We start from the raw sequence: 57,241 nt of genomic DNA on the forward strand, positions 1-57,241 counted from the left end.
GGCGGCACTGGTGGCGCGCGTCCGGTCGGCGGGGGCGCGGCTGCTCGGCCCCAACGCCATGGGGCTCTTCAACACAAACGACCGGATATTCGCCACCTTCTCCTCGGCGCTCGACAGGGGCATTCCCGAGATTGGCCGCGTGGGCGTTGTCAGCCAGAGCGGAGCCGTGGGCAGTTACATCCAGAACCTGATCCTGACCCGAGGCGTGAACATCTCAAAGTTCGTCGCCACAGGCAACGAGGCCGATGTGGAGGCCTCGGAGTGCCTGGAGTGGATGGCGGGCGACCCGGATACCGATGTGCTGGTGGTCTACCTTGAGACCTGCCGCAACGGGCCCGGGCTGATCCGGGCGCTGGAGGTGGCACGGGCCAATGGTAAGCCGGTGATCGTGCTGAAGGCCGGGCGCACCGAGGCGGGCCAGCACGTGGCGGCCAGCCACACCGGGGCAATGGCCGGTTCGGTGGCGGTCTTCGAAGCGGCGCTGGAGGCGGCGGGAGCGCATCTGTGCCGCTCGCTCGCAGAGCTGGTGGAACTGACCTACACCTGCGCGGGCGGCGTATTGCCGAAGGACCGCAACCTCGCCATCATCACCGTCTCGGGCGGTATTGGCGTGATGTCGACCGACGCGGCGGTTGAGCAGGGCCTGGCGCTGCCGCCGATGGGCGCGGCGGCCTTCGAGACGATCCGGCAGCACTTGCCGCTCGCCGTGGGGCTGAACCCGCTCGACACGACGGCGGCCACCATAGGCGACCGGACGATCTTCATGGGGGCGGTGGAGGCGATGCTGGCAAGCCAGTCCTATGGCTCGGTGATGCTCTTCGTCGGCAACGCCGGGCTCAATGCTCGCGACCCGAAGATCATGGCCGAGGGGCTGACGAAGCTGGTGGCCTCCTATCCCGAGACGCTCTTTGCGATCTGCACCCAGTCCACCCCCGAGAACGCGGCGGCCTTCGAGGCGACAGGCTTTCTCGTCTATGAGAACCCCGAGGCCTGCGTGCAGGCCTTTGCCGGGGCGGCGCGGCTGGGCGAGGTGCTGCGGAGCCCGTCGCTTTCACGCCCGGCGCTGCCCGCGCCTGTGGCCCTGCCAGCGCGGCTCGACGAGGTGTCCTCCGCCGCGCTTCTGGCGGAGGCGGGGCTTCGCTTTGCGCGCTCCGAGACGGCCACCAGCGCCGAGGAGGCGGTCCGGCTCGCGGGCGAGATCGGCTACCCGGTGGTGCTGAAGGTCCGCTCGCCCGACATCGCCCACAAGTCCGAGGTGGGCGGGGTGAAGGTGGGCCTGGCCGATGCAGAGGCCGTTCGCGAGGGCTACGAAGGGATCCTGGCCTCGGCCCGCACCGCCGCGCCGGAGGCGGAGATCCTGGGTGTCAGTATCAACGAGATGGTGGACGGCGGGGTGCAATGCATCCTTGGCACCCACCGGGATGCCACCTTCGGGGCAATGGTGATGGTGGGCCTGGGCGGCATCTACACCGAGGTGCTGAAGGACACGGTTATGCGCCCCGCCCCGGTGGGCCGCGAAGAGGCCCTGGATATGATCCGGGGGCTGAAGGGCTTTGCCCTGCTCGACGGCGCGCGCGGGGCCGAGAAGGCCGACATCGGCGCGCTGGCCGATAGTATCGTGGCGCTCTCGCGCTTTGCCGCCGCGCAGGGGGCGGGGCTGGAGGGAGCGGAGATCAACCCGATGATGGTGGGTTCCGAGGGGTGCATCGGGGTGGATGCGCTGGTGATCCCGTCGCGCTGACGCCTTGGTGATGGCCGGGCCTCCGGAGGCCCGGCGCATGGCTCATTCGGCGCAGGACCAGCTCTCGCCCGAGGCATTCCAGGTGACATAGGTGGGGTAGGCGCAGAGCGGGCGCTCACGCGCCGGTTCGCCGCCCGAGACCATCTGCCCATCGGGGGCCTGTCCCTCCTCAACCCAGGCCATCAGCATGTCGAGACCGGCAAACACATGCGGCCCCGGCCCGGTGCGGCCGTGCTGCACGCCGGTGAGCAGGTAGAGCCGGGCGAAGTCGTCGGTGTCGCCATCGTAGCGGTCGCGCACCGTCTCGAACCACCGGGTCGTGTCGATCGCGGAGATGCCGGTGTCGCCCATCCCGTGAAACACCAGCAGTTTGCCCCCTGCGCCCTTGAAGGCGTCGAGATCGGCCGATGTGGCATCGGTGAACTGCGAGGCGGCATCCATGAAGGCCGGGTCCACGTCGAAGTCAAACTCGTACTTGTCGAAATCGTGGCGTGGCGGATCGCGAAAGACGTTGTACATCGACGTGTTCCGCGCCTTGCGCCCGTTGTTCGGGAACTCGGTGGCATCGCCGATGTGCCATCCCATGAAGTCGGAGCCGGCGTCATAGGCGAAAGGCGCGTAGAGCTCGTCCCCGGCTGAGTTGAACGGGCCTTCATGGATCAGCGTGAAGGCGTCGATCTGATCCCGGCTGAGGCAACCCTCGCCGGCCCCCTCGGCACAGAGCAGCGCGGAGAAGTCGGGCGTGCAGAGGCGAGCGGTATCCACCACGCCGTCTTCCAGCCCGTCGAGCCCGTCGCATTGCGTGGTGATCTCCCCGGCGAGCAGGGCAAAGTCCTCTGCGTCGAAGAAACGGGTGAAGATCGGCTTGCCGTTGTCGTCCTTCGGGGCGCGATCGGCGAGGACCTTCACGCTCCACGCGCCCGCCACATGGCCGCGTGTCTGCTGCTTGATCGGGTTCATCGAAAGGATGCCGTCGAACTGGTTGGGGTGCTTCATGGCGAAGACGAGACCCTGCCGCCCGCCGTTGGAGTTGCCGAGAAAGTAGGAATAGCGCGGCCAGAGGCCATAGGCCTCGTGCAGCAGCGCCTTGGCGACGGTCGCGGTGATATCGATGGAATTGTAGCCCCAGTCCGTGCGGGCCTTGGGTTCGGAACCGAAGCTGGTATCGCCCCGGCTGCCCAGGTTGTGGCCGCCATCGGTGGACACCACGGCAAAGCCCTGCGTCAGCGCGAGCGGGTGGCCGATGGTGTTGGTGCCCAGCGCAGGCCGAATCGAGCCATCCACGCCTCCGCCGCCCTGGAAGAACAGCCGCTCGTTCCAGTCGGCGGGCATCCGCAGCTCGAAGCCTGTGGCGTATTGCTTGCCATCCGTACCGGTCCGCTCTTCGAGGTAACCCTCGAGGCGGCAGTGATCGGGCAGGGCGGTGTCACCTTCAGTGACGCCGGTGAGGAACTCGGCGGTCTCAACGCGCAGGTCAGGATAGGCGAAGTCGGCCAGCGCGGCACATGTCTCGCCCGACATCTGGGCCTGGATGGGGGTTGCGAGAAGCAGGGCCGTGGCTGACAGGGTCAGCCCGGCTGAGCAAATTGATTTCATGGGTTTTTCCTCCGTTGTCCGCTCGTGCGGATGCAGGGAGAATATATAAAATCATAGAATTAATCTATTGATTCTTGATCCCATGAGCGAGTTACCGCCCGGTGAACTTCGCCTCGCGCTTCTCGCGGAAGGCAGTGACGCCCTCGTTGAAGTCGTGGGTCTGGTGAACACCGGGTTGGGTGAGTGCTTCGAGCTCGAGAAACTGGTCAAGGCTCGGGCTCTGCGCCATCTGGAACATCTTCTTGGCCATTGCGATCGCATAGGTGGGTGCCTCGGCGTATTCCCCGGCGAAGGCGCGAGTGGCGTCGGCTAGCTCTGCAGGGGAAACCACGCGGTTGACCATCCCCAGCGCTTTCGCTTCCGGTGCTCCGACGAAACGCGTGGAGTACACCATCTCACGGGCGCGGGCCTGGCCCAGCAGACGGGTAAGGAAGAACACCGCCCCGGTATCGGGCGCCAGGCCGCGCCGAGTGAAAATTGCAGAAAACCGGGCATCCTCTGCGGCGATGATGAAATCGGCGGCCATGGCCATGGAGAGGCCGAGGCCCACGCAAGCGCCCTGCACCGAGGCGATCACCGGCTTCTCGGTCGTGTAGATCGCCCGGATCAGCCGATGGCCGTTCCATTGCAGATTGTTGCGTGAGCCCTTCGGGTCGCGCTTCTGGATCTTGTCCACATCGGCTCCGGCGCAGAAGGTCTCGCCAGCCGCATCGAGCACCACCACGCGCACCTCGTCGTCCTCGTTGGCCCGGTCGAAAGCGTGGCGCAGCTCCACCCGCATCTCGCCCGCCAAGGCGTTCTTGCGTTCGGGGCGATTGAGGGTGATGCGGGCGATGGTGCCTTCGCGGCTGTAGTCGATCTCGGCCATGACGTTCTCTCTCTCCTCCCGGCCTCAGCGGCCCGATTGCAGCCGCGCGGCCCAGCGGGCGCGGGCGGCTTCGTATTCTTCCACCATGCGGTCCACCAGCGTGGCGGCGGGCGGCGCGTCGGTGATCTGTCCTACACCCTGGCCTGCGCCCCAGATGTCTTTCCAGCGCAGGTGCCGCTCGCCGGGCGAGCCGGTGATGCCATCGGCCGGGCGCCTGATCTCGTCGAGGTCGAGCCCGGCGCGGGTGATCGAGGGGCCGAGGTAATTGGCGGGCGTTCCCGAGAAATACGGCGTGTAGACAATATCGCCCGCCTCTGCCTCCACCAGCATCTGCTTGTAAGGATCAATCGCGGCGCTCTCGGCGGTGGCAATGAAGCGGGTGCCGATATAGCACAAATCGGCACCGAGCAGCTCGGCGGCGAGCACCTGTGCGCCATTGGCAAGGGCGCCGGCCAGGATGATGGGGCCATCCCAGAAGCTGCGGACCTCGGAGAGGAAGGCGAAGGGGTTGAGCAAGCCGCCGTGACCACCCGCACCGGAGCAGACAAGGATCAGCCCGTCGACTCCGGCCCTGATCGCACGCTTTGCATGGCGCACGGTTGTGACATCGTGAAACACTAGCCCACCGTAGGCGTGGATGCGTGGCGTGACTTCGTCCGGCGCGCTCATCGAGGTGATGAGAAGCGGCACCTCATGGTCGATGCAGGTCTGGATATCAGCCTCCATCCTTGCGTTGGTCTTGCGCAGTATGACGTTGACGGCATACGGCGCAAACGGGCGGCCCTCGGCCCGGGCAGTGTCCCGGGCGGCCTCGACCTGCGCCAGCCAGGCGGCGAGTTCCTCCTGCGGGCGTGCGTTGAGCGCAGGGAAAGAGCCGATCACACCACTGCCACAGAGGGCGGTGACCAGCGCGGGGTTGGAGACGAGGAACATCGGCGCTGCAACGACCGGAAGGCGCAGCCCGGCGCGCAGGGCCTCGACGGCGGCGCGGGCGTCTTGCTTGTGTGGCGTGCCGTCATTCATCGGCCTCTCCTCCCCTGTGGTGTGGTTCCGCCCCCGATGTGCCAGCCCGGAACGGGCTGGCAAAGTGCGGAAATGCTGCCAAGCTTTAACCAGAGGTTAGGCTTGGGTGAGAAAGCCCGCATCCTCCGCATCGATGTGTTTGGGCTAGAAACAGCGTCACCGGAGGCGCGCGGGAGGCGGTCCGGACTTTGGCCCCCGAATCGGCTCGGGCGTGGCGGGTCGATCATGAACATCGGGGTCGTTTCGGTCGGTTCCCCCCGCGAAGAAGGCTGCAAGACAGGGGAAGCGGAGACATGAAGCACTGGGCGAAACCCCTTTTTGGCATGGTTCTCTGGTCAGAAGAACTTTCATTTGACAAAAAGCTACATTATAGATTTTTGTAAGGGAAGGCCGAAGTCGGTCGCCTTGATGCCCGGGATCTCCGGGTCATGGCGGATCAGGCGGGCCAAGCGCGGTCGGGGACAGGCTGAAAGCCTGGGGAGCCGCTGGATACGGGAGGAAGCTGTATGTATCGGATCGACTACGTGGATATCGTGGGAGGGGCCCTGCTCATCCTCTTCGGTGCCGCAGTCACCTACACATCGGTGACGTATTACCCGATGGGAACGCCGAGCCGGATGGGCCCCGGCATGTTCCCGGCAGGCCTCGGCGTGGTGCTGGCCGTCCTCGGGATTCTGCTGGCAGCTCAGGCGCTGCGGCGCCCCGGACCCAGGCCGGATGTTCGCATTTTCTCGCCGCTCTTCATTCTCGGCGGAATCGCCGCCTTCGCCGCGATCATCGTGCCCTTTGGGCTGATCCCGGCCATTGTCGCGATACTCGTGATCTCCTCCTTGGCCGACCTGAAGATCCGCCCCGTGAGCCTGGTCATAAGCTGCATCGGCCTGAGTCTCTTCGCGCCCTTCATCTTCGTCTTCCTGCTCGGATTGCAGATACCCCTGCTGCGGTGGCCCTTCTGATGGAATTCCTCGGCAACCTCGCTCTCGGTCTCGGCGTCGCCTTCACGCTGCAAAACCTGTTTTACTGCTTCCTCGGCGCGTTGCTCGGCACGCTGGTGGGGGTGATCCCCGGGCTTGGCGTGCTTGCGGCGATCTCGATGCTGTTTCCGCTCACGTTCCACCTTGAGCCCACGACGGCGCTCATCATGCTTGCGGGCATCTGGTATGGCACGACCTATGGCGGCTCCACCGCCTCGATCCTGCTGAACCTGCCCGGCACACCTGCCAATGCCGTGACCTGCCTCGACGGCTTCCCGATGGCCAAGCAGGGCCGTGGTGGCGTTGCACTCTTCATGACAACCGTGGCCAGCTTCTTCGGGGCCTCCTTCGGGATCGTCCTGCTCACGCTCTTCACCCCGATAATTGCCGACTATGCATTGAGGTTCGGCTCGGCGGAGTACTTTGCGCTGATGCTGATGGGCCTCGTTGCCTCGTCGACCATATCGGAAGGTTCGGCGATCAAGGGGCTGGCCTCTGTCACCATCGGGATCGTCATCGGCCTCGTCGGCATGGATACCCAGACCGCCACCGTGCGCTTTGCTTTCGGCAACCTTGGGCTGCTGGAGGGCGTCAGCCTGATTGCGCTCGCCATGGGTGTCTTCGGGGTGGCCGAAATCATCATGTCGGTGCGGCGGGTCAATGCTGCCGACATCGACCCCGATAGCGTGAAACTGAAGGCCATCGTGCCAACGCGTGACGATGTGCGCCGCTCGTGGTTTCCCATGTTGCGTGGCGCCTCGATGGGCTCGTTCTTCGGCACCCTGCCCGGCACCGGACCGTCGATTGCGGCCTTCCTTTCATACGCGGTGGAAAAGCGGGTATCGAAGACGCCGGAGCGCTTCGGAAACGGGGCCATCGAGGGCATCATGGGGCCGGAAAGCGCAAACAACGCGGCCGACCAGACCGCCTTCATCCCCACGCTGTCGCTGGGTGTGCCTGGGAGCGCCACCATGGCACTGATGCTGGGCGTGCTGATGATCCACGGGGTCGCGCCAGGGCCGAACCTCATCAGCACCGAGCCCGAGCTGTTCTGGGGCCTCATCATGAGTTTCTGGGTCGGCAACATCATCCTGCTGCTGCTCAACATCCCGCTGATCGGGCTCTGGGTGCGGATGCTGACCATCCCCTACCACCTGCTTTACCCGGCGGTGCTGATGTTCATCTGCATCGGAGCATACACCTCGGGCTTCTCGCCGTTGAACATCTGGATGGTCGCGGGTTTCGGGGCGCTGGGCTACGCGATGCGGATTTTCCGCTTTCCCGGCGCGCCGCTGCTGCTGGGTTTCGTACTTGGGCCGTTGATGGAGGAGCATTTCCGCCGGGCCATGGTGTTGGCGCGCGGCGACTTTGCGGTGTTCTTCGAGCGTCCGATCAGCGCCGTCATCATGGGGATCACCGGGCTGGTGCTGATCTGGGGTGTCTGGAGCTCGGAAAACATGCGCGGCAAGCGCCGCGCTCGTGCGCTGGCCCGCGAGGCGGATCGCCGCGCGCCCGGACACTCCGAAGAGGAGGTTCAAGAGGGCACGAATTGAACCGGCCAGCGCTCATCTGCTGAAGCAGCTGGGCCAGGCCAGAACCCAAAGACCGGTGAGACCCGCCCGCGAGGGGCTGGCCGCCACAACAGAGGAGGAGACCTCATGAAGAAGATGATCACTGCCCTGGCACTCGCTGCGGGCCTCGCAACACCGCTCGCGGCTCAGGATTGGCCGAGCGGGACCGTATCCATCGTGGTGCCCTATTCGCCCTCGGGCAACACCGACATCCTTGCGCGCCACATGGCGCCCTACCTCGAAGAGAAGTGGGGCCAGCCCGTGGTGGTCGACAACAAGCCCGGCGGCGGCTCGATGGTGGGCACCGCACAGGTGAGCCAGGCCAACCCCGATGGGCTGACCCTGCTGATGACCACATCGGCCTACGTCACCGCCCCGGCCATCCAGCCCGACCTGCCATTTGATCCGCGCACCGATCTCGTACCGATCGCCAACGTGGGCTACGTCTCTTACATCCTGCTGACGCAGGGCGATTCCGAGATCGACACGCTCCCCGAGTTCGTCGAGGACAGCAAGGAAAACCCCAAGTTCGCCGCAACTGCCGGCCTCGGGACCACTACCCATTTCGCCATCGAGCAGTTCATCGCCCAGTCGGGCGCCAACTTCGACGTGGTGCACTTCAAGGGCGGCGGCCCTGCCGTGGTGGCGATCCTGAGCGGCGAGGCCGATATCTACGGCTCCTCCGTCAGCTCGGCCGGAGACAACATCGCCAGCGGCAAAGTGAAGGTGCTCGCGGTGCTCGGCAACGATCGGATCGATGCGCTGCCCGACGTGCCCTCGACTGCCGAGCTGGGCTACCCGGAGACGGAGATTCACCAGTGGGTCGGCGTCTTTGCGCCCGGCGGGACCGATCCCGAGATCGTGGCCAAGATCAACGCCGACATCAACGAAGTGCTCCAGAACGAGGCGTTCATCGCAACGGTCACGCCGCTCGACTGGACCCTTGAGCAGAGCACGCCCGAGGGCTTTGCAGCCGAAGTCGACAAGGAGTTGAGCGGCTGGAAGAAGCTTGCTGAAGAGCAGGGCATCTCGAAGTAAGGGGCCTCCCCGAGCCGGTCGCCTGTCACCGGGCGACCGGCAGTTTTTTGAACAACGGCGGTGCCACATGCCCCAGCTACCGGTCTGCGCAATTCTCGATGACTACCAGGAGGCGGCCCTTGCGGTGGCCGATTGGTCGGCCCTCGATGGCCGGGTGGAGCTGCGCCGTTTCGGCGAGCATCTGGGCGGCGAGACGGAGGTCGCCGAGGCTCTCGCGGGGGTGGAGATCGTGATTGCCATGCGCGAGCGCACGCCCTTTCCGCGCAGCCAGTTCGAGTGCCTCCCCGATCTGAAACACCTCGTTACGACAGGCGCCCGCAATCGCAGCATCGACCTTGAGGCCGCCCGCGACCATGGCGTGACGGTCACTGGAACCCGCAATGCAGGCAACCCGGCGGCCGAACTGGCCTGGGCGGGGATGCTCGCCGCGCTGCGCAACATTCCTGTCGAGGTGCAAAACTTCCGCGAGGCCGGACCCTGGCAGCAAGGCTTGGGCCGGTCGGCCGAGGGCAAGCGGCTGGGCATTCTGGGCCTTGGAAAGCTGGGAGCCAAATGCGCAAGCTTCGGGCAGGCTTTCGGCATGGAGGTGGCCGGATGGACCCGCACAGACCTGCCCGCGCGGGCCGAGGCGCTGGGCATCCTGCCGCTCGCGCTCGAAGACCTCTTTGCGACCTCTGATGTCGTGATGATCCAGATGTCGCTAGTTCCGGAGACGCGCGGTTTTGTTTCGTCCGGGCTGCTGGCTCGGATGAAGCCTGATGCGCTTCTGGTCAACAGTTCACGCGGCCCGATTATTGACGAGGCGGCACTGATCGCCGCGCTGGAGGGAGGACGCATCGGCGGGGCGGTGCTTGACGTGTTCGACACCGAGCCGCTGCCAAGGGACCATCCATTCCGCCGTCTGCCGAACGTTCTGGCGACGCCGCACATCGGCTATGTGACCGAGGAGAACTATCGGGTCTACTATGCCGATGCGGTAGAGAACGTGGTGGCATGGCTCGATGACGCGCCGGTTCGGGTGATGGGATGAGCGGAGTGTCCGCGACCGCGACCGCGCTGAAGAAGAGTGCCGTCTCCCGCTATCTGCAACTCGCAGGCCATTTTCGGCGACGGATCGAAACCGGCGAATGGCCGGTGGGGCACCGGATTTCCACGGTGGTCGAACTCGCCGAAGAATGCGGCGTCGCCGGGATGACCGTGCGTCGCGCGCTCGACATTCTTGAGGGCGAGGGCCTGATCGAGCGGTTCAGGGCGAAGGGCACATTCGTGCGGGAGATGCCCAAAAAGGATTTGTGGTGCGACATCCGAACCGACTGGGACGCGCTGCTCAATGCCCGCTATTCGAGCCATATCGACGTGCTCTCGAACGAGCTTGGCCCGGCCCCGCGCTTCCTCGCGTCCGAGAACTGGCCGGGCCGGCCTGCGCGGCAATACCGTCGGCTGCGGCGGCGCTACTGGCGGGAGGGCGCGCCCTTCATGCTGGCGGATGTCTATATTGACGAGACCGCCTTTCAGGCTCTGCCCGAGGGCAGCGCCGAGCGGCTGACGGCGCTGCGCATGGTTTCCGACCTGCCTGGGCGACCGATCGCCAATGCCCAGCAGGAGTTGACCATCCTCTCCGCCGATCTGACCCTGGCGAGCGAGCTTTCGGTGCCGCAGGGGGCGCCGATGGCCCGGATGGTGCGGTTGGCGGTGGATCAAGATGATATCCGCGTGCTGGTGGCCGACGGCATCTATCGCGGCGACAGCACCAAGCTGCGCCTCAAGCTGAAGTGACCTGAGAGGAGAGAGCCGATGAGCCCCGTTCCGGGAGAGAGAAAGACCGTTCGCAACGGCGAAACGGTGGTCGCCTATACAGTGCTGGGGCCCTCGGACGATGCCGCGCCAACGCTGTGCCTGATCGCCTCCACCGGGCGCGGGCCGGCTGATTTCGCCCACCTGGCGGACAAACTCGCAGATGGCGGGCTGCGCGTGGTGCTGCCCTGGCCGCGTGGGGCGGGAGAGAGCGAGGGGCCGCTGGAGGGGATCACCTTCCACGATCTCGCCGCCGATGCCGCGGCCGCGCTGGAGGCGGAAGCGGGCCCGGGCGGGGCGGTGATTGTGGGCCATGCCTATGGTTGCTGGATCGCACGGACAGTTGCTCAGGACAGGCCCGACCTGGTGGACGGGATCATCCTGCTCGCGGCAGGCGGCGGTAAGTGGCCCGATGACCTGTCGAAGGCCATCGAGGTGGCGATGACGCCCGAGGCCCCAGAGGCCGACCGGATTGCAGCCCTGCAACGCGGTTTCTTCGCCGAGGGCCACGATCCGCGCCCCTGGCTTGAGGGCTGGCATGCCGAGCTGGTCGTGGCCCAGCGCGCCGCACGCGCTGCGACCGACCGTGACAGCTGGTGGCCAAGCGGCACCGCGCCGATTCTCGATATCGTGGGGCTGCAAGACCCGTTCCGCGCCCCCGAGGCGCGCGACTTTTACGAGAAGGAATTTGCCCCACGGGTTGAGCTTGTCACCGTTGATGGAGCAAGCCATGCGCTGCCGGACGAGAAGCCAGACGAAGTGTCGGCGCGCATGTTGGGCTGGGTGAAAGCGCTACTTCCCAGCAATTAGTTCTGCAAAAAAGCTATACATATAGCTTAAAATGTTTTATGTCGCTGTCGGGCCAATGCACGCAGCGCATCCGCCCGTGATCGCACCGGAGGACCAGACCTGTGAACACCCGAACAGCCACCCCTTCGACCGGCAAAGTCGCCTTTCGGATGGAGGGAAGCATCGCCGTACTGGAGATTGACAATCCTCCGGTCAACGCCGGTTCCCACGCAGTGCGGGAAGGCGTCGTCACCGGGATCGCGAAGGCAGGAGAGGCCGGGGCGGAGGGTGCGGTGCTGCTGGGCGCGGGCCGGAGCTTTATCGCCGGTTCCGATCTGCGCGAGTTCAACAAGGCGCTGGCTTGGCCCGAGTTGCCCGACGTGATCGCGACGATCGAAGCCGCGCCCTTCCCGGTTGTGGCAGCCCTGCATGGCGTGGCGCTCGGCGGCGGGCTTGAGCTGGCGCTGGGTTGTGACTATCGCATTGCAGCGCCCGGCACCATGGTCGGGCTGCCCGAGGTATCGCTAGGCATGATCCCCGGCGCCGGCGGCACCCAGCGCCTTCCGCGCCTGATCGGGCGCAGCAAGGCAATGGACCTGATCTGCCGCGCCGCCCGGATCCCGGCCAGCGAGGCGCTGCCGCTCGGGCTGGTGGATGCGCTCTGTGAAGGAGACCTGCTGGAAGGCGCCATCGCCTTCCTCGCGGCCGCGCCGCGCCCCAAGCGGCTGAGCCGTGCTCTGATGCCGCCGGAAGAGACGGACGAGGCGCTGGAGGCGGCAGCCGCAGCGGCGCTGAAGCGCGGCAAGGGGCGGCCCAATGTGGTCGAGGCGATACGGCTGGTCAGGGCCTCCACACAGGAGGCCGGGCCGGTGTTGGCCGACGAGCGCGAAACTTTCCAGAAACTCCGCAAAAGCCCCGAGGCTCACGCCCTCCGGTCGCTGTTTTTCGCCGAGCGCCGGGCCGGTTCGGTGGCCGGGATCGACCCGAAGTCGGCCCGCGCGGTCAGGCGTGTCGGCGTGGTCGGCGGTGGAACGATGGGGCAGGGGATTGCCCGGGCCTTCCTCGCCGCCGGTCTGCCGGTGGTGCTGATGGAACGCGACGGCGCGGCTCTCGAAACAGCGCTTGCGGGACTGCGCGCTGCGATCGAGGGGCAGGCCGGGAAAGGCCGGATCACAGAGGCTGAAGCCACCGCCCGTTCCGAGGCGCTGTCGGGCACGGTGGAAGCGGACGGGCTGGCCGGATGTGATTTGGTGATCGAGGCGGTGTTCGAGGACATGGCGGTGAAGAAGCAGGTTCTGGCACGGCTCGAAGCGGTTCTGCCGCCCGAAGCGATCATTGCCACCAATACCTCCTATCTCGACATCGACGAGATGGCTTCAGGCCTCGCCAACCCCGAGCGGGTACTGGGGCTGCATTTCTTCTCGCCCGCCGACATCATGAAGCTGCTCGAGGTGGTCCGCGCCGCGAAGACCGCGCCCGAGGTGCTCGCCACCGGGCTCAAGCTGGCCCGCAATCTGGGCAAGCAGCCGGTGGTGGCACGCGTTGCAGAGGGGTTCATCGGAAACCGGATCTATGCCGCCTACCGCCGCCGGGCCGAGTTGCTGGTGCTGGATGGCGCCCGCCCCGAGCAGGTTGATGCCGCAGTTACAGATTTCGGCTTTGCCATGGGCCCTTTCGCCGTGGCCGACATGTCGGGGCTCGATATCGCCTGGGCGATGCGCAAGCGGCAGGCTGCCACGCGTGACCCCGCGGCACGCTACGTGACCATTCCCGACCGGCTCTGCGAGGCCGGACGGCTAGGCCGTAAGACCGGGGCAGGGTGGTATGATTACGCCAGCGGCGCGGCGCAGCCCGACCCGGCGGTGGCGGCAATCATCGCCGAGGCGCGTGAGCGCGCCGGGATCACCCCGCGCGACTTCACCGCAGAGGAGATCCAGCACCAGCTCATGGCGGCCATCGTCAACGAAGCGGCGCTGCTTCTGGAGGAGGGCGTGGCCGTGAGGGCGTCGGACGTTGATGTGGTGCTGGCCAACGGTTACGGATTTCCGCGCTGGCGCGGCGGGCCGCTGCACTGGGCCGCGCAGCAGGAGGCGGCGGCACTGGAGGCCGACCTGAACGAACTGGCCCGCGATGTGGGCCATGGTCACAGGGCCGGGCCGGTGGCCCGTGTGTTGGCCGAACTTGACACCGGAAACGAGAGCTGAGTCATGGAAAACGTCTTTATCTGCGATTATGTCCGCACCCCCATCGGCCGCTATGGCGGATCGCTTTCCTCGGTGCGGGCGGATGACCTCGGCGGCCTGCCGCTGAAAGCGCTCATCGCCCGGCATGAGAGGCTCGACTGGGAGGCGGTCGTCGATGTGATCTACGGTTGCGCCAACCAGGCAGGCGAAGACAACCGCTCGGTCGCCCGCATGTCGTTGCTGTTGGCCGGGCTGCCCGAGACGGTCTCAGGCACCACGATGAACCGGCTCTGCGGCTCGGGGATGGACGCGGTGCTGGCTGCCTGGCGCCGCCTTGCGGTTGGCGAGGGCGACCTTGCGATTGCCGGCGGAGTCGAAAGCATGAGCCGGGCGCCCTTTGTCATGCCCAAGGCCACTACAGCCTTCTCGCGCGAGAGCAGCGTGGAGGACACCACCATCGGCTGGCGCTTCATCAACAAGAAAATGCAGGCGATGTATGGCACAGACTCGATGCCGGAGACGGCAGAGAACGTGGCCGAGGATTTCGGGATCAGCCGCGAGCACCAGGACGCCTTTGCCCTGCGCTCGCAGGAGCGGGCTGCGGCGGCCATCGCCTCTGGCGTGCTGGCCGAGGAGATCATTCCGGTCGAGATCCCACAGCGCAAGGGCGACCCGCTGCTGTTCGACACCGACGAGCACCCGCGTGCCACTTCGCTAGAGAAGCTGGCATCCCTGAAGGCGCCGTTCCGGGCGGGTGGCTCAGTGACGGCGGGCAATGCCTCGGGCGTGAACGATGGCGCGGCGGCGTTGATCCTCGCCACCGAGGCTGGAGTCGCTCGCCACGGGCTGACACCGCTCGCGCGCATCACCGGCGGCGCGACGGCGGGCGTGGCACCGCGGGTGATGGGCATTGGCCCGGCCCCGGCGACCGAGAAGCTTTGCGCCCAGCAAGGGCTGGCCCCTAGCGATTTCGACGTGATCGAGCTGAACGAGGCCTTCGCCAGTCAGGCGCTGGCGGTGCTGCGCCGTCTTGGCCTCTCCGACGACGCGGCCCATGTGAACCCTAACGGCGGGGCCATCGCGCTCGGCCACCCGCTCGGCATGTCGGGCGCGCGGATCACCGGCACAGCGGCACGGGCGCTGGCCCGTGGTGCAGGCAAGCGGGCCCTGGCCACCATGTGCATCGGCGTGGGGCAGGGCATCGCAATTTCGCTTGAGGCCGTATGATGGAGAAGACCATGAAATTGCACTGGTCTCCGCGCTCTCCCTTCGTTCGCAAGGTGATGATCGTGCTGCATGAAACCGGTCTCTTGGATCAGGTCGAGTTGAGCCGCAACGTGGTTGCCGTGCAGATGCCCACGCCCGCCGAGGTGCTGGCCGACAACCCTCTCGGCAAGATCCCGGCGCTGGTCACCGAAGATGGCCGCCGGCTGATCGACAGCCGGGTGATCTGCGAGTACCTCGACCTGCATGCGGGCACCGGGTTGTTCCCGGCAGAGCAACGCCTGCGGGTCGCGCATCTGAACTGGCAGGCCCTGGCCGACGGGATGTGTGACGTGCTTCTGATCTGGCGCACCGAACTCAGCCGCGAGACCGGCCCCTGGCAGGCTGTGGTCGATGGATGGCGGGTGAAGGTGGGGGCGGCCATGGCGCGGCTGGAGGCGGAAGCGCCTGAGATCGGTAAGGCGCCTTTTGGCATCGGGCATGTCGCCCTCGCGGCCGCGCTGGGCCAGATGGACTTCCGCTGGCCGGATTGCAGCTGGCGCGATCACTTCCCGCAGCTCACCGCCCTGGAAGCCCGGCTGGCGGCGCGCGCTTCGATCGCCGAGACGGCGGTGGAAGATGACCAGGGCAGCGACTCTGGCGCCCTGACCAAAGGGCATCTGGCATTCTGAGTATGATGCAAAAGACTAGGTTTTCTGATTGATTGCGCTACCATGCGCCGCTACCCTGAGCCTGCAATGGCAGGCAGGGTGTATGATGCAAGGTACGAAATCAGAGAACGCAACGGTCAAGGCGCTGCAAAAGAGCAACGTGGCGCGCTACATCCAGCTCGCCAGCCTGTTCCGGCAGAGGATCGAGAACGGCGAGTGGGAAGTGGGCGCCAAGATTCCCACGGTGAAGGAACTGGCCGACCAGTGCGGCGTGGCGACCATGACGATCCGCCAGTCGCTCGACATTCTCGAGAAGGAAGGGTTGATCGAGCGCTATCGCGCCAAAGGCACCTTCGTACTGGAACGCCCGCGCCGCGACCTCTGGTGCGAGGTCAAGACCGACTGGTCCGGCCTGCTGATCGCCCGGGACAACGCGGTGATCGAGATCCGCGGCGACGAGCGGGGCGTTCCGCTGCCTCGCGGCGAGGACTACATCGGCACACCGGCACCGGCCTACCGCCACCTCAAGCGTCGGCACAGTCGCGACGGCTCCGCCTTTCTTCTGGCGGATGTCTACGTAGACGAGCGGATCTGCCCTCTGATTCCGGAAGAGGCCTATACTGCCGTGACGGCGATGCGACTGGTGAGCGACCTGCCGGGACAGGTGGTCACCGATGCCAACCAGGTGGTGACCATTGGCTCAGCCGACCTTGAAACCTCTGCCGAGTTGAACATCTCGATCGGCGATCCCGTGGCCAAGGTCCGCCGCATGGCGGTGAACCAGCATGGCGACGTGATACTTCTTGCCAACGGCATATACCGCGGCGACATGATGAAGATCGAGGTGAAGCTGCGGTAGGGCGGCGCCTCATCCGCCCTGAACTCAACCCTTGAACACCGGCGCGCGTTTCTCGCGGAAGGCGGCCATGGCCTCGGCGGTGTCTTCCGAGGTGGAGAGTGCCTTGGTTTGACCCTGTTCGAAGCGGTAGCCCTCGTAGATCGATACTCCCTCAGTCATCTGGAAGCTCTTCTTCGCCGCTCGCACGGCGGAGGGGCTGGCCTTGGCGATGTCGGCGGCCAGGGCCTGGGCCGTGGACAGCAGTTCTTCGGGGGCCACGCAGGCCGAGGCCACGTTCATCCGCAGCAGCTCGGGGCCGTAGACACGACGGGCGGTGTAGATCATCATCCGCGCGTCGCTCTCGCCGAAGTGGCGGCGGACATGGGCCACCCCGCCCGCGAGGCCGACCATCACCTCGGTCATCTGCAAGAAGCCCTTCTCCGAGGTTACGATGATGTCGCAGCACAGAGCAGTGACGCAGCCCGCGCCGATAGCGGCGCCGTTGACGGCGGCGATGATCGGCTTGGGGCATTCCAGCAGGCAGTCGAAGCTGGCCCGCACCCGGCGGTTGTGGGCGGTATAATGGCCCGGATCCTGGGTCGGGCGCTCCGATAGGTCTGCCCCTGCAGAAAACGCCTTGCCCTCGCCGGTGAGCACGATGGCCCGCACGTCCGTGCGGTCTCCCAGCGCATCGATCACTTCGGCGATCTCCTCGCGGAAGCGGTTGTTCTGGGCGTTAACCGGCGGGCGGTTGATGGTGACGGTGGCCACGAAGTCGGCCACCTCCAGCGTGAGGGTCTCGTAATCGCTCATCTATGTGTCTCTCCGGTCGTCAGTCCGCCAACGGACGCAGCATCTCGAAGCTGCGCGGCGGAACGGTGTATTCACGATAGCCCATGCGGCCCAGCGGCTTCAGCTCTTCCACGTCCACCAGCCCGTCCTTCAGCACGCGCTCGTCGATATGGATGCCCACCACCTCGCCGATGGCGATGCGGTTGGTGTTGGGCAGCCCGCTGGAGGGGGTGAGGGTGATCACCTGGGCGAGCTTGCATTCCACCGCCACAGGGCTCTCGGCCACCCGCATCACCGGGATATTCTTGCAAGGCACAGAGGTGAGGCCGGAAGCGGCGAACTCGTCGACCTCGGGCGGGTAGCTGGCGGATGACTGGTTCATCTGCTCGCGCAGCTCGAAGGTGGCGAGGTTGCAGCAAAAGTAGCCGGTCGCCTCGGCATTGGTCACGCTGTCCTTGGCGCTGTCGGATGAGAACATCACATGTGGCGGGGTCGATGCGACCGAGTTGAAGCAGCTGTAGGGGGCGAGGTTGGGGGTGCCATCGGCCGAGACGGTGGAGATCCAGCCGATCGGACGCGGCACGATAAGGGCGAGCCAGGGGTTGTGCGGCAACCCGTGGCCTTCGGTGCGCGGGTCGTAGAACATCAGCGCTTTGCTCCCGAGCCGGGCATCTCGGCCAGCTTTCCCTCTTCGCGGGGCAGGTCGGCGCTGACACCTTCGGGAAGCGGAACGCGGTGCACGTTCAGCGTCATCGCGACCATCGAGTAGTAGCCGATCACGGCGGTCAGCTCGACCGCGCCCACTTCGCCCCAGCGCGCTATGATGGCCGCGTAAGTCGGCTCGCTCACGTCGCCGCGCTGCACCAGCTCGCAGGCGTAGTCGTAGATCTCGCGGGCCACGACGTCATCGCCGAACGCCGGCACCGAACAAGTGCGTATGGCCTCGGCGATGGCCGGGTCGAGCCCGGCGCGGTCGGCATCACCCGCGTGGATCGCCCACTCCAGCTCACTGTTCCAACGCCGCGCGGTCACCAGGATGGCCAGCTCGTTGAGATGAGTCGGCAGCGAGGTTTCGAACCGGAGGACTTGCCCCAACCTCTGCCAGCGGTCGGCCAGCACCGGGTTGTGCAACGCCGCGCGCAGCGGGCCAACGAGGGTGCGGCGCGGGCCCGAGACGATCTGCTCGTACACCTCGCGCTGCGCCTCGTTCATCGTTTCGGGTACCGGAAAGCTGATGCGGCCCCCATTGGCGGCGCTCTCGCTCTGCTGGCTCATGGCTGCGTCTCCTTTAGTCCGAGTGCCTTCAGCACTTCTTCTGTGTGTTCTCCGAGTAGAGGCGGGGCGCGGTCGAACGCGAGCGGGGCGTTGGCAAAATTGAGCGGGCTGATGACCTGCTTCACGCTGCCCGAAAGCGGGTGGGGGATGTCGCGCAGCATTTCGCGGTGCTGCACCTGCGGCTCGTCGAAGACGCGCCCCACGGTGTTGATCGGGCCGGAAGGCACCCCGGCGGCGGCGAAGCTAGACACCCAGTGGTCGATGGTGCCAGCAGCCAGCGCCTCGATCAGCAGGCCCTCCAGCTCCGCAAGGTTCTCGACCCGAGCCGCGTTGGTGGCAAACTTAGGGTCGTCTGCCAGCGCGGTCTGGCCGATCACCTCGGCGAACTTGCGAAACTGCCCGTCGTTGCCCACGGCCAGCACGATGTAGCCGTCCTTCACCGGGTAGACGTTTTGCGGCTGGATATTGGGGTGGCGGTTGCCGCGCCGCACCGGCTCCTGGCCCGAGACAAGGAAGTTCATCGCCTGATTGGCCAGCATCGCCACCGAAACGTCCAGCATGGCGAGGTCGATGTGGTCGCCCTTGCCTGTCTGGTCGCGGTTGGAGAGCGCTGCCAGCACGCCGATCGCGGCATACATGCCGGTCATGATATCGACAATCGGCACGCCTACCTTCTGCGGTCCGCCGCCGGGGCTGCCATCTGGGCCGCCGGTGACGCTCATCAAACCACCCATGCCCTGGATCATGAAATCATAGGCCGCATCGCCCGCCATCGGGCCAGTAAGGCCGAAGCCGGTGATAGAGCAATAGATGAGCTTCGGGTTTACCGCCTTGAGGGCTTCGTATCCAAGGCCCATGCGCTCCAACGTGCCGGTCTTGAAGTTCTCCAGCAGGATGTCGCTCTCGGCGGCCAGCGCCTTGACCACGGCGCGGCCTTCCTCGCTCTTGAGGTCCAACTCGACCGAGCGCTTGCCCCGGTTCACGGAGAGGTAGTAGCCGGCCTCCTTGGTCGGCTTTCCGTCCTTGTCCTTCAGGAAGGGGGGGCCCCAGCGGCGGGTGTCATCCCCCTCGCCGAGGCGCTCGACCTTGATGACGTCGGCGCCAAGGTCGGCAAGGATCTGGCCGCACCAGGGTCCGGCCATGATGCGGCTGAGGTCGAGCACGCGGAGGTGAGAGAGGGGGCCGGGCATCAACGGGTCTCCTTGGTGTTGTCTTGCGCGGTGGCCTCCAGGAAGGCGGTGAGCGCGGTATTGAAGGCGTCGGGTGCCTGGAAGTTGGGCAGGTGGCCGGCGCCGGGAATGTTGGTGAAGGTTGCGCCCGGCACGGAGCCGAACTGCGCCGCGACGGCTTCGGGCATCGCACCGTCCTTCTCGCCGGTGATCCCGAGGAAGGGCACGGCGAGCGTGGGCACCACTTGGGAATGGTCGTAGCTGGCGAGCGCGTGGGTGGCGGCGGCAAAGCCTTCGACGGGCGTTGCGGCGATCATCCGTGTCAGCCGGGCCAGCGCGGGCGCATCCTCGGCCATGCCGGGCATCCAGCGCGGGGCAGTCGAGGTGGCGATCTCTTCCATGCCCTTCTTGCGTGCAGTGTCGCGCCGTTCGCCCCAGAAGGCCTCGCGCCCCGGGGCCGAGCGGCTCACCCCGTCCACCGCGACGAAGCGTTCAAAGCGGTCCGGCGCGGCGGCGAAGGCGGCGAGGCCGGTGGGCACGCCCATGGACAAGCCGATAAAGGTGCAGCGGGCGATGCCGAGCGCGTCGAGCAGCGCCACCACATCGGCACCGTAGCGGGTGAAGTCCATCGCCCCCCCGGTCACGTCGGAGGCCCCGTGGCCCCGCTGGTCGTAGCGAACCACCCGGTAACGGTCCGAGAGCGCCGAAGCCTGGCCATCCCAGACCGAGAGATCGGTGAGCACCGAGTTGGAGAACACCAGCCAGGGCGCGCCTTCTGGCCCCTCAGTGCGGATGTTCAGGGCGGTGCCGTCGGGCAGGGTGAGGCGGCGGGCGTCGCTCATTCGGCCCCTCCTGTCACGTTGGGCGCTGTAACGCGCGGGCGGGTCGCGTAGCCGATGCCATAGACCAGCCCCAGGGCGGCGAGGCCTACTACATCGGTGATGCGTTCGGGTACGAGCAGGCAGACACCGCCGACCAACATCACCAGCGCCTCCCACCCCTTCGCACGACGGTTGAGGAAGTAGAGCCAGCGCTCGGAGGCTGCGGCCAGCATCAGGATCGACAGGATCGCCGTGGAAACCGAGCGGATGATGTCGGGCCAGTCGCCCTGCAGGATCAGGCTCGGGTTCAGCACGAAGAGGAATGGCAGCACAAATAGGATCGCACCGAGGCGCATGGCCGTGACGCCTGTGCGCATTGCCGGGGCCTTCGCGATCGAAGACGCCGCAACGGCCGCCATCGCAACGGGCGGTGTGATGTAAGACAGCATAGCCCAGTAGAGGATGAAGAGGTGGCTCGCCATGAGGCTGAACCCTCCCTGCACGAGCGCCGGTGCCAGCACCACGGCCAAGAAGATGTAGCAGGCCGAAACCGTCATCCCCATCCCGAGTATGAACGAGGTGAGCGCACCGAACACCAGCAACAGGTAGGGGTTGCCCCCCGCGTATTGCAGCAGTTCCCGCGAGAAGGCATTGCCGACCCCGGTGATGGCCAGCGCGCCGACGACCATGCCGACGCCCGCCAACACCCCCACCAGCATGCCGATGGTCACGCCGGTTTCCATCACCAGCCGCAGCACCGGCTCCATCATGTTCTCCTTGCGGGCGCGGATCAGGGCGGTGACCAGCAGCAGGATGGTGATGTAGAAAGGCGCCTTGGCCTCGGCGTTCGTCGCCAGCAGCAGCACCACTAGCGCGACGAGGCTGATGAGGAACACCCAGCCGGAGCGGAGCACCAGCAGAAGCTTCGGCAGCTGGTCGCGCGGCAGGCCCTTGAGGCCCTTCTTGGCGGCGTAGCAGTCGGTCTGGATCAGCAGAACGAGGTAGAACAGCAGTGCAGGGACGGCCGCGGCCACCATGATGTCGGCGTAGGGCACGCCCATGAAGGAGGCCATCACGAAGGCGACCGAGCCCATCACCGGCGGCATCAGCGCGCCGCCGGTAGAGGCGCAGCTCTCGACCGCGCCGGCATAGGCAGGCGGGTAGCCGCATTTCTTCATCGTCGGTATGGTCATGGCGCCGGTCGAGATGACGTTGGAGATTACACTGCCCGAGAGCGAGCCGAAGAACCCTGATGACAGGATCGCCACCTTCGCCGGGCCGCCGCGGGCATGCCCCATCAGGGCAGAGGCGAGGTCCATGAAGAACACGCCGCCTCCCGAGACGGTAAGCGCCACGCCGAAGACGATGAAGCCGATCAGAAGGTCGGCGATCACCCGGATCGGGATGCCGATGATGCTTTCCACGCCCAGCGAATGGCTCAGCACTGTTTCGGGCAGGCTCAGTTGCACGCCCCAGAGAAAGCCCGGCAGGTAGCCGGTGTAGAGCGGGAAGGCCGCGAAAATCGCGCAGATGATGAAGAGCGGCAGACCGGCGCAGCGGCGCACCGCCTCGAGCGACAGCAGCACCAGCCCGCCGGCCATGAATGTGACGGGGGTTGGGGCGATGTATTCCCAGCCACGGTTCAGGATCTCGTCGGTATGGGCCGCGAAATAGAGGCAGATGCCGAAGGCCAGCGCTGAAAGCGCCCAATCATACCAGGGCACCCGCGCCGCATCGGCCTCCCGGGCCGGGTTCGCCAAAAAGGCCACCGGCATGAACAGGCCAACGATGATGTAATAATAGGAGGTGCTGATCGGCCGGAAGCCCAGCGTCTGCAGGTTGAAGATCTGGTTGACGATGATCGCCAGACCTATCGCCGACAGAACGAAGGTCACAAACCACGCCGCGCCCGACAGGCGCTGCTCCGGCTGCGACCAGAGCTTTGGGGCGGGGGAGGTGATGGGTGTATCTGCTGTTTGCATGGCTGGGTCCGGAAATCAGGAGGGCGGAAGCGCCGCCCCGAGGGAGGGTGGGCGGTGCGAAAGACCGGCCTTCGCGCCGCCGCCGTCATCGGGCACCCCGGTCTGGGGGCAGGGGTGCCCGAGTGGCTCAGTTGAGCATGTCAGCCTTGTAGGCCTCCCAATAGGCGGGCCAGTCCTCGTCGGAGACGCCTTCGGCATCGGCCTTTGCCAGCGCTTCGGGCCATGCAGCCTTGATCTGCTCCAGCTCAGCCAGCCGCGCCTCGTTCCACGCGTCATCTTCCGCGTCCCACACACCCTTTTCGCGCAGATACTTGATTGCACCGGGGTGGAAGGGCGCACCGGCAGGGGAGGTGCCAGCATCTTCGAGGTTCCACCGGTTCATCACCTGGTTGCCGTCCTTGAACAGGTCATAGCTCTCGTCGAGCGCCTTGATCAGGGCGTAAACCTCGTCATCGCTGACATCGGCATAGGTGGCGAGCTGTGGGTAGCGGTAGCCCAGCAGGTCCGCCGGATCATCCTCGGAAATGCTCACGCCAACGGTCATCTGGGTGGGCGAGAACACGGGCGCGCTTTCACGGACCCGCGCCCAGCCTTCCTCGTCCGAGCCCGGCATGTCCAGCCAGCGCACACCGCGCCCGCCTTCGGCCTCGCGCAGCGCGGCCACGGTGGGGGTCACGGTCACAACGTCGATCTCCCCCGCGATAAAGCCCTGCACCATGGCGCCGTAGCCCGGGTAGGTCACAGCTTCGATGTCATCCTTGGTGAGCCCGCCAAATGCCAGCTCAGCCGCGATGTTCATGTCGATGGACGGGTTCGCCTGCACGTAGCCAACCTTCTTGCCGCGCACATCGGCGACCGTCTGGATCTCGGTGTCGAGCCCGGTGATGAGGCCCACGGCAGCGGGGCGACCAAGCAGCACACGGGTGTCCTGCGGGCCCCAGTCCTTGGCGGCAAACTCGTAGCTGGCCTCGGCGGCAAAGAGGATCTCGTTGCCCATGAAGCCGAAATTGGCGCGCTTGGTCTTCAGCGGCAGAAGCCGCCCGATGCCGGTGCCCGAGGGAGTGATCCGGACGGTGGTGCCGAATTGCTTGTCGAGCGCGTCGGCCATGGCCGAGGCTTCGACGTAGCCGGTGGACCCGAGGTCGTAGGATGTCCAGACCATGGACTTGGGCAGCGCCGAGTCCTGGGCCCAGAGGGCCTGGCCGGCAAACATCGCAACGGACATGGCCGTTGCCTTCATGAAGGTAGAGCGCAGCAAATCGTATCCTCCCTTTGCTCCGATTGATTTGTCGGACGGTGTGTGCCGTGGCAGACGCCGCTCGGGGCATCTTAAGCGGACCTCACACTAAAAGTCAATTTTATACTTTTATTGGTTTTGAAGCCTTATCAGAGGCTTGCGAGATGCTCAGCTGGGTAGGTCGAGAATCGCCTTGGCCAGCATGTTACGCATGATCTCAGTCGAGCCGCCAAAGATCGTGGTCGGGCGTGCCGAAAGCCAGGTGGCGGCGGCGTGAAGCTGGCGGTCAGCCTCGGGGGGCTGGGCCAACCCTGCATCTTCGCCGGCCACTTCCATCATCAGTTCAGAGATGCGCTGGTACAGCTCGCTCTGGAAAATCTTCAGCATCGCAACGTCGGCGCCTATGGGGCGGCCGTCGCGCAGCATGTCGACATAGGTTTCAAAAAGATCGCCGAGGTCGGCCACATCGGATTGCAGCGCCACGTAGCGATCGCGGAACACCGGATCGTGCCAGGCCCCGGCCCTGAGCGCGATGCGCTTCAGCCGGGTCATGGCGGCGGAGGAGAGACGCGGGGCGCCGATGAAGACGCGCTCGTGCCCGAGCAGCGCCTTGGCCGCCGTCCAGCCCTCGTTGACACCGCCGACGATGTAATCGGCGGGCACGCGCACGTCGTCAAAGAAAACCTCGCAAAACTCGGCCTCACGCTCGAGATTCTCGATGTTGCGGGTGGTCACGCCCGGCGCGTCCATCGGAACCAGAAGGAAGGATATGCCCGCTTGCTTCTTCACCGTCTTGTCGGTTCGGGCGAGGATGAAGATCCAGTTGGCATCCATCCCCAGCGTGCACCAGGTCTTCTGGCCGTTGATCACCCATTCATCGCCGTCCAGCACCGCCTCGCAGCGCACGGCGGCGAGATCCGACCCCGCGCCGGGTTCGGAATAGCCCTGCGCCCAGACGTGTTCGCCCGAGAGGATCTTTGGTAAAAACTCCGCCTTCTGCGCCTCGGTGCCGTATTTCAACAGGAGCGGGCCCAGCATGACCGGGCCAATGTCGTTGACCCGGGCGGCGCCGAAGCGTTCGAACTCCTCGATCAGGATCAGGTGCTTGCCCGCCGTGAGCCCCATGCCGCCATGCTGGCGCGGCCATGTGGGGCAAATCCAGCCGTGTTCGGAGAGCACGAGATACCAGGGCTTCACGTCTTCCCAATGCAGCCGGCTGAGGCTGTAGCGCGGGATGTCGGGATAGTTGGTTTCTACGAAGTCGCGAGCCAGTGTGCGGAAGTCGGCGTCGCTCATCGCGTTGAAATCGGGCAGATCCTTCATGCGGCCTCTCCTTCGTCGAGCAACTCGGCCAGCCGGGCGCGAAGCACGCGGGGCGCGCCAAAGAGGTTGGCCTCGGCCATCGCCTTGCGGACGAAAAGCCCGATGTCGGCCTCGTCGGTGATGCCCATGGCACCGTGCATCTGGATTGCCTCGCGGCTGACGTGCATCGCCAGTTCGGCGGCCCGCAGCTTGACTCGCGCCGCGCCTCGCGCCCGGGTGAGCGCATCGGCGCCGGTGTCGAACCGGCGGGCGGTGGCGAAGATCGCGGCGCGCGACAGTTCCAGGCTCACCTTGATCTCGGTGGCCCGGTGCTGGAGCGACTGAAAGCTGCCGATGGGACGGTCGAACTGCTTGCGGACGCGCAGGTAGTCGAGGGTAATCTCCAGCGCCCGCTCGGAGAGACCGAGAAGGTAGGCCGAATGGGCGAGCGTTGCATCTTCCAGCACCGACTGCGCCGCTGGGCACGGGTGCTGCGCGTCCGGTGCGGCATAGCTGATGCTGCAAAGCTGGCCACCGTCGAGCGTTTCGGCGGCATTGAGCGTAACCGCGTCGCGCGGCAGCAGGGCGAGTCCGTCACCGCTCACGACTGCAAAGAGATCGGCCCCCGTCGCCCCCTGAACAGCAAGCTTGCGCCCTGCACCCTGCCATGTCAGCGCGCCGGGCGCATCCTGCCATGCCCAGGTAATAACCTGATCGCCCTTCATCGCCGCTTCGGGCATGTGCTCCTGCAGAAGCGCACCCGCCATGATCGCCGGCAGCACCGGCTCCGGCAGCAACCCGCGCCCCAGGACCCGTGCCAGCTCACAGGTCTCGCGCATGCCAAGCCCAAGGCCACCAGCCTCCTCGCCTACGCGCATCAGGAAGAGCCCGAGTTCACCCGCCTCGGCCATCACCGCGCGGTCGTAGCCTGGCCCATCGAACCGCGCCTTGCGCACCCGGTCAAGCGCGCCATCGGCCGGAACAATTGCCCGCGCGCTCTCCACGATCATCCGGGCGTTTTCGACCCACTCCTCGACCAATCCATCCGCCATCTCGGGCCTCCTATTTCACCGCGCCCGCAGCGCGGACCGCGGCCAGGTCATCCAGGCCGAGGCCCAGCTCGCGCAGAACCTCGTCGGTATGCTCGCCATGGAGCGGCGGGTGGCGGCCGTCGTCTGCCGTGGTCTTTGAGAAGCGCACCGGGTTGCCGACGTAGCGCACGCGACCCGCATTCGGGTGATCGAGCGCTTTCAGGAGCTCGCGCTCCTTCACCTGCTCCAAGGCAAAGACATCCTCGAAACTGTTCAGCGGTCCGGCCGGGATGCCGATGGCCTCCAGCTCGGCATAGCAGCTGTCGGCCTGCTTTTCGGAAAGCTTGGCGGCAATCATTGGCACCAGAGTATCGGCGTGGGTGACACGCGCGAGGTTGGTGGCGAAGCGCGGGTCAGTCGCTACGCCATCGAGGCCAAGGTATTCGCAGAAGCGGGAGAACTGGGGATCGTTGCCGATGGCGATCATGATCGGTCGGTCGGCGCAGTCGAAGGCCTGCCAAGGGCAGGTGATCTGCGAGGCCGTGCCGTTGCGGCGCGGCAGCCTGCCCGAAGAGAGGTAGTTCATTGCCATGTGCGAGGCGGCGTGGATCTGCGTGTCGAGCAGGGCGATGTCGATGAACTGGCCCTCGCCCGAAACCGCGTCGCGGTGGTTGAGCGCGGCGAGAATGGCAGAGACGGCATATTGTCCTGCGGTGATGTCGGAGATCGAATAGCCCACCAGCGCCGGCCCGGCACCCGGTTGGCCATCGTCGGTGCCGGTCATGCTGAGCAGGCCGGACATGGCCTGGAAGATCGGGTCGTAGCCCGGCAGATGCGCCATCGGCCCGGTTTGGCCGAAGCCCGTGATCGAACAGTAGATGAGGCGGGGGTTGATCTCGGCCACCGCGGCATAGTCGAGGCCGAAGCGGGCGAGGGTTCCGGTCTTGAAGTTTTCGATCAACACGTCTGCCTCGGCGATGAGCCGCTTCGCCAGCGCCTGCCCCTCGGGGTGCTTGAGGTCGAGCGCGACCGAGCGCTTGCCCCGGTTCATCGCCAGAAAGGAGGAGGTCTCGCCCGTGGGTTCGCCGTCTGCTCCCAGATGCGGCACGCCCATGCGGCGCACATCGTCGCCGCCTTTCACATGCTCCACCTTGATCACTTCGGCACCAAAATCCGCCAGCATCTGCGCGGCCCAGGGCCCGGCGAAGACGCGGCTGAAATCGAGTACCTTGATATGACCCAGAGTCCCGGCCATCAGCAGCCTCCTTTCCGCTTTCGTCCCCTTTACCTGCGCCGAGTCGGGGCGGTTGCGCAAGCTTAAAATTGTAATTATAATTTATTCACTCATTACCCGCTGACCGGCGGCGCACAGGGGAGGAAACCGGGCATGGTCACAGTCGAAACCGCGATGGATCTGGAGCCGCACACGGGCAAGCCGCTCGGCGCGACGGAGTGGATGGAGATCACCCAGGCGCAGATTGATGCCTTCGCCGAGCTCACCGGCGATGACCACTGGATCCACATCGACGTGGACCGCGCCGCCCGCGAGCAGCCGGGCGGCAAGACGATAGCTCATGGCCTCTTCCTGCTCTCTCTTATCCCACGCCTGCAACGCCAGTTATTCAGGATCGAGCGGCGGGGCGCCGGATTGAACTACGGCTATGACCGTGTGCGCTTCACCGCGCCGGTGCCGGCGGACAGCCACGTCCGCTTGGTCCAGACGGTCGCCGCCGCGACCCGGCGCGGGCAGGGAACGCAGTTGGCGCTAACCTCGACCATCGAAATCAAGGGCAGCGAACGCCCGGCCCTGGTCGCGGAGGGCTTGCTCCTGATCGAGGATGAGCAGCTTTCGGAGTGAGCCTTCGCCGCGGGTCCAGATGATGACGTGTTTAGCTTGCGAACCGACAGCTCGTGGAATCTCGCTATTATGTCGAGGCGTCTAGTCTGCCGGCCATTGATCGGCGTCTGAACATACCCGATACGTTCGGGTCCAAGTTACACTTGAAATACACCGTGTCGTTTTCGACGGACCTGGTTTGTTCTGCAACGCAGACGCTTCTGCGCCACCTGGCTTGTGAAGTTTGAGCAATCGGAAGTGTGCACGGCGACAGGGTCTTAAACGTTTTCCGGAGTATAGATTTCAAAACTCAAGGCGACGCGTTGTGCTCCGCCATCGGCACCGGACTGTTTTGCCTTAATCATGGTCGAAATGGTCTCGGTCGCGAGTGTCTGCATCGGATGGGAGATGACCATGCTGAGCGTGCCGTCGATAAGCGCTGAGCGGGTGGCATCGAACAGTTCATATCCGACCGCGACGAAGTCCCTGCGATGGGGCATGTCACGCAATGCCGCGATGGCGCCGGTGATCCCGCCGCCAGATATGAACAGCCCGCACAGGTCTGGATGCTCTTTGAGCAGGCCTTCGACCAGCTCGCGCGCGGCGGCAGCGGATTCGTAGGTGGCGACGGGTTCGAGCAAAGTGAAGGTGCGGTCGTGTTCGCGGAAATACGAGCGGAACCCGCTCTCGTTCATTTCCTGGTTCCGGTAGCGGTGGTTGCCATGAAGGATGCCGATCTCGCCCGGTTGCTTGACGATGTTGACAAAAGCCCATGCGGCGGTGCGCCCGACCTTCCAGTTATCCAACCCGACAAAGCTGACATTGCCCGAGGCGGACAGCGGCGCGATGATGGCGGTGACGGGCACGCCGCGCGCCATGACAGTATCGATGGCATCGGCGACCAGGGGATGTTGGGCGGCGACCAATGCGATCGAGTCCACCTTTTCGGACAAGGCCGCCAGTTGGGCGGCGACCTTGTCGGGGGACAGGTCGTCCATGTAGCTCAGTGTCAGCTCGACCGAGCACCCGGCCTGCGCCGAGGCCGCCTGCCGCAGGGCCGAGCCGAGGTTGTTGTAGAAGGTGCGTCCCTCCTGCTGCAGAAGGATCCCCAGACGGTGGGTCTGCTGCCCGGCGCGCACGGAATGCTGGATCGTGCCCAGCCCGTAAAAGCCGATTTCCTCGGCGGCAGACATCACCCGTTCGCGTGTCGGCTGCCGGACTGAGTCGGGTTGGTTCAAGACACGGTTTACTGTTGACACGGAGACACCCGCCGCTTCGGCCAGATCCGGGATCGTTGGTCGCTTCATCGGGTGACCTCGTTTCATTTCGTATCAAAATGCAGCGTCGATGACTTAAAATGATACGAAAGATGCTGCTGAATTTGGGATAGCTTGATTTGATCTGGATCAATCTGTCAAGGAAATCTGCGTCGCGGTGACACCAATTCAGGTCCGGTCGCCGCCTCTGGGAGGGATGCAGATATGGACGACCTGCAATACGGCACACGCGACAAGCGCGGCAACTGGGCGCCCAACAAGTCGCTTCAGATCGCACCGTTCTGGCAAGGGCGCTGGGGCAAGATGGGCCATTTCTTGGTTGAATATCTGTGGCCATGGAACGCCTTTCACATGGCGGTCACGCTGATCTACTGGTTCCTGATCATCCAGCCTAACATCGCCGACTTCGCGACGTGGTCGTGGAAGTGGGTCGCGATCCTTTATGCGATCAACGCGGGCGGCATCTTCGTGATGTATGGCTCGGTCGAGGTGTTCTACTACGTCAAGCGCATCCAGGGCACGCGGTTCAAGTACAACGCTAAGTTCCCATCCGAGAACCCGTCTGACGTGTTCTGGTTCAAATCCCAGAACCTCGACAACTTCCTGCGCAGCTTCTTCATGTCGATCCCGCTGTGGACGCTGATCCAGGTGTTCTTCTTCTGGTGCTACGCCAATGGCTACCATGCCTTTGCGTGGCTGGGCTGGGACCAACACTGGCTGTGGCTGGTCGTGCTGACGCTGCTGGTGCCCGCGATCCACGAGGTCCACTTCTTCTGCATTCACTGGCTTATCCACCAGCAGCCGCTTTACAAATGGATCCACTCAATTCACCACAACTCCATCAACCCGAGCCCGTGGTCGTCCATGTCCATGCACCCGGTCGAAGGCTTCTTCTTCTTCTCGGAGATGCTGTGGCACCTGTTGATCCCGTCCAACCCAATCGTGGCGCTGTTCCAGCTGAATTCGACCGCCTATGGCGCGATCAACGGGCATATCGGCTTCGAGAAGCTCGAATTCGACGGCGAAGCGGGCAGCAAGGCGATGAACAGCCACGCCTACGCCCACTACCTGCATCACAAGTATTTCGAGGTGAACTACGGCGGTGAGGGGCTTGTCCCGCTCGATAAATGGTTCGGCACCTGGCACGACGGCTCCAAGGATGCCGACGAGCAGATGAAGGCCCGTTTCCGCGCCAAGAAGGATCGTCTGAAGGCCAAACAGGCCAAGGCGACACCGGCGGAATAAGCGGATCGGTCCGCGAGGAGGCGGGCCGAATGACCCCAAGCGTTATCATTAGCCGCAACGCGCGGCACATCGGGAGGAGACCCACATGAAACTGACCAAAATCCTTGCCACTGCAGCCGTCATGGCACTGGGCGCAGGCATGGCAGATGCCGAAGGCGCAAACATTTTTGTCATCGGCGGCAAGCCCGACGATCCCTTCTGGTCGATCGTCAAGCGCGGTGCCGAGGATGCCGGCATCGTCGTCGAAGCACAGGGCGGCAAGGTCACCTGGCTTGGCCCGCAGAACTACGACAACCTCGGTGTCGACGCGGCAGAGCTGATCCGTCAGGCCATCGACCAGGGCGCAACCGGTGTTGTCGGCCCGAACTGGGTGCCGGAGGCGATGGATCCGGCCTTCCAGTCGGTTGTCGATGCGGGCATCCCGCTGGTCATCTACAACGCTGGTGGCATCGAGGCTGCAGACCGCCTGGGCGCGCTGAACTATGTCGGCGCGGTTGACTATCTGGCCGGTGTCGCGGGCGGCGAATGGCTGGGCAATAACGGAGCAACCAATGGTCTTTGTGTGAACTCGCTGCCGGGCGCCGCGAACATCGAAGACTACTGCAACGGTTTTGCCGAGGGCATGGAAAACGCGGGCCAGAGCGCCTCGACCATGCCGCTCCCGGCGACCGCGCAGGGTAATGTGACCGCCGTGGCGCAGGCGGTGCGCGCGCATTTGCTGCAGAACCCCGACATCGACGCTGTGTTTGCCACCGCGAACCTCGACGCTGTCGGCATCGTGCAGGGCATCCAGCAGGCGGGCAAAGCCGGTCAAGTGCAGGTCTGCGGTATCAACTTCGACGAAGCAATCCTGAACCAGATTTCGCAGGGCCAGCAAAGCTGTGCCATCGACCAGCAGGGTTATCAGCAGGGCTTCTATGCCGTGTCGATCCTGAACGGCCACATCAACTATGGCCTGTCGATCCCGACGCGCGAAATCCTGACCGGTCCGGGCGTTGTCGATGCCTCGAACATCGAGGCGACGATGGCCGGTGCTTCGCAGGGCACACGCTGACCGATCCAGAGACCGGGCCGCGCGCACACCTGCGCGGCCCGATGCATGCGGGACCCAGCTTGACGCGAGGACCTTGGGGCCATGGCTTCTGAAACGACCAATACCAGCGATCTGGCCGACACCCTCGGCAAGCTGATCCGACGCCCCGAATTCGGCACGCTGATCGGCACGGTCGTGGTCTACATTTTCTTCGCCTCGCTTGGCGGCGCGGTCTTCCTGGGCGCACCGGGCTGGTCCGCCTTCCTGACGATGGCGGCCGAGGTTGGCATCATCGCCCTGCCTGTCGGCCTGCTGATGATCGCCGGTGAACTGGACATTTCGGTGGGCGCAGTCGTTCCGGCAGCGGCGCTGACCACGGCGTTGGTCTCTGGCCACTACGACATGCCCACATGGTACGGCGTTTTCGCCGGGCTGGCGGTGGGGGTTTGCGTCGGCTTCGTCAACGGCCAGCTGGTCACCCGCACCTCGATCCCGTCGCTGATCATCACCATCGGCACGATGTTTGGCACCATGGGCCTGACGCTGGGCTTCACGGTCATGATTGCCGGATCGACCGGGGTCTTCATGACGCCGGACCCCTCGGCCAAGGCGCTGCTGGGCTCCTCCATCAACTTCATGTTCCGCGCCACGATCTTTTGGTGGCTGGGCTTTGCCGGGCTGATTTATTTCTTCCTGCACGTTTCACCCTGGGGGAACTGGATCTTCGCCCTTGGCGGTGACCGCGAAAGCGCGCGCAACGCGGGTATCCCCGTCGCCCGCACCACCATCGGCCTCTATATGCTGAGCGGGTTTGCTGCGGCCTTCGTCGGTGTCAGCCAGGTTCTGACCTTTGGCAGTGCGCAGGTCGCAGCGGGGCAGGCGTTCATCTTCAACTCGATCATGTGCGTGGTTATCGGCGGGGTGCTGCTGACCGGAGGGGCAGGGTCGGTGATCGGCATCGTGCTGGGCACGTTGACCTTTGCAATCGTGAACCAAGGCATCTTCTTTTCCGGGATCGATCCGAACTACGGCTCGATCATAATCGGCGCGCTGCTGCTGATCGCTGTGATGTCGAATGACAGCTTCCGCAATCTGGCGCTGTCCTATGCAACCAAGAAAAAGGCGGGCTGAGCCATGCGGGATGCATTCGGAAACTTCCTCCGCCAGCCCGGTGCGGGAGCTGTTCTCAGCCTTGTCGGCATCCTGCTGTTTTTCGTGGTCTTCGGCGGGGTCGATCTTGTGGCCCTGATGGGCGCGGCCAGCTGGGTGAACTTCGCCGCCAATATGGGCATTGTGGCCATACCGGTGGGCCTCTTGATGATCGCTGGCGAGTTGGACATTTCCATCGGCGCGATGATCCCGGCGGGGTCGATGACCGTCGCCATCGTGTCGGGCCATTACGAGCTGCCGATCATGTTTGGCATGATCGCAGCGCTGGGGCTTGGCGTGATTGTCGGCACCATCAACGGCATGCTGACAATCCGTACCACGGTGCCCTCGCTGATCATCACGCTGGGCACGCTAGTGGCGATGCAGGGCATTGTCCTGACCGCCTCCAAGCTGCTGACCGGCGCGGCGAGCGTTGCCGTGACAGCGCCCAGCTGGGCCAAGTTCGCCTTCGGCAGCCTGCTGGGCGCGAGCCATCAGGTCATCATCATCTGGTGGATCATCACGGCGGTCGTGTTCTGGTTTGTCGTGCACAAGCAACGCTTTGGCAACTGGCTGTTCGCCATGGGCGGCGACCGTGACAGCGCGCGCAATGCCGGTATCCCGGTGGACCGTATGACCATCACGCTTTTCATCCTCTCCGCCACCGCCGCGACGTTCGTCGGCATGTGCCAGGCGATCCTCTTCAACTCCGCGCAGGTGTCAGGCGGCATGGGGATCATCTTCAACGTGATCGTTAGCGTCGTCGTCGGCGGCACGCTTCTGACCGGCGGCTTCGGGTCGGTGATCGGCATCTTTGTCGGCACGCTGACCTTCGCAGTGGTCAACCAGGGCATCTATTTCACCGAGATCGACCGCAACTGGTCGAACCTGATCATTGGCGCAACGTTGCTGATTGCTGTCGCCATGAATGAAAGCTTCCGTTCGTTGGCACTCTCGATGGTCACACGAAAGAAGACCCCGGCCCCTGCGGTGCAAGCCGCTGCCCGGCCTTAACCAATGTCGAACCGTCGAGGAGACGGATTAATGAGGAGGAGACCGACATGAATTTGACCAAGACGCTGACAACCGCGGCCATCGCGGCACTGATGGCCACCGGCGCGGTGGCGCAGGATATCGCCGTGATCGCCGGTTCGGTCGAAGATGCCTTCATGGACAAGATCAAGAAGGGCGTTGATGACGCGACCCACATGGTCGAGGCCAACGGCGGCACCGTGCAGTACCTACGCACCCAGAACTACGAGAACTTCGGCCCCGATCTTGTGACCCTGATCAATCAGGCTGTCGCACAGGGCGTCGACGGCATCGCCATCCCGGTCTGGGTGCCCGATGCGCAGATCCCCGCGCTTCAGGCCGCTGCCGAGCAGGGCATCAAGATCATGCAGTACAACTCCGGTCTGCCGGTGAAGGACGACATCAGCGCCATCAACTACTTCGGCTCCGACGAGTACGAGGCGGGCTTTGGCGGCGGCAAGTATCTCGCCGAGCAGGGTGCCAAGCACATCCTCTGCCACATTCAGGTGCCCGGCGCGATCAACCTCGAAGAGCGCTGCAAGGGCGTGACCGATGGTGCCACCGAAGCCGGGGCCAAGGTGACCGTGCTCAGCACCCCCGCCAACCTCGATGGCGACGTGACCGGCACTGCCGAGGCGCTGAAGGCCGAGTTCATCGGTGACGACACCATCGATGCGATGGTCTCCTGCGCCGACTTCGGTGCCGCCGCAGGGGCGAACGCGGTGGAGCAGACCGGCCTCGACATCATGGTCTCGGCCTTCGACTTCTCGCCCGCCTCGCTGGAGCGCATCTCCGCCGGCACCCAGAAGATGGCCATCGACCAACAGCCCTACCTTCAGGGCTTCCTGGCCACCTCGATGCTCTTCGCCAACCTGAAGTTTGGCACCGAGATCTCTACCGATCCGGTCCTGACCGGTCCGGCGATCATCGACGCCTCCAACGTCGACGCGGTGAAGGCTGGCGCAGAACTGGGCGCCCGCTGATCTGACCCAACCCGCTCCCGGCCGATCGATCCGGCCGGGGGCAACACTCACCCGCGCGGCAGCACCCGCGCCAGAGCAAGCCACCCTGGGGGAGCCATCAAAATGGCGGACGCAACCAACACCGAAAGCAAGAGCACCGGGCCCGACACAGCGTCGACGTCCGGCGGCGGCTTATCGCTTCTCAGCCTGTTCCGGCGCCCCGACGCGGGCGCGGCAGCGGGCTTCATCCTGATCTTCCTGTTCTTCGCCTGGTTCGGCTGGGACAAGAACTTCCTCACCCCGCTCGGCTCCTCGACCTGGCTCAACTTCGCCTCCAAGGTCGGCATCATCGCCATCCCGATCGGCTTCCTTATGATCGCAGGCGAGCTCGATATCTCCATCGGCGCGCTCATTCCCGCAGGCGGCATCGTGCTCGCCATGTCCACCGAGACCTTCGGGCTCAACATCTGGCTCGGGGTGCTCATCAGCTTCGCCGTCGCCGGGGCCATCGGCTGGATGAACGGCATGCTGGTGACCCGCACCAACGTGCCCTCGCTCATCGTCACCCTGGCCACGCTCTTCGTGATCGCGGGTCTCAACGCCTACATCTCCAAACAGATCGCCGGCACCACCCAGCACAGCCTGCCCGATGCGGGCGTGGTCTCCGAGTTCCTGATGGGCGACTATCATACGCTGAAGATCGGCTCCGAAGACAGCGCCTTCACCATCTTCCAGAGCCTGCAAAGCTCCTTCTTCATCTGGATCGCGGTTGCTGTGGGCTGTTTCTTCGTGCTGCATGTCAGCCCGTGGGGGAACTGGATCTTTGCCATGGGTGGTGACCAGGAAGCCGCGCGCAATGCGGGTATCCCGACCAACCGCCTGAAGATCGCGCTGTTCATGCTGTCGGCCATGGCGGCTGCGCTTGTCGGCATGACCGAGGCTGTTCTGGCCAACACCGCCAGTACAACGACGCAATTCGGCATGATCTTCAACACCATTATCTGTGTCGTCGTCGGCGGGGTTCTGTTGACCGGGGGCTTTGGCACGGTGACTGGCGTGGTCTTTGGCACGCTGACCTTTGGCATCGTGTTCCAGGGGATAAACTTCACTGCCTTCGACAAGGACCTGAATATGCTCTTCATCGGGGCGCTGCTGTTGGTGGCAGTTCTGATGAACGACACCTTCCGTAACCTGGCGACCAGCGCGTCGACCACCAAGAAAAAGTGAGGGCTTGAACGATGTCCGACAAAACCCCAGTTCTCGAAATGCGCAAGGTCGACAAGAGCTTTGGCCCGATCGATGTGCTTCACGAAATCAGCCTGAAGGTCAACGAAGGCGAAGTGCTCTGCCTGCTCGGCGACAACGGTGCCGGCAAATCGACGCTGATCAAGACGATGTCCGGCGTGCACCAGCCCACCCGGGGCGAGATGCTGATGGATGGCAAGCCAGTCAGTTTCAATCGCCCACGTGAAGCGCAGGATATGGGCATCGCGACGGTGCACCAGTTCGGCGGGACCTATCCGCTGATGTCCGTGGGGCGCAACTTCTTTGCCGGGAACGAGCCCACCAAAGGTGTTGGCCCTTTCAAGGTCTTCGACCGCCAAAAGGCCAACCGCATCGCCGTGGATGAGGTCCAGAAGATGGGTATCACCCGCATCACCGATGGCGACCGTCTGGTCGGCGGCCTGTCGGGGGGCGAGCGTCAATCGCTGGCCATTGCCCGTGCTGTGTATTTCGGCGCACGCGTGCTGATCCTTGACGAACCGACCGCTGCTTTGGGTGTGAAACAGGCCGCCCACGTTCTGCGCATCGTGAACGAGGCCAAGAGGCGCGGGTTGGCGGTGATCTTCATCACCCACCAGGTCATGCACGCGATGGCCGTGGGCGACCACTTTGCGGTTCTGATACGTGGCGCCATCGCCGCCGACTTCCGCAAGGGCGAAAAGACCCGCGAAGAGATTGCCGACCTGATGGCGGGCGGTGAATCCATGGCCGATCTCGAAGCGAATATCGAAGGCTACATGGAAACCCATGACGGCCACGTGCCGGAACCGGCGCATTGAGCACGCAGCCGGAACCGGCCCACTGAAACACCCGTCCCGGGCTTGACCCGGGAGCTCTACCGCAATCCTCCCAGAGGCTCCGGATCAAGCCCGGGGCGCGATGAGAGGAAGTTGACCACCGCGCACATCTGCGCTTTCGGGAAAGACCTTGTAGAATGACCCTTCGAATTGCCGTCATCGGCGCAGGCCTCATGGGCGCCGATCATGCCCGTATCGTCGCCGAGGACCTGCCCGGCGCACACCTTCAGGTGGTTTGCGACATGGACGGCGCCCGCGCCAAATCCATCGCCGACCAATATGGCGCGGACTCTGCCACTGATCCCGAAGCGACCATCGCACGCAATGACGTTGACGCCGTGATTGTTGCATCTCCTGATTTCACACACGCGCCCCTGAGCCTTGCCTGTATCAAAGCAGGCAAGAAAGTGATGTGCGAAAAGCCCTTGTCGCAGTCCTCGCCCGAATGCCTAGAGGTGATGAAGGCCGAAGAGGCCGCAGGCGAGAAATTCATCATGCTGGGTTTCATGCGCCGCTATGACCCGGCCTACCTGCAGATGCGCGCCGCACTCAAGTCGGGAAAGATCGGCCGCGCGCTGATGCTGCACAACTGGCACCGCAACGTCGCAACACCTGCCGCCGATTTCACTGGCGCCATGGCGATCACCAACTCTGCCCCGCATGAATTTGACGTCATGCGCTACCTGCTGGACACCGAGGTGACGTCCATTGCTGCATCGCAGCCGAAACGCTCTGACACGCTGGTGGCCCCCGTCGTCATGGTCTTGACGACTGCCGATGATCAGATCGTCACCGTCGAGGTCAACAACAACGCCGCCTATGGCTATGACGTCAAGGCAGAGCTGGTGGGGGAGACCGGCACGATCTCGACCAACCATGTCAGCTATACCCGCATGGATCAGGACGCCGCAAAGTCGCTGGGCCACGACCCCGACTGGCGCGACCGTTATGCCGAGGCTTATCGCCAACAGAACCGCGCCTTTGTGAACTGGGCGCAGGGCGGCGACTACCCCGAAATCGCTTCGTCGGCATGGGACGGCTACGCTGCTGCCGTGATCGCCGAGGCCGGTGCGCGGGCACTGGCCGACGGCTCGCGCGAAGACATCACCCTCATCTCCAAGCCGGAGTTCTACCAATGAAGCTGGGTTTCGTATCCGATAGCCTCGGTGGCATGTCCTTTGCCGAAATGATGGACAACGCGCAGCGCATGGGCGTCAGCGGTATCGAGGTCAACACCTGTGGCTGGTCGACTGCCCCGCATTGCCGCATGGACGATCTGCTCGGCAATGGGTCCGCTCAGAAGGCGTTCATGGACGAATTCGACCGACGAGGGCTGGAGATTATCTCCTTCAACGCCAACGGCAACCCGCTGCACCCGACCGATCCCAAGCAGGGCGAGGATCTGAAAAAGACCATTCGCCTGGCCGGTGAAATGGGCGTCAAGAAAGTCTGCACCATGTCGGGCCTGCCCGCAGGCTCGGCAAATGACGTGATGCCGAACTGGGTTGTCAGCAGCTGGCCGCCGGAAACGCAGATCATGCTCAAATACCAGTGGGAAGAAAAGCTGATCCCGTTCTGGACCGAGATCGTTGCGCTCTGCAAAGAGCACGGCGTCGAGCAGATCGCGCTTGAACTGCACGGCAACCAGTGCGTCTACAACGTGCCCTCACTGTTCAAACTACGCGAGGCTGTTGGCCCGGTGATTGGCGCGAACCTCGACCCAAGTCACCTGTTCTGGATGGGCGCCGATCCCCTGATCGCTGCCGAGGTACTGGGCGAAGCCGTGTATCACGTCCATGCCAAGGACACCTTCCTGAACGCACCCAAGCAGGCGACTACGTCTCTTCTGGAAAATGGCTCGCTCATGGATATCCCGGCGCGCTCGTGGTCCTACATCACGCTGGGCTTTGGCCATGGCGAGGAATGGTGGCGGCAGTTCTGCTATCGGCTCAAGATGGGCGGTTACGACGGCTGGCTGTCGATCGAACACGAGGATGTGCTGCTGAACTCGCTCGAAGGCCTGGAGAAATCCGTGGACCTGCTGAAGGGCGTGATGCCGTCTGCCCCTGCCGATTTCAAACCGCAGGAGATCTGATCCCGTGCCCCGTGACTATGATCTTCTGGGACCGGATGCGCAAAGCGCCGTGGCCAAAGGTTTGGTCACGGAGGACTGGTATCGCACACCCATCGACCGAAAGGTCATGAAAGCGCTGATGAAGCGGGCCGACCAGCCCGCGATCCGCGACACGGGTGTCCTTTTCGGGCTGATGGCGGTGTTCGCCGCCACAGCCATTGCGCTGATGCCCAGCTGGTGGTCCGCGCCGTTCTGGCTGGCCTATGGCGTGCTCTATGGCTCGGCAATGGACAGCAGGTGGCATGAGTGCGGTCATGGGTCTGCCTTCAAGACCCGCTGGATGAACATGGTCGTCTACCAGGTCGCGTGCTTCTGCATGGTCCGCGATCCGTCCTGCTGGAAGTTCGGCCATGCTCGGCACCATTCCGACACGGTCATCGTCGGCCGTGACCCCGAAGTGGCGATCATGCGGCCCGTCGACATGCTCAAGATGGCGGCGAATCTGGTGGGCATTCTGGATGTGATCGACGGTGTGAAACGGATGATCCGGCACGCCGCAGGTCATATCCTGCCGGATGAGGCAGATTACGTGGCCGAGTCGTTCCACGCCAAGACCATCCGCACCGCGCGCATCTGGCTGGCGATTTACGCTGCAACCATCGCCGCCGCGCTGGTCTTTCAAAGCTGGATTCCCGTGCTGCTGATCGGTCTGCCGCGTCTGTATGGTTGCTGGCACATGGTGCTGTGCGGCTGGCTGCAGCATGGCGGGCTGGCCGACAACGTGTTGGATCACCGCATGAACAGCCGGACGGTCTATATGAACCCGGTCAGCCGCTTCATCTACTGGAACATGAACTACCACGTCGAACACCACATGTTCCCGCTCGTACCCTACTACAAGCTGCCCGAACTGCACGAGATCTGCCGCCACGACTTCCCGGCACCGAACACCTCTTTCCTGGATGGCTACGCTCAGATGCTGCCCGCGCTCTGGCGGCAGCGCAAAGACCCCGATTTCTACCTCCGGCGCCCGCTGCCGGAGACCGCAAACCCCTATCACGAAGGGCCGGCCGCAAAGGCCGCCTGAGACCACACGAGGAGACTTATCATGGCAGAATGGGTAGACGCCTGCGCAACGGGTGATGTGGACGCCGAGGACGTGATCCGCTTCGATCACGGGGCGCGGACCTTCGTCATCATCCGCGATCACGAGGATAATTACTACTGCACCGATGGGTTGTGCACCCACGAGGATGTGCACCTCGAGGATGGTCTGGTGGTCGAGGCGACCATCGAATGCCCCAAGCATTCCTCGATCTTCGACTGCACATCCGGTGAGGTCGAAACGCCCCCGGCCTGCGAAAACCTGTGTACCTATCCTGTCAAAGTCGATGGCGGTCGGGTCTTCGTCGAAATCTGAGCGATTGGCGCCCCGGGCCTGACCCTCGGCCTCCACGTCTGGCCAAGAGGTCGCGGGTCAAGCCCGGGACAGGTGTTACCAAGGATACCTCAATGAGCTTTCAACTTGCCGCCTGCGCCGAAATGCTGTGGCGCGACAAACCCATCGAATGGCGGGCCTCACGCCTGAAAGAGATGGGGTTTGGCGTGGGTCTCTGGAACTGGCCGGATCACGATCTAGCCAAGCTGGAAGCCACGGGCGCCAATTTCACCATCATGAACGGCTACCTCGTCGGGCGTTTGTCCGATGCCGAGGGCGCGGAGGCGCTGTTGGCCAGCGCGCGAGAGACAGCACAGGTCGGCAAGCGGCTGGGTGTCGACCGGCTGAACCTGCATGGCACTGGATTGGGCGATATGGGTGTGCCGATCCCGCTGATCGGGTCCTTTGCACCCGGTTACGAACAGCGCGCCCGTGACACACTGCACCGCATCTGCGACATGGCCGAGACCGTGGGGGTGACTTTCACGTTGGAAAACCTCAACCCCATCGACCATCCCGGTTGCCCGTTTGGCTCGACCGCGGATGTGCTGGCCTTGGTCAGCGCGGTGGGCCGCCCGCAGCTGCGCATCAACCTCGACCTCTATCACACGCAGATCGGCGAAGGTGACCTGATCCGCTGGTGTCAGGCGTGCTTGCCGTGGATTGGCGAGGTGCAAGTCGCCGACAACCCCGGCCGGTGTGAGCCGGGCACGGGCGAAATCAACTATGCGGGCATCGCCAGTGCGCTGAGCGAAATGGGCTATAGCGGCCCCGTCGGTATGGAGGCCTTTGCGGCAGGCGATCCCGAGGCCGCGCTGGAGTCCTTCCGCACTGCATTCACGGTGTCGTCATGAGCGGCATGGTCATAATCGGGGCAGGGGAGTGCGGCGTCCGGGCCGCGTTTGCCCTGCGAATGCAAGGCTATGCGGGCGAGATCACGCTGATTGGGGCGGAGGCGGCGTTGCCTTATGAACGTCCGCCGCTGTCCAAATTCGGCGAGACCAAACCGATCTGCGCGGTTGAAGCCTATCAGGACAAGGCGATCACCTTGCGTCTTGGCGAACCTGTCCGCGGTATTGATCGGGCCACTCGGAGCGTTTCCCTGGCAGGGGGTGAGACGCTGGACTATGACTGCCTCCTTTTGGCCACCGGCGCGCGGGCACGGCTGTTTCCTGGGATGGACGGTTGCCTGACCCTGCGCACTGACAAGGACGCGCAGTCCATTCTGTCTCAACTGCACCGAGATGCCCGGATTGGCATCGTTGGTGGCGGTTTTATCGGGCTGGAGCTTGCCGCTCTGGCACGGTCAGCCGGAGCCGAGGTGACGGTTTTCGAAGCAGCCCCCCGACTCTTGGGTCGTGCTGTACCGCCCCAGATCGCACAGGTCCTGCAAGATCGGCACTTGGCTGAAGGCGTGTCCATGATGCTGGGCACGGGTGTGTCGTCTGCCAATGCAACCCGCATCGTCCTGGCTGACGGCAAGGTATTGGACTTCGACGCCGTGATTGCCGGTGTTGGGGCGCTGCCGAATACCGATCTCGCTGAAACCGCAGGATTGGATGTGCAGAACGGTATCGTCGTTGACGGCGATTTCCGGACGTCGGACCCGCATGTCTTTGCCGCCGGGGATTGCTGCAATTTCGACTGGCGCGGCCAACGCGTCCGGCTGGAAAGCTGGAAGGCTGCGAAGGACCAGGGCGAACACGCTGCCAGTGCCATGTTGGGGCAGTCGGATGCCTATTCGAAAGGACCGTGGTTCTGGTCGGATCAATACGATCTGGGGCTGCAGGTGACTGGGATCTTCGATCTGGCGGCGCCGATCCGCCATCGCAACACTGGCGGTGGCACAACGGTCGTTTTCCAAATTGATAGCGTGGGAACGCTCCGCGCCGCGGCAGGGATAGGGCCAATGAACACCACGTCGAAGGACATTCGCATCTTCGAAAAACTCATTGAACGGGGCACTGCCGTCGATGCCGATGCGCTGGCCGATCCCGAACAGAACTTGAAGCGGCTGCTGAAAGCTGCCTGAGCCACCAAAGGACAGACCCATGTACCACAATCGTCCCCATGTCGAAGACATCCGCGCCATGAAGAAGCGCGGCGAGAAAATCTCGATGCTGTTTGTCACCACCCCCGAAGAAGCCGCCGCAGCCAACGCTGCTGGCATCCACATGCTGTCCATCGAGGGCAAGTTCTTTGACGCCGAAATGCGCGAAGCGGCGGGTGACTGCTTTGTGCAGGTCGGTCTGCCCTATGGCGGCTGGGGCCGGTTCGAGGGCCGCCCGATCGCCACCGGCGAGGACTACCTGCGCGCGGCGTTCCACTATGCGGGCATCGGCGGCGACGCCTATTACTGCTCGGCCAGCTATGACATCCAGAAGCTGCTCTGCGACAACCATTTGCCCGTCGTCGGCCATATCGGCCTGATCCCGTCCTACATCACCTGGACCGGCTGGCGCGCCGTGGGCAAGACCGCAGATGAGGCCGAGGCGCTGTGGAAACACACGCAGATGCTCGAAAAGATCGGTGTCTTCGGTGCCGAGCTCGAGGTCGTGCCGGATCGCGTCGCCAAGTTCCTGACCGAGAATTCCTCGCTCATCATGCTGGGTATGGGCGCGGGCAAATACGCCGACGCGCAGTATCTGTTTACCGAGGATGTCTGCGGCTACGGCAAGAACCACAAGCCGCGTCACGGCAAGGCCTATCGCAACTTCGCCCCCGAACTGGAGCGTCTGCAAAACGAACGCATCGCGGCCTTCAAGGAATTCAAGACCGACGTGGACAATGGCGGTTATCCCGAAGCCGGGCATTCCGTCGCCATCAAGGATGACGAGTTCGACGCCTTCATCAGCAAGGTGCAAGGCTGATGCTCAGGATCGGGGTTGTCGGATACGGAACCGGGGGGCAGCACTTCCACACGCCGTTCATCGAGGCGGCGGAGGGCTGTGCGCTGGCGGGCATCGTCGCACGGGCCGAGGCCACCGTGGCCAAGGCACGTGCCGACTGGCCCGATACGCCGGTCTTTCCCAGCCTGACCGCGATGATCGAAGCGGGTGTCTGTGACGCGGTCACCGTCACCACGCCTCCCCAGACCCGACGCGCTTTGGTGTTGGAGGCGATCGAGGCCGGCTTGCACGTGATCGCCGACAAACCCTTTGCCCCCGATTACGAGGGCGCGATGGAACTGGATGCGGCGGCCAAGGCCAAGGGCGTCACGCTGAGCGTGTTCCAGAACCGGCGTCTCGACGCGGATATCCAGACCTTGAAGAAGGTCATGGAGGAAGGTCGTCTGGGCCGGATCTGGCGCATTCACAATCGGATGGATTTCGACGATCCGGCGACGTTGGAACACGGCCCGGACGGTGGGCTGCTGCGCGATCTCGGCAGTCACCTTGTCGACCAGATGATCTATCTAAATGGCCCGGTTGCGCGGGTTTCGGGGCATCTGGATTTCATCAACCTGCCCGAGGGCCGCACGGACGCGTGCTTTTTCATCGTGATGTATCACGAAAATGGCCGTTTATCCGAGGTGTCGGCATCGAAACTCAACCGATACGACCTGCGCGAATTGCGGGCCTATGGAGACAAAGGTGCTTTTGTCAGCCATTCGACTGACATTCAGGCCCAGTCGATCTTCGCGGGTAAGCGTCCGATTGATGATCCCGAAGGATGGGGTTTTGAGCCGCAATCCAACTGGGGCACGCTTTACACCGAGGAGGGCGCCGTACCGGTGCCGTCCGAACAAGGGCGCTATCACGATTATTACACCACCTTCGCTTCTGCGGTGCGGGCCGGCACTTCGCCGCCCGTTACCGCCGAACAAGGTGCAAAGACGCTGGCTGTCCTCGACGCCGCGCGCAAGAGCGCGGCAGACGGTATCACGATAACACTCTGAACTACGGGTCGACGACCCTACAAAAGGCAAAAGACAATGCTCAAAGTCGGACTACTCGGCGCAGGCCGCATCGCCGGTGTTCACGCCACGGCGATTTCCTCTAACCCCGGCAGCACGCTGGTGGCGGTGTCGGATTATATCCCCGAAAACGCGGAAAAGCTCGCCGCGCAGTATGGCTGCGAGGCGCGCACAACGGATGAGATCATCGCTGACCCGTCGATTGACGCGGTGCTGATCGCCACGTCGACCGACACCCATTCCGACCTGATCGAGGCGGCCACCGCAGCGGGCAAGGCGGTGCTGTGCGAAAAGCCGGTCGACCTGTCGCTGGAGCGCGCGCGCGCCTGCCAGAAAGTCGCGGCCAAGAACGGCAAGCCAGTGATGATCGGCTTCAACCGGCGGTTCGACCCGAATTTCGGTGCGCTCAAGACCGCGTTGCAAGCCGGTGAAATCGGCAAGGCCGAGCTGTTGTCTATCACTTCTTTCGACCCGGCCCCCCCGCCGGTCGCGTACATCAAAGTCTCTGGCGGCTTGTTCCGCGACATGATGATTCACGACTTCGACATGGCGAACTTCATCATGGGTGAAGCACCCGTGACCGTAACCGCCGTTGGCACCTCGATTGTCGATCCGGAGATCGGCGCCGCGGGCGACGTGGATACCGCCGTGGTAACGCTGACCTATGCTGATGGCCGCATCGCAGTGATCAAGAACTCGCGCCGCGCGGTCTATGGCTATGACCAGCGCGTGGAACTGCTCGGATCCGAAGGGCTCTTGCAGGCACAGAATATGCTGGAAAACACCCTGGTCAAATCTACTAGCGCAGGCGTAACCGGGGCCAAACCAACCTACTTCTTCCTCGAACGCTACATGCCCGCCTACGCGGCGGAATGGGCGGCGTTTGTGGAGGCGATAAACAGCGGCAGCGCCTTCCCGGTGACGCTGGCCGATGGCGTCTCGGCACTTGCAATGGCCGAGGCCGCGACCTTGTCGGTGAAAACTGGGGCGCCGGTGGCGCTCTCTTCGATCTAATCCATCAAAAGGACCTGTCAGCCCAAACCGGGCTGGCCGGAACATCAAACCATGACCAAATTCGCCCTTCGCGTTCAATGCCAAAGCCGTCGCGGGATCGTGGCGGCCGTCTCTGCCTATTTGGCAGAGCAGGGCTGCAATATCACGGACAGTGCCCAATTCGACGATACGGAAACCGGCAACTTCTTCATGCGGGTCAGCTTCCAGTCCGAAGAGGGCAGGGGCTTGGACGACCTGTATGCTGGCTTCGCTGACATTCGGGCGCAATTCGGCATGGACGCCGAATTCTTCGACGAGGCAGTCAAACACAAGGTCGTGATCATGGTTTCGCGCTTTGGCCATTGTCTCAACGATCTGCTGTATCGCTGGCGGATCGGCGCTCTGCCGATCGACATCGTGGCGGTGATATCAAACCACATGGAGTATCAGAAAGTCGTGGTGAACCACGACATTCCGTTCCACTGCATCAAGGTCACGAGGGAGAACAAGCCCGAGGCAGAAGCCCGGATCATGCAGGTCGTCGAAGACACGGGCGCAGAGCTGATCGTTCTCGCCCGCTACATGCAGATCCTGTCTGACGAGATGTGTCGCAAGATGTCGGGGCGGATCATCAACATCCACCACTCCTTCCTGCCCAGCTTCAAGGGGGCCAACCCCTACAAGCAAGCCTTTGAACGAGGCGTCAAACTGATCGGGGCTACGTCGCACTACGTGACCGCTGATCTAGATGAAGGCCCGATTATCGAGCAGGACATCATTCGCGTGACGCATGCGCAGTCCCCCGATGATTATGTATCGCTGGGTCGCGACGTCGAGGCGCAGGTCTTTGCCCGCGCCATTCATGCCCAAATTCATGGCCGCGTCTTCCTAAACGGGAACAAGACCGTGGTCTTCCCGCCCAGCCCCGGCTCTTACGCGTCGGAGCGCATGGGCTGATGACAGAGGATAGCAAAATGACCAAACCCTTGGACGTAATCACGATTGGCCGTGCGGGCGTAGACTTGTATGGCGCGCAGATTGGCGGGCGGCTCGAGGATATGGCGTCCTTCGACAAGTATATCGGTGGGTCTCCGACGAATATCGCCTGCGGCACCGCCCGCCTTGGCCTGAAGTCGGCGCTGATCTCGCGCGTGGGCAACGAGCACATGGGGCGGTTCATCGTCGAGCAACTGGCGCGTGAGGGGGTTGAGACGAAAGGTGTTGTGACCGATCCGGAGCGGCTGACGGCCCTGGTGATCCTCGGCATCCGCGATCAGGAACAATTCCCGCTGATCTTCTATCGCGAGAATTGCGCTGATATGGCGCTGTGCGAAGATGACATCGATCCCGAGTTCATCAAATCCGCGCGTTCCGTCGTGCCCACCGGCACCCACCTGAGCCACGAACGCACCCGCGCTGCGGTGCTCAAGGCGCTGACCATTGCGCGCGAGAACGGCGTCAAGACCGCGCTCGACATCGACTATCGCCCGAACCTCTGGGGCATTCTGGGGCATGGCGACGGCGAGAGCCGCTTTGCCGAAAGCGCCGAGGTGACCGCGCAGTTGATGAGCACGCTGCACCTGTTTGACCTGATCGTTGGCACCGAGGAAGAGTTCCACATCGCCGGGGGCTCGACGGATACCATCGCGGCGCTGCGCGCGGTGCGGGCCGTGTCAAACGCCACGCTGGTCTGCAAGCGCGGACCGATGGGGGCCGTGGCCTTCGAAGGCGATATCCCCGACAGCCTCGACGATGGCCAGACCGGACCGGGCTTTCCGATCGAGGTGTTCAACGTCTTGGGCGCGGGCGATGGCTTCATGTCGGGCCTGCTCAAGGGCTGGCTGGATGGCGAGCCTTGGCCCACCGCGCTGAAATACGCCAACGCCTGCGGGGCCTTCGCGGTCAGTCGTCACGGCTGCACCCCGGCCTATCCGTCGTGGGAAGAGCTTCAGTTCTTCTTCGAGCGCGGCATCATCCAACCCGACCTGCGCAATGATGCAGAGTTGGAACAGGTCCATTGGGCGACGAACCGCCACACGCGCCCCGGCGCGCAGGCGGATGTTCTGCGGACCTTTGCCTTTGACCATCGCATGCAGCTGGAGGAAATGGACGGCTACTCCCTGGAAAAGGGTGGGGCCTTCAAAGAGTTGTGCCTTGAGGCCGCGCTGAAGGTTCAGAACGGTGAGACCGGGTATGGCATCCTGTGCGACAATCGCATCGGCCGCTCCGCGCTGCACCGCGCGTCCGGCTCTGGCCTGTGGATCGGTCGCCCGACCGAGGACCCCGGCTCGCGCCCAATCCAGTTCGAAAAGGACCTTGGCATCGACTTTGGCCGGTTCAAGGAATGGGCGGTTGAGGACGTGGTGAAACTGCTCGTTTTCTGTCACCCCGACGACGACGCCACGACCCGCGCCCTGCAAGAAGAACGCGTCTTGCGCCTGTTCACCGCCGCCCGTCGGGCCGGGCTGGAGGTCCTGCTCGAGGTGATCCCGTCCAAGGTCGGCCCGGTCGATGACACAACCACCGCGACGCTGATCCAGCAATTCTACGATGCGGGCGTCTATCCAGACTGGTGGAAGCTGGAGCCGTTCAAGACCGACGCGGCCTGGCAAAACGCCGTCAATGCCATCGAGCGCAACGATCCGCGCACCCGTGGCATCGTGGTGTTGGGGCTGGATGCGCCCGAGGCCGAACTGGCGGAAAGCTTTGCCATGGCCGCCAAGCAGCCACTGGTCAAAGGGTTTGCCGTGGGCCGGACAATCTTTGGCGACGCCGCCCGCGCATGGATGAAAGGCGACATGACCGACGCAGAGGCAGTTGCCCAGATGGCAGAGCGTTTCACTCGGCTGTGCAACGTCTGGGACACGGCGCGCGCGGACGCACGCCTGAACGCCGCATGAAGGATACGATCATGACCAAGACCATTCGATTGACTGCGGCTCAGGCCATGGTGCGATACATCGCGGCACAAAAGACCGAAAGCGGCGAACCCTTCATCGCGGGGTGCTGGGCGATCTTCGGACATGGTAACGTGGCCGGGCTGGGCGAGGCGCTGTATTCCGCGCAGGATGCCCTGCCGACCTGGCGCGGCCAGAACGAACAGACCATGGCGCATACGGCGATTGCCTTTGCCAAGGCGTCCAAGCGGCGCCGCGCGATGGCGGTGACCTCGTCGATTGGGCCGGGCGCGACGAACATGGTGACCGCCGCTGCGCTGGCGCATGTGAACCGCATTCCGTTGCTGCTGCTCCCCGGCGACGTGTTCGCCAACCGCCGCCCCGATCCGGTGCTGCAGCAGGTCGAGGATTTTGACGACGGGACGGTCTCGGCGAACGACTGTCTCCGGCCCGTCAGCCGGTATTTCGACCGGATCACCCGGCCCGAACACCTGCTCACCTGCCTGCCGCGCGCCATGTCGGTGATGACCGATCCGGCCAATTGCGGCCCGGTCACGCTGTCCTTCTGTCAGGACGTGCAGGCTGAAGCCTATGACTACCCACAAGCGTTCTTTGAGCCAAAGGTCTGGCGAATCCGCCGCCCCGAGCCGGATGCGGGGGAGTTGGCCGATGTAGTCGACCTGATCAAGGCCGCGAAGAACCCTGTAATCGTCTGTGGCGGAGGCGTGATCTACTCACAGGCCGAGGACGTGCTGGGCGATTTCGCGACCAAGCACAACATCCCTGTCGTGGAAACACAGGCGGGCAAATCGGCCTTGGCGCAGGCCCACTCGATGAACTTCGGCGCAAGCGGTGTCGATGGGTCCGCGGCGGCGAACGCCGTGTCGGAAAACGCCGATCTGGTGATCGGGGTCGGCACGCGCTTTCAGGACTTCACCACCGGATCGTGGGCCTTGTTCAAAAACCCTGTGCGGCGGTTGGTCTCAATCAACGTCGCCGCCTATGACGCCGTGAAACACGGCGCTGTGCCGATGGTCTCGGACGCGAAAGTGGCGTTGGAAAAGATCGGCGCGGCCCTTGGCGATCATGCGGCCAGCGCCCCGGATGCCACGCTGCGAAGCGACTGGCTGGAGGCCGTCACCGCCCATGTCGCCCCGCGCGAGGGTGGCGAAGGCTACCGCCCGCTCGACGCCGAAGTGATCGGCGCGGTGCAACGCGCCACCGGCCCGGATGCGGTTGCGATGTGCGCCGCAGGCACCATGCCCGGCGCCTTGAAACTGCTGTGGCAACCGTCGCAGGGCGGGTATCACATGGAATACGGCTTTAGCTGCATGGGCTATGAAATCGCCGGAGCCATGGGCCTGAAGTTGGCCAGTCCCGAGCGCGAGGTGATCTGTTTTGTGGGCGACGGCAGCTATATGATGGCGAACTCGGAACTCGCCACGGCGGTGATGCGCCGCGTGCCCTTCACCGTCGTGTTGACCGACAACCGGGGCTATGGCTGCATCAATCGCCTGCAGACTTTGGGCTGTGGCGGCGCGCCGTTCAACAATCTCTATGAGCACTCGAATGTCGAGTTTCAGCCCGAGATCGACTACGTGGCGCACGCCGCGTCGATGGGGGCGCATGCGGTCAAGGCGGCCGACATCGCGGCGCTTGAGGCCGAGATCGCCAATGCACGCGGTCGCAACATCCCGACGGTGATCGTGATCGAAACCAACCCGGCCGAGGGACCGGGCTTTGGCGACGCGGGCCATTGGTGGGATGTGGCCGTGCCTGCGGTCAGCGACCGCGAAGGTGTGAACGCGGCCTATGCCAGCTATCTTGAGAACATGGCCCAACAACGGCTGGTCAACTGACCGCCTCTTAGGAAAGTCGCCAAAAATGAGTGTGAGAATCGGCATCTCGCTGATTGCCTGGCAGAATGACGACCTGCCCGAATTGACCGCCGCCTTTACCACCGAAGGCGCGATGGAGGATGCGGGCAAGATCGGCTACATGGGCGTAGAACGCGGACGTCGCATGCCCGCCGACACCGAGGGTTTGCGAGCCTATCTGGATCGCTACTCCGTGTCGCTTTGTGGTGGCTGGTGCTCGGGCAACCTGATGGTCAATGACCTCGCGACCGAACAAGAAGCTATCCGCCAGCAGGTCGACCAGTTCGCGGCGCTGAACGCACCTTGCATCGTCTATGCGGAGTGTTCCAACACGATTCAGGGCGACATCGGCACGCCTGTGTCGCGCCGTCCCAAAATGAGCCGCGACGAGGTCATGGCCTATGCCGCAAAACTGTCGGAACTGGCGAAATGGTCGGCGGATCGGGGTACACCGCTGGCCTATCACCACCACATGGGCGCGATGGTGCAGGACGCCGAGGATATCGATTGGCTGATGGAGGGCTCGACCCGCGACCTGCATCTGCTTTACGACACTGGCCATCTGCATTTTGCCGGGGCTGATCCGCTGGCCATCTTGGACAAATGGGGTCACCGCGTGTGCCACGTTCACTTCAAGGACGTGCGCCAGAAGGTGCTGGACTGGGTCCGCGCGGAGGACAAAAGCTTTCTCGATGGCGTGGCAGCAGCCGTCTATTCCGTGCCGGGCGATCCAGAGGGATGCATCGACTTTCAGGCGATCACCGACCAGCTCAAGGCAATGGACTACAAAGGCTGGATCGTCGTCGAGGCCGAGCAGGACCCGGCCAAGGCCCCGCCCTTCGAGTATTCCAAGCTCGGCTTTGATCACATCACCCGGATCTGCGCCAAATCCGGCCTGACCGTCGCGCGCTGACACAGACAAGAGGCCCGGATGAGCGATACCGTCTATTTCACGCCCGAGGATTGCGATCTGGAAACGTTCCGCGCGCTGATCGGGCAATCGCTCGACGCGGCCTCCGTGCCCCTCGCGGCGGACATCGCGCAGAACGTGCCGGTCTATGACATGACAGTGCTGTGTGACCACCTGACCGACCCGGCGGCGCGCCGCGCCCTGATGGCGGAATGGGCACAAGGTTTGGGGCAGGGGGCCGGCCTGCTGGTTCTGCGCGGTGCCTATGCCGATACCGCGCCGATCGATGCCGCCACCGCTGTTTACGAAGACATCATTGCGCAGGAAAAGGGCAAAGGCGGGGCGGATCATTTTGCCGCCTCGGGCGCGAATGATCGGATCTGGAATTCGCTGCAAAAGCTTTGCCTCGCCGCACCTGAAACCTTTGCGTTGTATTTCGGAAACCTCGCCATCGACGCAGTCTGCGATGCGTGGCTGGGGCCGGGGTATCAGATGACAGCGCAGGTCAATTTGGTCCGTCCGGGGGGCAAGGCGCAGCAGGCGCATCGCGACTATCATCTGGGGTTCCAGACCGAGGAGATGGCTATGCGCTTTCCCGCGCATGTTCATGACCTGTCCGCGGTGATGACCCTGCAAGGTGCGGTTGCCCATTGCGACATGCCGGTCGAGAGCGGCCCGACCAAGCTCTTGCCCTTCTCGCAGCTGTTCCGCCCCGGGTACCTCGCCTATCGTCATGCGGATTTTGCTGCACTGTTCGAGGAGCGCTGCATCCAGCTGCCACTGGCCAAGGGTGATGCGCTGTTCTTCAACCCGGCGCTGTTCCATGCGGCAGGCGAGAACCGCAGCGCGGATATCCAGCGCATGGCGAACCTGTTGCAGGTTTCTTCTCCCTTTGGCCGCGCGATGGAGGCGGTGGATCGCGATGCCATGAGCCGGGCGCTGTACCCGGCCTTGTTGGCCTTGCGTGAAACGGGCCGACTGAACGCCGCGCAGACCCGCGCCGCGATTGCCGCCTGTGCCGAGGGCTATAGCTTCCCGACTAATCTCGACTCCGATCCGCCTGGTGGCGGACTGGCCCCCGAAACCCAGGCTGCTCTTGTCTGTCGCGCCATTGAGGCGGGAACGGATGCTGTCAGCCTTGCCGCAGAACTCGACGCGCTGGCCGCGCGCCGCATAGCCTGAAAGGACAACCCGATGCCCGATCTACTTCGAAAGCCGTTTGGCACTCATGGCAAGGTGCATGAGATCACGCCGCAAATCGCCGGGTGGCGCTATGTTGGCTTTTCCGTCTATCGGCTGCATCCCGGCGACACCGTTACAGAGGCGACAGGCGACCGCGAGGTGATCCTTGTCATGGTCGAGGGAAAGGCGCGGTTCACCGGCGCGGGCCAAGACTGGGGCGAACTCGGCGACCGCATGAACCTCTTCGAAAAGACCCCACCGCATTGCCTGTATCTGCCGAATGGCAGCGACTGGACGGCCGAGGCCACGACCGAGTGCGTCATCGCCGTTTGCAGCGCCCCGGGCATGGGCGGGCATGAGGCGCGCCGCATCGGCCCCGACGGCATCACCCTGACGACACGCGGCAAGGGCACCAATACCCGCCACATCAACAACATCGCCATGGAGAACGAGGACTATTGTGATAGCCTGCTGGTGACCGAGGTCTTTACCCCGGCTGGGCACTGGTCGTCCTATCCCAGCCATCGACACGACGAAGATGATTTTCCGCGCATCACCTACCTTGAGGAAACCTACTACCACCGGCTGAACCCCGCCGATGGCTTCGGAATCCAACGCGTCTATACCGACGATCTGCAACTGAACGAGACGATGGCCGTGCATGACGGCGATGTGGTGCTGGTCCCGCGCGGGCACCACCCTTGCGGTGCTCCCTATGGCTTTGAGATGTACTACCTTAACGTGATGGCTGGCCCCCTGCGCAAATGGCGCTTCGTTCCCGCCCCAGAAGTCGAATGGATCATGCAGCGGGACGCATAGGCAAATCGGTTTAAAGCCGCGTGGACAGCCCCAAACTTACAGGAGGCATCGCGCGTTCCGTTCCTCCGGCGCCTCATTTCTCTTCCATACGCATTTACTGGATCGCTGTCGACTGAGGCACTTTGGGAGATTAACCAGCAGCAATCAGATCGAGGTCGAACTTGGACGATCAGAAATTCGGAACCCGCGACAAGCGCGGCAACTGGAAGCCGGATGCACCGTTGCAAGTTGGCCCCTTGCTCGACTTTCCTTGGAGCGCTTCGCGCGTGCTAAAATGGCTGCCCAGTTACTTCCTGCCGTGGAATATGCTGTTCATGGCTATTGCAGCCGTTTTTTGGGTCTTCCTGACGCCATCGCGCGAAACGCTGCAGACGCTGTCCTCTGGCTGGGTGGCGTGGGTTTTCCTGCGTAACTCGGCGCTGATCCTGATCCTCTACGGTTCGTTGGAAATGCGCCTATATCTCCGCCGCAGACAGGGGTCGCGGTTCAAGTACAATGGCAAGTTTCCGGCCGAGCATCCCTCGGACGTCTTCATGTTCCGTAGCCAGGCCGTCGACAGCCTGATCCGGACTTTCGGCACAGGCCTGCCGATTTGGACTGCCTATGAGGTCGGCCTGCTTTGGGCCTGGGCCAATGGCCATGGCCCGTGGACAATCTTCGGCGACAACCCGTGGGCATTGCTGGCGCTAGGACTAGTTCTGCCGCTGTTCCATGAATTGCACTTCTACTGCATCCACCGGCTGATCCATGTGCCGGTGCTTTATAAATGGGTGCACTCCGTGCACCACAACTCGATCAACCCCAGCCCGTGGTCCTCGCTGTCGATGCATCCGGTCGAGCATCTGCTCTATTGGTCCGGTACGCTGATCCACCTGTTGCTGCCATCGCATCCGCTTTTGGTACTCTACCATCTGCAAATCAGCGGCGCGGGGGCGGTTATCGGCCATATCGGTTTCGACAAGGTCGAGACGGGTAAGGGCATCGGAGTAGATACCCATGCCTATGCGCACTACCTGCATCACAAATATTTCGAGGTGAACTATGCCGACGGGATGCTGCCGATCGATAAATGGATGGGCACCTGGCACGACGGAACCAAAGCGGCCGACAAGCAGATGAAGGATCGTTTCAGTCGAAAGAAGGCGCGAGTGAATGGTCGCGTCGAGTCAAGGAAACTAAGTGACCCGGTGAGGAAGTGAACTCACGGGCCTGTTGTAGGTGGCGGTGCCGCGCCTGCTTGTCTTGAAAGACACGTCCTTGTTAAGCTTTCGACTGGTCAAACTTGTCCAACAATTGTTCAAGTTTGGCCTCCAAATTCTTGCTCTTCCCAGCGTTTCGGATGGGCTCGCGTTGCCTAACCAGAGGTATCTGTCCATAGCTTGACAGGGTCGTGACGACGCTCTCGTGGCCGAGGTTTTGGCTGAAGACTTTGAACTCCTCAGGTGTCCGGCAAGTGAGGTACGCGTACTCGACGACGGTGTTGCGTACGTCTAGCCCCCTACCTCAGAGCCACTGATTTGGGCTTTCTCTAATAGGGTTTCCGGGACGGGTGGAGGCATGTTCAGAGCTTGTTGCGGACGGGTGTGGTTGTACTGCCTGAGCCAGTGAGTGATGACGATCTGGGCCTGCCTGGCTGTCGTGAACCACTCCGCATTGAGCACCTCCCGCCGCAATGTCCCGTTGAGCCGCTCATTGTAGCCGTTCTCCCAAGGCGATCCCGGATAGATGCGGATGGGCGGGTCAGCCGCACCCTCGAAGACAAAATCCGCAGGCTGAAGCCTAAAAGTTCGACCTGATTACATACGAATTACACGTGCACTTGAGTGCCCCGAAGGAATGGGTGCCTAAGTCGTTGATTTTAATGGTGCCCGGGGGCGGAATCGAACCACCGACACGAGGATTTTCAATCCACTGCTCTACCCCTGAGCTACCCGGGCACGGGTGAAGCGGGCTGGCCGCTTCTCGAGGTCGCGCGTTTCTACGGCCCCTCCCGGGTGAAGGCAAGAGGGTCCGGTGAGAAATTTTGTGGTTCTGTCGCGCCGGGTCATGGGCCACCTGAACGGAGCAGATTGCATAGGTTTGATCATGTCCGCATCGACTCTGACGGCCATCGGGAAGCCGCACTGTTTGCGGGCCTACCCTCAGGCCAATCCGTGGTTAGGGCAGGGGCAACCGGGTGTCAGGCAGAGAGCACCTCGGCGGCGATCCCGAAGCTGCGCAGGCGCGCATCGTGGTCGTGGATCTGGCCGGTGAGGATCAGCTCATCTGGGGCATAGCGGGCGATCAGGGCTTCGAACTGCGCGGCCACGCGATCCTTGCTGCCCACCGCGCTCACCTTCAGCGCCTGGTCCACCATCTCCAGTTCCGCAGGGCTGGCGTGGTCGGCGATGTCGTCCACGGGCGGCGGCAGGTATCCAGGCGTGCCGCGCCGCAGCTTCAGGAAGGCCTGCTGCATCGAGCTGCGCAGCCGCGTTCCCTCCGCATCCGTTTCGGCGGCGAAGACATTGACCGCCAACATGAAATGAGGCTCGGGGTTGGCCTGCGACGGGCGATAGCTGCGGCGATAGGTGGCGAGCGCATCATCGAGCGCAGCCGGGGCGAAATGCGAGGCAAAGGCATAGGGCAGGCCGAGGTGGGCCGCCAGTTGCGCGCCGAACAGCGAGGAGCCCAGCATCCAGAGCGGCACATGGGTGCCCGCGCCGGGCACCGCGCGCACCGGCTGGCCCTCTTCTGCGTCGGCCAGGAAACCCATCAGATCGACCACATCCTGCGGAAAGCTGTCGCCCCCCGAGAGGCCCCGGCGCAGGGCGCGGGCGGTGGCCATGTCGGTGCCCGGCGCGCGGCCGAGGCCCAGGTCGATCCGGTCGGGGTAGAGCGTGGCCAGCGTGCCGAAGGCCTCGGCCACCATCAGCGGCGAATGGTTGGGCAGCATGATGCCGCCCGCGCCGACGCGAATGCGCTCGGTCGCCCCGGCCACATGGCCGATCAGCACTGCCGTCGCGGCGCTGGCGATGCCGACCATGTTGTGATGCTCGGCCAGCCAGTAGCGCCGGTAGCCCAGCGCCTCGGCCCGGCGGGCGAGCGACACGGTGTTGGCAAGGGCCTCCGCCGTCGAGGCACCTTGCGGCACCGGGGCGAGGTCGAGCACGGAATAGGGGATCATGGCGGGTCTTTCTGTGGCAACGGCCGGCATCTAGCGCCTCGGCTGTCGCGGGCAACCACCGAATGTGGTCACCCGAACGAAAAGCGCCCGGGCAAAGCCGGGCGCCATTTCAGCAAAGCTGCGAGGGGATGTGACTCAGCCCCAGGTGCGCACCGCGCCGCAATCCATGTGAACGAAGTTGGAGCCGTGGTACTTGCCAACGCCGCCCGCGCGGCAGGCAGCGGCGGCCCGGGCGATCTGGTTCACCGAGCGGGAATTGAGCCGAAGGTCGGCGGCCTGGCCCTTCAGGTGCAGCGAGTTCTTGGCCACACCCGAGGAGCGCGAGCGCAGCATCCGGTTCGTGGCCGGGCTGCGGTAGCCTGAAAGGAGCATGTAGGGCTCGTTCACGTCGAGCAGGTTGTGAGCGGCGGCGATGATGTCGAGGGTGCGAATATCGATCGCCTTCACCTCGTCGCGGCGCCAGTCCCGCATGAAGTAGTTCACTTCCTTGATCGAGTCGCGAATATAGTCGCCCTCGATCCAGTAGATCGCATCCATGCTTTCGCCGGTCCGGCCGTTGTACATCTTCAGGCGGCGAATATCTCCGGCTCCCCGAAGGAACCCGGCGGCCTTGGTATACGTTGGTGCAGCAACAAGGGCTGTGGCGGCAAACGCCCCAAGCAGCCCGCGCCGCGAGATTTTGGAAGATCCTGTCTCGATAGTCATGCCTGTCCCCGTGCCCGTTTATCGCGCATGGCCGCCGTTTTGGCGTGCCGCGGTGTCATCTCATCCCCAGATGCACGTTTTCTATGCCACAAAGCGATTCTCCGGCCAAGGCGCAATTCTGTCGCGGCGCATATTCAGGGGGCAGTAGGCAGGAAACTGCTTAAAATGTCGTTGCTTAAGCCGAAAAAATGTCCGGGCGGCGGCGCGACTTTGGCGCAACAGGCTGTTGCGGCAAGGTCCCGCCGCAATTGCTTGAACCGATTGGATTAATCCTGCTTGGTGGGTCAGACCACGCGGTCAGCGCACATCGAGTCGACTCAAATGTGAATCGACAATCATGGAAGGCTTGGCAATCTGTGAGTAACAATGCACGTAACAATATTGCCGAAACACGCTTAGTCCCGAGGACGATATGACCCTTTGCAAGACGTTGCGCCCCGCGCACGCCGGCCTTACCGCCCTTCTCCTGTCCTGCGCTGCGCTGACCACCGTCCTGCCGCGGCCCGCGCTGGCCACCGAGGCCGCCACCTTCGAGGTGACTGCCTTCAAGCAGGCCGTGGCCGAGGCTGCGGCCCGTAACGAGGGCGTTGCCGCCTTCTACCGTGATCGCAACTATGCGCCGCTCTTCACCGGCGAGGCCGATGGCGCCCGCCGCGCGGCCCTTCTGCGCGCGCTGGAAATGGCAGATGACCACGGGTTGCCCTCCGCCCGCTACAATCCCGCCGAGCTGCGTGCGGCCTTCGGCGCCGCCCG

At 63.9% G+C, this 57,241-nt stretch carries 53 protein-coding genes and 1 tRNA gene (1 of these 54 cut by a window edge); 36 read left to right on the forward strand and 18 right to left on the reverse strand.

Annotated elements, in window-relative coordinates:
• On the forward strand, positions 1–1,741 hold a 1,741-nt coding region (locus DYI42_RS04510; protein WP_213544732.1), incomplete at its 5' end, for an acetate--CoA ligase family protein.
• Between the two features lie 42 nt (positions 1,742–1,783).
• On the opposite strand, the gene DYI42_RS04515 is transcribed toward DYI42_RS04510, so the two are convergent.
• From DYI42_RS04515 to DYI42_RS04525, 3 genes are all read right to left on the reverse strand, one after another.
• Complete coding sequence (locus tag DYI42_RS04515) at positions 1,784–3,337, reverse strand: tannase/feruloyl esterase family alpha/beta hydrolase (protein ID WP_213544733.1); 1,554 nt, start codon at positions 3,335–3,337, stop codon at positions 1,784–1,786.
• Positions 3,338–3,428: 91 nt separating this feature from the next.
• A complete protein-coding gene (locus DYI42_RS04520; protein WP_213544734.1) occupies positions 3,429–4,205 on the reverse strand; it encodes an enoyl-CoA hydratase/isomerase family protein in 777 nt (258 codons plus the stop codon).
• Positions 4,206–4,229: 24 nt separating this feature from the next.
• Positions 4,230–5,228, reverse strand: coding sequence for an NAD(P)H-dependent flavin oxidoreductase (locus DYI42_RS04525; RefSeq protein ID WP_213544735.1), 999 nt, complete (start codon positions 5,226–5,228; stop codon positions 4,230–4,232).
• A 506-nt stretch (positions 5,229–5,734) separates the two neighbouring features.
• Between DYI42_RS04525 and DYI42_RS04530 the strand changes: the two genes are divergently transcribed.
• The 10 genes from DYI42_RS04530 to DYI42_RS04575 all read left to right on the forward strand — a co-directional run bounded on the left by DYI42_RS04530 (position 5,735) and on the right by DYI42_RS04575 (position 16,310).
• Entirely contained in the window at positions 5,735–6,184 is a 450-nt protein-coding gene (locus DYI42_RS04530; protein ID WP_213544736.1) for a tripartite tricarboxylate transporter TctB family protein, read from the forward strand.
• Complete coding sequence (locus DYI42_RS04535) at positions 6,184–7,755, forward strand: tripartite tricarboxylate transporter permease (protein WP_213544816.1); 1,572 nt, start codon at positions 6,184–6,186, stop codon at positions 7,753–7,755. The genes DYI42_RS04530 and DYI42_RS04535 overlap by 1 nt, the downstream gene beginning before the upstream one ends.
• Before the next feature lie 105 nt (positions 7,756–7,860).
• Positions 7,861–8,811: a Bug family tripartite tricarboxylate transporter substrate binding protein gene (locus DYI42_RS04540; RefSeq protein WP_213544737.1), complete on the forward strand. Its 951-nt coding sequence runs from the start codon at positions 7,861–7,863 to the stop codon at positions 8,809–8,811.
• Between the two features lie 67 nt (positions 8,812–8,878).
• On the forward strand, positions 8,879–9,841 hold the full coding sequence (locus tag DYI42_RS04545; protein WP_213544738.1) for a D-2-hydroxyacid dehydrogenase family protein: 963 nt from the start codon (positions 8,879–8,881) through the stop codon (positions 9,839–9,841).
• The gene (locus DYI42_RS04550) at positions 9,838–10,587 is read left to right on the forward strand and encodes a GntR family transcriptional regulator (RefSeq protein ID WP_213544739.1); all 750 of its coding nucleotides are present in this window, start codon (positions 9,838–9,840) and stop codon (positions 10,585–10,587) included. The genes DYI42_RS04545 and DYI42_RS04550 overlap by 4 nt, the downstream gene beginning before the upstream one ends.
• 18 nt (positions 10,588–10,605) lie before the next feature.
• Positions 10,606–11,415, forward strand: coding sequence for an alpha/beta fold hydrolase (locus DYI42_RS04555; protein WP_213544740.1), 810 nt, complete (start codon positions 10,606–10,608; stop codon positions 11,413–11,415).
• A gap of 101 nt (positions 11,416–11,516) precedes the next feature.
• A complete protein-coding gene (locus DYI42_RS04560) occupies positions 11,517–13,598 on the forward strand; it encodes a 3-hydroxyacyl-CoA dehydrogenase NAD-binding domain-containing protein (protein WP_342344608.1) in 2,082 nt (693 codons plus the stop codon).
• Between the two features lie 3 nt (positions 13,599–13,601).
• Positions 13,602–14,804 carry a 3-oxoadipyl-CoA thiolase gene (gene pcaF, locus DYI42_RS04565; protein WP_213544741.1) on the forward strand — a complete coding sequence of 401 codons (1,203 nt, stop codon included), beginning with the start codon at positions 13,602–13,604 and terminating at the stop codon, positions 14,802–14,804.
• Between the two features lie 11 nt (positions 14,805–14,815).
• The gene (locus tag DYI42_RS04570; protein WP_213544742.1) at positions 14,816–15,472 is read left to right on the forward strand and encodes a glutathione S-transferase; all 657 of its coding nucleotides are present in this window, start codon (positions 14,816–14,818) and stop codon (positions 15,470–15,472) included.
• Between the two features lie 85 nt (positions 15,473–15,557).
• Positions 15,558–16,310, forward strand: a complete 753-nt coding sequence (locus DYI42_RS04575) for a GntR family transcriptional regulator (RefSeq protein ID WP_213544743.1) — start codon at positions 15,558–15,560, stop codon at positions 16,308–16,310.
• Between the two features lie 24 nt (positions 16,311–16,334).
• Here DYI42_RS04575 and DYI42_RS04580 read toward each other — a convergent pair whose 3' ends face one another.
• The 10 genes from DYI42_RS04580 to DYI42_RS04625 all read right to left on the reverse strand — a co-directional run bounded on the left by DYI42_RS04580 (position 16,335) and on the right by DYI42_RS04625 (position 27,153).
• Positions 16,335–17,102 (reverse strand): enoyl-CoA hydratase/isomerase family protein, encoded by a 768-nt coding sequence (locus DYI42_RS04580; protein WP_213544744.1) that lies wholly within the window; start codon positions 17,100–17,102, stop codon positions 16,335–16,337.
• Between the two features lie 19 nt (positions 17,103–17,121).
• The gene (locus DYI42_RS04585) at positions 17,122–17,727 is read right to left on the reverse strand and encodes a flavin reductase family protein (protein ID WP_213544745.1); all 606 of its coding nucleotides are present in this window, start codon (positions 17,725–17,727) and stop codon (positions 17,122–17,124) included.
• Positions 17,727–18,356, reverse strand: coding sequence for a carboxymuconolactone decarboxylase family protein (locus DYI42_RS04590; protein WP_213544746.1), 630 nt, complete (start codon positions 18,354–18,356; stop codon positions 17,727–17,729). The genes DYI42_RS04585 and DYI42_RS04590 overlap by 1 nt, the downstream gene beginning before the upstream one ends.
• Positions 18,353–19,546: a CaiB/BaiF CoA transferase family protein gene (locus tag DYI42_RS04595; protein ID WP_213544747.1), complete on the reverse strand. Its 1,194-nt coding sequence runs from the start codon at positions 19,544–19,546 to the stop codon at positions 18,353–18,355. The genes DYI42_RS04590 and DYI42_RS04595 overlap by 4 nt, the downstream gene beginning before the upstream one ends.
• Positions 19,546–20,367: an alpha/beta fold hydrolase gene (locus DYI42_RS04600; RefSeq protein WP_213544748.1), complete on the reverse strand. Its 822-nt coding sequence runs from the start codon at positions 20,365–20,367 to the stop codon at positions 19,546–19,548. The genes DYI42_RS04595 and DYI42_RS04600 overlap by 1 nt, the downstream gene beginning before the upstream one ends.
• Positions 20,364–22,328 (reverse strand): TRAP transporter permease, encoded by a 1,965-nt coding sequence (locus tag DYI42_RS04605; RefSeq protein WP_244867550.1) that lies wholly within the window; start codon positions 22,326–22,328, stop codon positions 20,364–20,366. Before DYI42_RS04605 ends, DYI42_RS04600 begins: the two co-directional genes overlap by 4 nt.
• A gap of 127 nt (positions 22,329–22,455) precedes the next feature.
• On the reverse strand, positions 22,456–23,586 hold the full coding sequence (locus DYI42_RS04610; RefSeq protein WP_213544749.1) for a TAXI family TRAP transporter solute-binding subunit: 1,131 nt from the start codon (positions 23,584–23,586) through the stop codon (positions 22,456–22,458).
• Between the two features lie 147 nt (positions 23,587–23,733).
• Positions 23,734–24,888, reverse strand: a complete 1,155-nt coding sequence (locus DYI42_RS04615) for an acyl-CoA dehydrogenase family protein (RefSeq protein WP_213544750.1) — start codon at positions 24,886–24,888, stop codon at positions 23,734–23,736.
• A complete protein-coding gene (locus DYI42_RS04620) occupies positions 24,885–25,919 on the reverse strand; it encodes an acyl-CoA dehydrogenase family protein (RefSeq protein WP_213544751.1) in 1,035 nt (344 codons plus the stop codon). The genes DYI42_RS04615 and DYI42_RS04620 overlap by 4 nt, the downstream gene beginning before the upstream one ends.
• A gap of 10 nt (positions 25,920–25,929) precedes the next feature.
• A complete protein-coding gene (locus DYI42_RS04625) occupies positions 25,930–27,153 on the reverse strand; it encodes a CaiB/BaiF CoA transferase family protein (RefSeq protein ID WP_213544752.1) in 1,224 nt (407 codons plus the stop codon).
• Positions 27,154–27,285: 132 nt separating this feature from the next.
• Between DYI42_RS04625 and DYI42_RS04630 the strand changes: the two genes are divergently transcribed.
• Positions 27,286–27,756, forward strand: coding sequence for a MaoC family dehydratase (locus DYI42_RS04630; RefSeq protein ID WP_213544753.1), 471 nt, complete (start codon positions 27,286–27,288; stop codon positions 27,754–27,756).
• 257 nt (positions 27,757–28,013) lie between these two features.
• Here DYI42_RS04630 and DYI42_RS04635 read toward each other — a convergent pair whose 3' ends face one another.
• Positions 28,014–29,042 carry a substrate-binding domain-containing protein gene (locus tag DYI42_RS04635; protein WP_213544754.1) on the reverse strand — a complete coding sequence of 343 codons (1,029 nt, stop codon included), beginning with the start codon at positions 29,040–29,042 and terminating at the stop codon, positions 28,014–28,016.
• A gap of 174 nt (positions 29,043–29,216) precedes the next feature.
• Between DYI42_RS04635 and DYI42_RS04640 the strand changes: the two genes are divergently transcribed.
• From DYI42_RS04640 to DYI42_RS04750, 23 genes are all read left to right on the forward strand, one after another.
• On the forward strand, positions 29,217–30,257 hold the full coding sequence (locus DYI42_RS04640; protein ID WP_213544755.1) for a sterol desaturase family protein: 1,041 nt from the start codon (positions 29,217–29,219) through the stop codon (positions 30,255–30,257).
• A gap of 85 nt (positions 30,258–30,342) precedes the next feature.
• Positions 30,343–31,311 carry a substrate-binding domain-containing protein gene (locus DYI42_RS04645; protein ID WP_213544756.1) on the forward strand — a complete coding sequence of 323 codons (969 nt, stop codon included), beginning with the start codon at positions 30,343–30,345 and terminating at the stop codon, positions 31,309–31,311.
• An 81-nt stretch (positions 31,312–31,392) separates the two neighbouring features.
• Positions 31,393–32,421 (forward strand): ABC transporter permease, encoded by a 1,029-nt coding sequence (locus tag DYI42_RS04650; RefSeq protein ID WP_213544757.1) that lies wholly within the window; start codon positions 31,393–31,395, stop codon positions 32,419–32,421.
• A 3-nt stretch (positions 32,422–32,424) separates the two neighbouring features.
• Positions 32,425–33,453 (forward strand): ABC transporter permease, encoded by a 1,029-nt coding sequence (locus DYI42_RS04655; protein WP_213544758.1) that lies wholly within the window; start codon positions 32,425–32,427, stop codon positions 33,451–33,453.
• A 47-nt stretch (positions 33,454–33,500) separates the two neighbouring features.
• Positions 33,501–34,454, forward strand: coding sequence for a substrate-binding domain-containing protein (locus tag DYI42_RS04660; protein ID WP_213544759.1), 954 nt, complete (start codon positions 33,501–33,503; stop codon positions 34,452–34,454).
• A 102-nt stretch (positions 34,455–34,556) separates the two neighbouring features.
• On the forward strand, positions 34,557–35,660 hold the full coding sequence (locus tag DYI42_RS04665) for an ABC transporter permease (RefSeq protein ID WP_213544760.1): 1,104 nt from the start codon (positions 34,557–34,559) through the stop codon (positions 35,658–35,660).
• Positions 35,661–35,671: 11 nt separating this feature from the next.
• Entirely contained in the window at positions 35,672–36,496 is an 825-nt protein-coding gene (locus DYI42_RS04670) for an ATP-binding cassette domain-containing protein (RefSeq protein WP_213544761.1), read from the forward strand.
• A gap of 155 nt (positions 36,497–36,651) precedes the next feature.
• A complete protein-coding gene (locus DYI42_RS04675) occupies positions 36,652–37,653 on the forward strand; it encodes a Gfo/Idh/MocA family oxidoreductase (RefSeq protein ID WP_213544762.1) in 1,002 nt (333 codons plus the stop codon).
• A complete protein-coding gene (locus DYI42_RS04680) occupies positions 37,650–38,609 on the forward strand; it encodes a sugar phosphate isomerase/epimerase family protein (protein WP_213544763.1) in 960 nt (319 codons plus the stop codon). Before DYI42_RS04675 ends, DYI42_RS04680 begins: the two co-directional genes overlap by 4 nt.
• A gap of 4 nt (positions 38,610–38,613) precedes the next feature.
• The gene (locus tag DYI42_RS04685) at positions 38,614–39,675 is read left to right on the forward strand and encodes a fatty acid desaturase (RefSeq protein ID WP_213544764.1); all 1,062 of its coding nucleotides are present in this window, start codon (positions 38,614–38,616) and stop codon (positions 39,673–39,675) included.
• A 21-nt stretch (positions 39,676–39,696) separates the two neighbouring features.
• Complete coding sequence (locus DYI42_RS04690) at positions 39,697–40,008, forward strand: MocE family 2Fe-2S type ferredoxin (protein ID WP_213544765.1); 312 nt, start codon at positions 39,697–39,699, stop codon at positions 40,006–40,008.
• A 92-nt stretch (positions 40,009–40,100) separates the two neighbouring features.
• A complete protein-coding gene (locus DYI42_RS04695; protein ID WP_213544766.1) occupies positions 40,101–40,880 on the forward strand; it encodes a TIM barrel protein in 780 nt (259 codons plus the stop codon).
• On the forward strand, positions 40,877–42,058 hold the full coding sequence (locus DYI42_RS04700; protein ID WP_213544767.1) for an NAD(P)/FAD-dependent oxidoreductase: 1,182 nt from the start codon (positions 40,877–40,879) through the stop codon (positions 42,056–42,058). Before DYI42_RS04695 ends, DYI42_RS04700 begins: the two co-directional genes overlap by 4 nt.
• A 19-nt stretch (positions 42,059–42,077) precedes the next feature.
• A complete protein-coding gene (locus tag DYI42_RS04705; RefSeq protein ID WP_213544768.1) occupies positions 42,078–42,896 on the forward strand; it encodes a 3-methyl-2-oxobutanoate hydroxymethyltransferase in 819 nt (272 codons plus the stop codon).
• Entirely contained in the window at positions 42,896–43,924 is a 1,029-nt protein-coding gene (locus DYI42_RS04710; protein ID WP_213544769.1) for a Gfo/Idh/MocA family protein, read from the forward strand. Before DYI42_RS04705 ends, DYI42_RS04710 begins: the two co-directional genes overlap by 1 nt.
• 36 nt (positions 43,925–43,960) lie before the next feature.
• Positions 43,961–44,956 carry an inositol 2-dehydrogenase gene (gene iolG / locus DYI42_RS04715; protein ID WP_213544770.1) on the forward strand — a complete coding sequence of 332 codons (996 nt, stop codon included), beginning with the start codon at positions 43,961–43,963 and terminating at the stop codon, positions 44,954–44,956.
• Positions 44,957–45,007: 51 nt separating this feature from the next.
• The gene (purU, locus tag DYI42_RS04720) at positions 45,008–45,892 is read left to right on the forward strand and encodes a formyltetrahydrofolate deformylase (protein ID WP_213544771.1); all 885 of its coding nucleotides are present in this window, start codon (positions 45,008–45,010) and stop codon (positions 45,890–45,892) included.
• Positions 45,893–45,909: 17 nt separating this feature from the next.
• The gene (locus DYI42_RS04725) at positions 45,910–47,835 is read left to right on the forward strand and encodes a bifunctional 5-dehydro-2-deoxygluconokinase/5-dehydro-2-deoxyphosphogluconate aldolase (RefSeq protein WP_213544772.1); all 1,926 of its coding nucleotides are present in this window, start codon (positions 45,910–45,912) and stop codon (positions 47,833–47,835) included.
• An 11-nt stretch (positions 47,836–47,846) separates the two neighbouring features.
• Positions 47,847–49,691, forward strand: coding sequence for a 3D-(3,5/4)-trihydroxycyclohexane-1,2-dione acylhydrolase (decyclizing) (gene iolD, locus DYI42_RS04730; protein ID WP_213544773.1), 1,845 nt, complete (start codon positions 47,847–47,849; stop codon positions 49,689–49,691).
• A gap of 25 nt (positions 49,692–49,716) precedes the next feature.
• Positions 49,717–50,622, forward strand: a complete 906-nt coding sequence (gene iolE / locus DYI42_RS04735) for a myo-inosose-2 dehydratase (RefSeq protein WP_213544774.1) — start codon at positions 49,717–49,719, stop codon at positions 50,620–50,622.
• Positions 50,623–50,640: 18 nt separating this feature from the next.
• Entirely contained in the window at positions 50,641–51,801 is a 1,161-nt protein-coding gene (locus tag DYI42_RS04740) for a phytanoyl-CoA dioxygenase family protein (protein WP_213544775.1), read from the forward strand.
• A 12-nt stretch (positions 51,802–51,813) separates the two neighbouring features.
• On the forward strand, positions 51,814–52,620 hold the full coding sequence (gene iolB, locus DYI42_RS04745; protein WP_213544776.1) for a 5-deoxy-glucuronate isomerase: 807 nt from the start codon (positions 51,814–51,816) through the stop codon (positions 52,618–52,620).
• A 161-nt stretch (positions 52,621–52,781) separates the two neighbouring features.
• The gene (locus DYI42_RS04750; RefSeq protein WP_244867552.1) at positions 52,782–53,819 is read left to right on the forward strand and encodes a sterol desaturase family protein; all 1,038 of its coding nucleotides are present in this window, start codon (positions 52,782–52,784) and stop codon (positions 53,817–53,819) included.
• 291 nt (positions 53,820–54,110) lie between these two features.
• On the opposite strand, the gene DYI42_RS04755 is transcribed toward DYI42_RS04750, so the two are convergent.
• The 4 genes from DYI42_RS04755 to DYI42_RS04770 all read right to left on the reverse strand — a co-directional run bounded on the left by DYI42_RS04755 (position 54,111) and on the right by DYI42_RS04770 (position 56,488).
• Positions 54,111–54,353 carry an integrase core domain-containing protein gene (locus DYI42_RS04755; protein WP_213544820.1) on the reverse strand — a complete coding sequence of 81 codons (243 nt, stop codon included), beginning with the start codon at positions 54,351–54,353 and terminating at the stop codon, positions 54,111–54,113.
• 129 nt (positions 54,354–54,482) lie between these two features.
• Positions 54,483–54,557, reverse strand: a tRNA-Phe gene (locus DYI42_RS04760).
• Between the two features lie 242 nt (positions 54,558–54,799).
• Complete coding sequence (locus DYI42_RS04765) at positions 54,800–55,780, reverse strand: LLM class flavin-dependent oxidoreductase (RefSeq protein WP_213544821.1); 981 nt, start codon at positions 55,778–55,780, stop codon at positions 54,800–54,802.
• Between the two features lie 138 nt (positions 55,781–55,918).
• Positions 55,919–56,488, reverse strand: a complete 570-nt coding sequence (locus DYI42_RS04770) for a YcbK family protein (protein WP_213544777.1) — start codon at positions 56,486–56,488, stop codon at positions 55,919–55,921.
• Between the two features lie 412 nt (positions 56,489–56,900).
• On the opposite strand from DYI42_RS04770, the gene DYI42_RS04775 reads away from it, so the two are divergent.
• Positions 56,901–57,241 carry the start of a L,D-transpeptidase family protein gene (locus DYI42_RS04775; protein ID WP_213544778.1) on the forward strand. 1,291 nt of this gene lie beyond the right edge of the window, so the window shows 341 of its 1,632 coding nt (coding positions 1–341); its start codon is at positions 56,901–56,903; its stop codon lies off the right edge, out of view.

The organism is Vannielia litorea (assembly GCF_018424695.1).
GTDB lineage: Bacteria > Pseudomonadota > Alphaproteobacteria > Rhodobacterales > Rhodobacteraceae > Vannielia > Vannielia litorea_A.

Excerpts from the sequence above, each read along its gene's own strand:
- DYI42_RS04515 (WP_213544733.1), bottom strand. The coding sequence starts at position 3,337 with ATGAAATCAATTTGCTCAGCCGGGCTGACCCTGTCAGCCACGGCCCTG.
- DYI42_RS04520 (WP_213544734.1), bottom strand. The coding sequence starts at position 4,205 with ATGGCCGAGATCGACTACAGCCGCGAAGGCACCATCGCCCGCATCACC.
- DYI42_RS04525 (WP_213544735.1), bottom strand. The coding sequence starts at position 5,228 with ATGAATGACGGCACGCCACACAAGCAAGACGCCCGCGCCGCCGTCGAG.
- DYI42_RS04530 (WP_213544736.1), top strand. The coding sequence starts at position 5,735 with ATGTATCGGATCGACTACGTGGATATCGTGGGAGGGGCCCTGCTCATC.
- DYI42_RS04535 (WP_213544816.1), top strand. The coding sequence starts at position 6,184 with ATGGAATTCCTCGGCAACCTCGCTCTCGGTCTCGGCGTCGCCTTCACG.
- DYI42_RS04540 (WP_213544737.1), top strand. The coding sequence starts at position 7,861 with ATGAAGAAGATGATCACTGCCCTGGCACTCGCTGCGGGCCTCGCAACA.
- DYI42_RS04545 (WP_213544738.1), top strand. The coding sequence starts at position 8,879 with ATGCCCCAGCTACCGGTCTGCGCAATTCTCGATGACTACCAGGAGGCG.
- DYI42_RS04550 (WP_213544739.1), top strand. The coding sequence starts at position 9,838 with ATGAGCGGAGTGTCCGCGACCGCGACCGCGCTGAAGAAGAGTGCCGTC.
- DYI42_RS04555 (WP_213544740.1), top strand. The coding sequence starts at position 10,606 with ATGAGCCCCGTTCCGGGAGAGAGAAAGACCGTTCGCAACGGCGAAACG.
- pcaF (WP_213544741.1), top strand. The coding sequence starts at position 13,602 with ATGGAAAACGTCTTTATCTGCGATTATGTCCGCACCCCCATCGGCCGC.
- DYI42_RS04570 (WP_213544742.1), top strand. The coding sequence starts at position 14,816 with ATGAAATTGCACTGGTCTCCGCGCTCTCCCTTCGTTCGCAAGGTGATG.
- DYI42_RS04575 (WP_213544743.1), top strand. The coding sequence starts at position 15,558 with ATGCAAGGTACGAAATCAGAGAACGCAACGGTCAAGGCGCTGCAAAAG.
- DYI42_RS04580 (WP_213544744.1), bottom strand. The coding sequence starts at position 17,102 with ATGAGCGATTACGAGACCCTCACGCTGGAGGTGGCCGACTTCGTGGCC.
- DYI42_RS04585 (WP_213544745.1), bottom strand. The coding sequence starts at position 17,727 with ATGTTCTACGACCCGCGCACCGAAGGCCACGGGTTGCCGCACAACCCC.
- DYI42_RS04590 (WP_213544746.1), bottom strand. The coding sequence starts at position 18,356 with ATGAGCCAGCAGAGCGAGAGCGCCGCCAATGGGGGCCGCATCAGCTTT.
- DYI42_RS04595 (WP_213544747.1), bottom strand. The coding sequence starts at position 19,546 with ATGCCCGGCCCCCTCTCTCACCTCCGCGTGCTCGACCTCAGCCGCATC.
- DYI42_RS04600 (WP_213544748.1), bottom strand. The coding sequence starts at position 20,367 with ATGAGCGACGCCCGCCGCCTCACCCTGCCCGACGGCACCGCCCTGAAC.
- DYI42_RS04605 (WP_244867550.1), bottom strand. The coding sequence starts at position 22,328 with ATGCAAACAGCAGATACACCCATCACCTCCCCCGCCCCAAAGCTCTGG.
- DYI42_RS04615 (WP_213544750.1), bottom strand. The coding sequence starts at position 24,888 with ATGAAGGATCTGCCCGATTTCAACGCGATGAGCGACGCCGACTTCCGC.
- DYI42_RS04620 (WP_213544751.1), bottom strand. The coding sequence starts at position 25,919 with ATGGCGGATGGATTGGTCGAGGAGTGGGTCGAAAACGCCCGGATGATC.
- DYI42_RS04625 (WP_213544752.1), bottom strand. The coding sequence starts at position 27,153 with ATGGCCGGGACTCTGGGTCATATCAAGGTACTCGATTTCAGCCGCGTC.
- DYI42_RS04630 (WP_213544753.1), top strand. The coding sequence starts at position 27,286 with ATGGTCACAGTCGAAACCGCGATGGATCTGGAGCCGCACACGGGCAAG.
- DYI42_RS04635 (WP_213544754.1), bottom strand. The coding sequence starts at position 29,042 with ATGAAGCGACCAACGATCCCGGATCTGGCCGAAGCGGCGGGTGTCTCC.
- DYI42_RS04640 (WP_213544755.1), top strand. The coding sequence starts at position 29,217 with ATGGACGACCTGCAATACGGCACACGCGACAAGCGCGGCAACTGGGCG.
- DYI42_RS04645 (WP_213544756.1), top strand. The coding sequence starts at position 30,343 with ATGAAACTGACCAAAATCCTTGCCACTGCAGCCGTCATGGCACTGGGC.
- DYI42_RS04650 (WP_213544757.1), top strand. The coding sequence starts at position 31,393 with ATGGCTTCTGAAACGACCAATACCAGCGATCTGGCCGACACCCTCGGC.
- DYI42_RS04655 (WP_213544758.1), top strand. The coding sequence starts at position 32,425 with ATGCGGGATGCATTCGGAAACTTCCTCCGCCAGCCCGGTGCGGGAGCT.
- DYI42_RS04660 (WP_213544759.1), top strand. The coding sequence starts at position 33,501 with ATGAATTTGACCAAGACGCTGACAACCGCGGCCATCGCGGCACTGATG.
- DYI42_RS04665 (WP_213544760.1), top strand. The coding sequence starts at position 34,557 with ATGGCGGACGCAACCAACACCGAAAGCAAGAGCACCGGGCCCGACACA.
- DYI42_RS04670 (WP_213544761.1), top strand. The coding sequence starts at position 35,672 with ATGTCCGACAAAACCCCAGTTCTCGAAATGCGCAAGGTCGACAAGAGC.
- DYI42_RS04675 (WP_213544762.1), top strand. The coding sequence starts at position 36,652 with ATGACCCTTCGAATTGCCGTCATCGGCGCAGGCCTCATGGGCGCCGAT.
- DYI42_RS04680 (WP_213544763.1), top strand. The coding sequence starts at position 37,650 with ATGAAGCTGGGTTTCGTATCCGATAGCCTCGGTGGCATGTCCTTTGCC.
- DYI42_RS04690 (WP_213544765.1), top strand. The coding sequence starts at position 39,697 with ATGGCAGAATGGGTAGACGCCTGCGCAACGGGTGATGTGGACGCCGAG.
- DYI42_RS04695 (WP_213544766.1), top strand. The coding sequence starts at position 40,101 with ATGAGCTTTCAACTTGCCGCCTGCGCCGAAATGCTGTGGCGCGACAAA.
- DYI42_RS04700 (WP_213544767.1), top strand. The coding sequence starts at position 40,877 with ATGAGCGGCATGGTCATAATCGGGGCAGGGGAGTGCGGCGTCCGGGCC.
- DYI42_RS04705 (WP_213544768.1), top strand. The coding sequence starts at position 42,078 with ATGTACCACAATCGTCCCCATGTCGAAGACATCCGCGCCATGAAGAAG.
- DYI42_RS04710 (WP_213544769.1), top strand. The coding sequence starts at position 42,896 with ATGCTCAGGATCGGGGTTGTCGGATACGGAACCGGGGGGCAGCACTTC.
- iolG (WP_213544770.1), top strand. The coding sequence starts at position 43,961 with ATGCTCAAAGTCGGACTACTCGGCGCAGGCCGCATCGCCGGTGTTCAC.
- purU (WP_213544771.1), top strand. The coding sequence starts at position 45,008 with ATGACCAAATTCGCCCTTCGCGTTCAATGCCAAAGCCGTCGCGGGATC.
- DYI42_RS04725 (WP_213544772.1), top strand. The coding sequence starts at position 45,910 with ATGACCAAACCCTTGGACGTAATCACGATTGGCCGTGCGGGCGTAGAC.
- iolD (WP_213544773.1), top strand. The coding sequence starts at position 47,847 with ATGACCAAGACCATTCGATTGACTGCGGCTCAGGCCATGGTGCGATAC.
- iolE (WP_213544774.1), top strand. The coding sequence starts at position 49,717 with ATGAGTGTGAGAATCGGCATCTCGCTGATTGCCTGGCAGAATGACGAC.
- DYI42_RS04740 (WP_213544775.1), top strand. The coding sequence starts at position 50,641 with ATGAGCGATACCGTCTATTTCACGCCCGAGGATTGCGATCTGGAAACG.
- iolB (WP_213544776.1), top strand. The coding sequence starts at position 51,814 with ATGCCCGATCTACTTCGAAAGCCGTTTGGCACTCATGGCAAGGTGCAT.
- DYI42_RS04770 (WP_213544777.1), bottom strand. The coding sequence starts at position 56,488 with ATGACTATCGAGACAGGATCTTCCAAAATCTCGCGGCGCGGGCTGCTT.